The sequence below is a fragment of the Laedolimicola intestinihominis genome, assembly GCF_040096155.1.
GTDB lineage: Bacteria > Bacillota > Clostridia > Lachnospirales > Lachnospiraceae > Laedolimicola > Laedolimicola intestinihominis.
The window spans coordinates 1-57,671 of sequence record NZ_JBBMFE010000010.1 but is presented as its reverse complement, the minus strand read 5'-3'; the positions used below and the strand labels follow the sequence as shown (position 1 = coordinate 57,671).

Sequence of the window (57,671 nt, the reverse complement as noted above, 5' to 3'; positions counted from 1 at the left end):
CATCATGGGCGCCGGCATCGGCCTTGTCTTCGTAGCCCAGGCCACCACCGGCGGCACTGATCTCATCGCCGCCCTGATTCAGCACTTCCTTCGGCACTATAGCACAGCATCCATCATGTGGATCCTGGACACCCTCATCGTCCTGTTCGGCGCGTACCTGTTCGGCGTCCAGATGGCCCTCTACGCCATCATTGCCATCTATCTGACTTCCCGCATCGCCGACGGCCTGATAGACGGTCTGAAATTCTCCAAAGCCGCCTTCATCATCACCGAAAGGCCGGATGAGCTGGCCCGGATCCTCATGGCCGACCTGGATCGCGGCGTCACCGGCATCTCAGCCACCGGCATGTACTCCGGCGACGCCAAGAACATGCTTTTTTGCGTAGTCGCAAAAAAGGAGATTGTCTACCTGAAAGAGCTGACAAAAGAATGCGACCCGAACGCCTTTGTTATCGTGACAGATGTTCGGGAAGTACTGGGCGAAGGTTTCATCGAGCGGTAGAACGCTAACCTGTATGCTATAACAAGGCAGGGGGTGTGTATTTATCTGTGCGCATCGTTTATCTGACACTGTATGTCCTCCGCGGACGCATGGTCCGCAGCGGAACATACAGCGTCCGCTAAAAAGCTGCACACATGATAATATACACACTCCCTGCCTTTCTACATCATACGTATATCCCGCTTCCCTCCTGCATATTCTGTAACAATCGACCCCGCAGGAGGCATTCCCTTGAGTTCCAAAACCAAAATCGTCGTACTCCGTATGAAAGAGCTGATCTACACCGGGATCTTTGTGGCCCTTGGAATCCTGCTGATTCTGCTACTGGTGTATATGTTCGCGCCGAAGGATCAAAAAAGCAGCACCTCTGCTGATGCTGCTTATATCCCGGGCGTCTACACCTCCTCCATCACCCTGGGAGGCAACGCCGTAGACGTAGCCGTCACCGTAAGCGAGACCCGCATCGAAGCCATCGCCTTCAACAACCTAGACGAAACCATCGAAACCATGTACCCTCTGATGCAGCCCGCCCTCGACAACCTGGCGGACCAGATTTGTGAAACCCAGTCCATGGACGGTCTGGACTACTCCGAAGAAACCCAGTACACCTCCCAGGTAATCCTCGGAGCCGTGGAGCGGGCGCTAGAGAAGGCGAAGTTCCCGTCCGAAGAATAATAATGAATTATGTAAATCATTTATTCTAAAAAAAGAGTGTGCATCTTTGCAAACTCTGCTTGCTTTTATGGAATAGGGAATTCTATCGGAATTTCCTATTCCATAAAAGGCTGCTGCAGACAGATCCTCTTAAATCTGTCCGCAGCAGCCTTTCCAATATTTCATTCCAATTTAAAACTCAAACACAGCCACTCCATACCCCGGCAGCGGATAGGCGATCGAATAGGGCTGACCGTCGCACTCGCCGACCTCGGCCTTGTAGACGGTCGGCTTCTCTACGCCGCTGCCTCCAAACTCTGCCGCGTCGCTGTCCAGAACCAGCTTGTACTGCTTCTTTTTCGGCACACCCACCCGGTAATCGGGGCGCTCCACCGGCGTGAAGTTGCAGACAAAGAGCAGATTCTTCTTCCGCGCCTTGTCGAAGCGCATGAAGGAGAAGATACTGCGGTAGCCGTCGTTGGCATTGATCCACTGGAAGCCATCGGGATGGGTATCCAGCTCGTAGAGAGCCGGATGCTTCTGGTAGAGATGCAGCAGCGCCTTCACAAAGGCCTGAAGCTCCCGGTGCTGGTCCTGCTCCAGCAGATACCAGTCAAGCTCCCTGGCCTCGCTCCACTCCTGAAGCTGGGCGAATTCCTGCCCCATGAACAGCAGCTTCTTGCCCGGGTGGCCCAGCATGAACGCGTAAGCCGCCTTCAGGTTTGCGAATTTTTCCTCGTACTCGCCCGGCATCTTATTGATCATAGAGCGCTTCAGATGCACCACCTCGTCATGGGACAGCACCAGAATATAATTCTCGCTGTAGGCATAGGTCATGGCAAAGGTCATCATATTATGCGCACCCTTCCGGAAATAAGGGTCCAGCTTCATATATTCCAGGAAATCGTTCATCCAACCCATATTCCATTTGAAGGAGAAGCCCAGGCCATCTTCCTCGGGGCTGCCCGTCACCATGGGCCATGCCGTAGACTCCTCGGCGATAGTCACCGCGCCCGGGTTGCGGCCCAGCAGCACGGAATTCAGATGCTTGAAGAACTCGATGGCCTCCAGGTTCTTATTGCCGCCGAACTTATTCGGAATCCACTGGCCGGACTCTCTGCCGTAATCCAGGTACAGCATGGAAGCCACCGCGTCCACGCGCAGTCCATCCACATGGAACTCCTCGACCCAGTACAGGGCATTGGCAATCAGGAAGTTCTTCACTTCGTTCATCTCGTAGTTAAATACCTTGGTGCCCCAGTCGGGATGCTCGCCCTTTCTGGGATCCGGATACTCATACAACGGCTGGCCGTCGAAGTCCGCCAGACCATGGGCGTCCTTGGGAAAATGGGCCGGAACCCAATCCAGGATGACGCCAATCTTCTTCTGATGCAGGTAATTGATCAGATACATGAAATCCTTCGGGCTGCCATGGCGGGAGGTGGGCGCATAATAACCGGTCACCTGATAGCCCCAGGAGCCGTCAAAGGGGTGCTCCGCAATACCCATCAGCTCCACATGGGTATAACCCATCTCATGGACATAATCCGCCAGCGCGTGTGCCAGCTCCCGATAGTTATAATACCCGTCCTCATCGGGACCATGGGGATGCTTCTTCCAGGAGCCCGGATGCACTTCATAGATGGCCATGGGTTCTTCCTTCGGATCCTTCTTTTTCCGCTTCTCCATCCAGTCCTTGTCCGACCAACGGAAATCCGAGATATCGGATACTTTGGACGCGGTTCCCGGACGCATCTCCGCCTCGGTTGCGTACGGATCCGCCTTGTAAAGCAGACTGTGATCCTGCGCCTCAATCAGATATTTATAGAGGCAGCCAAGCTGTACGCCCGGCACGAACACCTCCCAGATTCCTAATGGATCCAGCCGGCTCATGGGATGGCTTGTCTCATTCCAGCCGTTGAATTCGCCGATGACGTGTACTGCCACCGCATGGGGCGCCCAGACTGCGAAATGCACGCCCTTCTGTCCCTCATGCTCCGTCAGATGCGCGCCCAGCTTCCGGAAAATATCATAGTGATTGCCCTGTCCGAACAGATACTGGTCAAAATCGCTGATGAAGCAGGATACCTCCGGCTTCTGTGCCGTTGCTGTCCCGGTTTCTGTTGCCTTTACTGCAGCTATTTTCTTCGGTTTATTTCCCTGTGCGGCTCTCTTCGCCGCCTTTTCTGCCTCTCTTACCTTGGCGTCCGCCCGTGTTCTCTTACCCTTCATAATCTCACCCCTATTTAACTATAAATAACGGAATCACTTTCTCACGCCTTCAGCAGTAAATGCTTCAGGCTGATTTAACAAATTACAAATATTGCACTGCCATACGCGGGCATTTCCCAGATAATCCTGCCGTCCCGGAGCTCTGCGCCCGTACCGGTCAGTGCTTCCTGTGCGCCTGATGCGGACACCGGGCAGTTGATTTCCATGTGGACCGGGTTCGCATCGTTGTTCACTGCTGTGATTACAGCCTCATTTCCCAGGATTCTGGCAAATGCGTACTGCCTGTTCGTCAGAAGCAGCTCCCGATACACGCCGTCGGTCAGTGCCGGATTCGCCTGACGGATGGCACCCAGTTTACATAACAATCCTTTTAGCTCCGGAATCGGCGGATTGGCCTCCATCTCAGAGAGTACCAGGTGGGGCCGCAGACCATCGTCGCAGGCTCCCTCTTTTCGGCCTTCCACGCCCCACTCGCCGCCGTAGTAGACGGATGGGATACCGGGCAGTGTGTACAGTAACGTGTATACTGACTGTAAAAAGCCCTTTTCCTTTAACTTATTGACGATACGATCTACGTCGTGGTTCTCTACAAAGGAATAGAGTCTGCATCCCTTGTAAATGCCGCCGTTCGCGTCGAACTGCCGTCTTATGGTATGGGCGATTTCGAAATAATTATGATCATTGTGGCCGGAATACAGACCCTTCCACAGCTCATAATTGGTCACCGAATGAAGCGTCTCATCGTTGACCCACCGGGCGTAATCTCCGTGAATCACCTCGCCCATGAGCCAGAAATCCTCCTTTTTCTGACCGGTCACCCAACGCAGCTCCTTCATGAAATCAAACTGCAGGCAGTCTGCACAGTCCAGGCGGATACCGTCGATATCGAATTCGTCAATCCAGAACCGCACCACATCCAGAAGGTAATCCTTCACGCCCCGATCCCAGAGATTCAGGTTCGCCAGTTCGAAGCAGTTGTGCCATGCCTTGTAGTAAAAGCCGTCGTTGTAATGGGTATTGCCCTCAAAGCTCACGTCCTGATACCAGCAACGGTACGGGGAATTCTCCCGGTTTTTCTGAATATCCCGGAATGCGAAAAATTCGCGGCCGGTGTGATTAAAGACGCCGTCTACCACCACCCGGATGCCATTTTCATGGCAAAGCTTTACGAAATGCTTAAAATCCTCATTGTCGCCCAGGCGGCTGTCCACCTGCTTATAATCCCTTGTATCGTAACCGTGGCTGGTGGATTCGAACAGAGGTCCGATATAGGTCGCCGTGAATCCGCACTCCTTCATGTGCCGCACCCAGTCGTCCAGCTCCCGCAGCCGGTGGGTCACGCCGTCCTCCGTGTGGGTCTTGGGCGCGCCCAGAAGTCCCAGCGGATAAATATGATAAAAAATGGCTTCTTCATACCATTTGGCCATCTTTTTCTGCCTCCCTTTGTAAGTCTTTTTTTATCCGTTATGAATAAATACCATGCATGAACTGGTGCACCAGCGCCTCAATCTCCGCCTCGGTGATCTGTACGTCTTCACGCTTACTGGTCTCCTGCTTCATGACGATGTAATACAGAACCAGGCCGATGAAGCCGAGGGAAAACTGCCGCTGCCGCCCGTGCATATTGCCCAAGTCCGCTGAGGCGTCGATGAAAATCTCTTCAATCTGCCGCTGCAGGCGGAACACCAGGGGGCGCACGGCCTTATAAGCGTCATTTCCCTTTGCCGAATGGTAGAGCGCCACGAAAAGCGCCGAAAACTTCGGTTCCCGCGCCACAAAGGCCGCCGCCGTCCGGGCCGCCGCGCACAGGGTATTCTTCAGGTCGCCGCGGTAAGCGCACGCCTCACGAAGCTCCGCCGCGAAGGCCTCGCTCCGGCTCGTCAGCAGCTGTTCCAGAAGACCGTATTTACTTTTAAAATAATAGTACAGCGTCGGCTTCGTCACGCCGGATCGCTCCGCGATCTCCTGGACGCCCACTGCGTCGTAGCCCCTGGTATAAAATAAATCCAGCGCTGTCTCAAGAATGGTTTCCCTGTTGTCCATATGTGTGTCCCTCCGGTAAGAATCCCCTTTCCAGGCTCTTCCGAGATACCAGAATTTCCGTCGGTTCTGTTTCTATTTCCATTATATACCGAGCGGTATAAAGCGTCAAGGTTTCCGCCAATCTTTTCCTTTCTTTTTTATATTTCAGAATTTTCCATCAACATTGACTTTCTTTTCTGTATTTTCTATAATGAAAGACAGAGGGAGAGACGTGAATCATCTGTAAGAAAGGATAGTTAGGTATTTATTTATGGTATTATCTGTAACTTTGAATCCCTGCATCGACAAAACCATTTATCTGGATAATCTGGAAATCGGCGCTTACAACCGGGTGAAGAATACCCGCGTAGACCTGTCCGGAAAAGGACTGAATGTGAGCACCGTGCTGAATAACCTGAAAGAAGAAACCATGTGCATGGGACTGAACTTCCGTGAAAGCGGCAATACTCTGGAACATGCCATGACAGCCCGGGGCCTGCAATACTATTTTGTCCGTTCAGAGGGCGCTATCCGAACGAATATCAAGCTTTTTGACCAGTCCAACCACATCATGACTGAGGTCAATGAGGCCGGACCTAACGTCTCCTTCGCTGCCATCGAAAAGCTGGTGGACGAAATTGATGTGCGACTGGATCACACACATATTCTGGTGTTAAGCGGCAGCGTGCCGCCCGGCGTCCCCGCCAATATCTATCAGCGCCTCATCCACCTGGCCCACAAAAAAGATGTCAAGACTGTGCTGGACACCACCGGTGAACCGTTCCGGCTGGGACTGGAAGAAAAGCCCTTCCTGATTAAGCCCAACAGTAAGGAATTTGAGCAGGCCTTCAAGAACGAACTGAAATCCGGCAAGGGTCCCCTCGAGGTTGCCCGCCAAATCGTAGATGGGGGCATCCCCTATGTCTGCATTTCCATGGGCGCCGACGGCGCGCTATTGCTGGATCAGGAGCACACCTACCGGGCGAAAGCCATTCCTGTGGAGGCCAAGGGCCTGACCGGCGCCGGCGATTCCATGGTGGCCGGTATGTGCTATGCTCTCCGGAAGCGCCTGGACACCGCCGATATGCTCCGCTACGCCATGGCCTGCGCGGCCGGCTCTGTACGGCAGGAGGGTACCCTGCTTGCCCGGGAGGCCGATGTGAAGGAGCTTCTGCCCCAGGTGGAGCTGGAGATCATCGCCTGACTGTTTTTTGAAAATAGTTCTGACAACAAAAGTGTTCCATTGACATAACTCTTTCTCCTGAACGCTGAATATCTGAAAATACGATACCGCCAGCCCTCTACAGACTGGCGGTACTTTTATATCTGCCCTTTCTTCTCTTTTGCTTTCTCCATCGCTTCCGTCTCCCGCACTATCCCCGGAAATGTCTTCAAAAACAGAACCGTCGTCATCGTCGCGGCTATCACATCCGCAGCCGGCTCTGACAGGAACGCCGCTTCCGCGCTCACCAGCATCGGAAGCAGTATCAGGCAGGAGAAATAAATCAGTTTTCGGAAAGCGGAGCAGAACAGTGCCCGCTTCACGTGCCCCAGCGCCGTAGTCTCGTCCACCAGCGGATACTGCACAGCCAGCGGCACAATCATGGCGGTAAATACTTTGATGTACCGTACAGATCGCAGCTTGATTTCCGCGTCTTTCGTAAACATGCTCACATAGAGCGGCGACAGCGTGTACGTAAATACCATCATCAGACTGCAGAAAATCACGCAAAGTCCGGTGATGCACCAAATGGCTTTTCGAATCCGTCCCGCATCACCCCTGCCATAATTAAAGCTGACCACCGGCTGACTGCCCAGGGTAATGCCGCTCATGGGCATAGTAATCAACAATAGATAACTCTGCACGATGGTGGCGCAGGTGACCAGAATATCCCCCTCGCCCGGACCTCCATAGCGCTGCAGCACTGTGTTCAGCACAATCAGCAGGATACTGTCGCTGGCGATAATCAAAAACGGAGAAAATCCGAAGCTTATGATTTTCCGCATCGTTTGTTTGGCAAAGCCGCCCCAGCCAAGTCTTATGGGCATTCTTTTTCCCCGCAGGCTCACCAGCACAAAGACGGCGGAAGCAAGCTGAGACAAAACTGTCGCAGCAGCCGCTCCGGCTACGCCCATATGGAAGCCGAAAATAAAAATGGGATCCAGAATAATATTCAACACTGCGCCCAGCATGACCGTCACCATGCCAAGTCCTGAAAAGCCCTGGGCTATCAGAAAGCTGTTCATGCCCGTGGATAACAACGCAAATACGGTTCCCAACGTATAGATGGTCACATAGGTGTTCGCATAAGCAAATGTGGCCTGACTCGCGCCAAACCACATCAGAAGCTTCTCCTTCGAAGCCAGAAATCCAAGGGTCAGAATCACCGACGTCACCAGAAGCATAAAAAAGCTGTTATTCAATATCTTCTGTGCTTCCCGCTCGTCCCCGGCTCCCATCCGCATGGCCATAATCGGCGATCCGCCAAGGCCAATCAGAGAAGCAAAGGAAGACAGCAGGGTGACAATGGGCGCACACACGCCCACTCCGGCCAATGCCAGACTTCCCACGCCTGCGCCGATGTACATTCGATCCACGATGGAATACAGGACGCTTACAAACTGTGCCAGCATGGTGGGAATCGCAAGCCGCAGCACCAGTGGGAATATCGGATCCTTTCCCAAATCATTTGTATGTCTCATTTTAAATCTCAAAATCCTTTTCCAACAAAATGGTATGACCAAACTCATCCAGTCTGCTCTTCTTCACCTTGCCAAAAAGTCCTTTCTTACCACCCCGGTCAATGGCTTCGTCTACCATCTCCTTTACCTCGGCCACGTTGACCAGATGATCGCTGGTCTGATTGTTGCCAATCCGGTTGTAGAGGGCCAGCACGGCCATCTCGTCCAGAACGCATTCCTGCTCCAGCGCGTAGGACTCGCCAAAGGCTACCAGCTCTTTGTTGGTAAATACCGGAATGTCAATGGTGCGGGTGAACTTGGCGCCCAGGCTCTCGCAGCGGATGAACAGCTTACGGATCTCATCTTTTTCATCCTCCAGAATAACCAGAAGACCGCCGGTCCTGCGGGTCATGGCATGGGACAGCTGTACAGCTGTCTCGGTCTTCAGCGCGCCTGCCTTTTCGATCAGCAATGCTCCGCCGCCCAGCTTCTGGATGACGCCGGATACATTCTTGCCGTTCAGATTGTCAGCCGGAACCTTGGCCATCTTCGCGCCCTTAATGCGGCGCTGCTTCTGCAGGGCCTTTACGATATCGGCTGCCAACGTGGTCTTGCCGTTACCACTCTCACCGGTAATAACGATATTGCCAAGCAGAGAATCGTCCCTGCGTTCTTTCCGCATCCGATCCTCTTCCAGGAGGGCTGCCAGCTGCTGGTTCATGCCCCGCACAGAGGTGAAGTATGCGAACAGCTTCTTCTGCTCCTCAGAAAGCTGGCCGGAAGGCAGGGTCGCTACGGTCTCTTCCAGATCCTTTTCCAGGTCATCCAGCATGGGGGAGACGGACTCAGCTTCTACCGGTTCCGGCTCTGTCTCCTCTGTTTCAGTCATGGGGGCTTCTGCTATTGTTCTCGTCTGCTCATTTTTTGTATCCGCCTCTGACGGCGCTTCCAGAATCTCCAGGATCTCCTGCGGCTCTTTCACTGTCTCGACAGATCCCTCGGATTTCTCCTCAGTTTCAGCTTCTGACGGTGCCTCCAGAATCTCCAGAATCTCCTGCGGCTCTTTTTCCGTTTCCACCGGTTTCTCCGGCTCAGCTTTCTCCACAACGGTTACTTCCGGCTTTGGCTCCGCTGCTGCCTTTGCTTCCGGCACAGTCTGCCGCGGCGCGGCGCTCCGCTCAATGGGATCCACATGCACCTTATAGGGATACCGCCCCTCGATCTCCTCAATCAGACGTAGTACCTCTTCCGGCACAGTCTGCTTTACTTCGATATTCAAATCCGGAAGCTGTCCGGTGGCACGCAGGCGCTCCCGCTCTTTTTTCCGTGCTTCATCACGTTTCGCTGCCTCGGCGATGGCCGCCTCGGTCTCCCGTTTCTTCTCCTCCCAGGTGTTCAGCACATCCTTGATGCTCATCTGACCAGTAATCTGCTTTTCTACAACGCTTTCATCCGGATCGAAGGTAATCTGTCCGGTATCCGTCTGTCCCAGAAATCCCGAAGGCCTGACAGGCTCTGAAGGCTCTTTCTTCTCCCGCAGAAGCTTATCCGGATCCAGATCCTCAAACTGCTGTGCCTCCCTCACCTCCGGAGCTTCTTCCGGAACCGCGTCTGCCCGCGGTGCTTCCGCTTTCGGCTCCTCCGGCGTCAGCTCCTCCGCCTGCTCCTCCTGATGCTTCTCTTCCTCGATATAATCCTGCACGCCTGCTGCCAGCGCCGCCTGCAGGTTCACGGTATTGAACCTGTCCTCCATATTGACCGTCTTGATCTCGATGGATCGGGCGCGCTCCTCGCCCACCATCTGGCGGTACTTTTCCTCCTGGGAAGCAGTCAGCGGCTGAATCTTCCTCTTCAGCTCCATGGCCTTGCGCACATACTCGCCCTCGCTGAACCACAGAATCAGGTCGTCGCACTCCTCCACACACTTGGAAAGCTGACCGTCCTGATAATAAAGCTCCGCCAGCTCGTAAGCCCACTGCTCCTGATATTCCCGGCTCTTATACTCCTCCAGAATCGCGATCTGATCCTCCAGCGCCGCGCCTCTGCCCTTGTAAATCTTATACTTCAGCACATATCTGCCCAGATCATGGGGCGCAATCTTCACGAACTCCTTGTAAAGCTCCACCGCCTCATTGTAATCTTCCATCCTGACCGCAATCTCCGCCATCTTGTATACAATCATACGACCAATGGGCGCGCAGTCATAGGCAATATTCAAAATCTCATAGCAGTCCTCAAAACGTCCGCAGCCCTCGTAGGCTTCCGCCACTTCCATCAAAAGGCCCACATTGCGGACCTTTCTCCAGTCGATGGAGTCCGCAATCTTCGCCGCCGTCTCATAATTTTTCCTGTCCAGCTGCTTTTCCAGCTGTTCTGTCTTTATCTGAAATTCATATTTATCCAACGATATTCACCTCAGTTATTTCCGCACATTCTCAAACTTTAGTGTATCACAGGGCTGTATGCTTGTCAAAGCAAAACACCCGGAGAAATTCGCCATTTCTCCGGGTGTAACATACTTTTATTCTGTAATTTCTGTAATAGCCAGCGCCAGCGCGCCGTCGCCGATGTGGCAGGATACGCTTAAGGACAGCGGGTCTATAAAACCGACCTGATATCCCTGAAATGCCGCCTCGACCTCGTCGCGGAATTTCAGGGCCTCGACCTCGTTGTTGGTGTGCGCGATATCCATGTGAACCTTATGGGCCGCCACGCCGCCGAAACGGGTCTCAATGTCCTCCCGGATATGATCAATCATCAGCTGCTTGGCCTGGTGCATGGTGCGGGCCTTGGCGCAGCTGTCCAGCTTCTCGCCCTGGATGGTCAGCACCGGCTTCAGACGGAGCATGGTCCCGATAGCCGCTACTGCCGGGGTCAGACGGCCGCCTTTTTTCAGGTATTTTAAGGTGGCTACGGTGATGTAGATGCTGGAATTCTTTCCGGTTTCTTCCAGGAAATCTTTGATCTCCTGACCGCTTTTTCCATCCTTCACCATGGCAAGGGCTGTGTCCACGGAACGTCTCTGGGTAACAGAAATCCGGTGGTTATTGACTACAAATACTCTGTCTTCATAATCCGCCGCCAGCGCTGCCGCTGTCTGGCAGGAGCCTGACAGGCCGCTGGACATGGGAATCTGTACGATCTCGTCATATTCCTTTAGAAGCTCGTCCCAAAGCTTCAGGATCGCGTGGGGAGACGGCTGGGAGGTGGCGATATCCGCATCTCCTTTCAGCTTCTCGTAAAACTCTTCCTGTGTCAGATTGATTCCTTCAAAATATTCATTTCCATCAATTGTAAAAGGCATCGGCAGCACATGGATTCCCATCTTCTGTGCTTCTTCCTGCGTAATGCCACTGTTGCTGTCTGTCACAACCGCTATCTTTTTCACCTGGGCTGCCCCTTTCTGTGCTTTCTCTTATTAAGAATACTGCATATACTGATTTTCTTACTGCAAATATCACAAGTATAGCAGTTTGCGCAGAAAAAGGCAAGAAATTACGTTTATTTCCCTTTCCCTTTCATTTCTTCATCTTCGGCTGAAAGATCAGACTGGCCAGGTAGCCGAATACCAGGGCCGCGCTGATACCCACAGCGCTGGCTTTGAAGCCGCCCTTAAAGATTCCTAAGAATCCGTCTGCGTCTACCGCCTCTTTGACGCCCTTCCAGAGGACATTGCCGAAGCCCGGCAGAGGGACAGAAGCACCCGCGCCCGCGAACTTCTGGAAGGGTTCGTAGATACCGACAGCGCCCAGTACTGCGCCGGTGCAGACCAACAATACCATGATCCGTCCCGGCATCATTTTCGTCTTCTCCATCAGGATCTGGATCAGGGCGCAGATGAGACCGCCAATGAGGAATGCTTTTACGTAGTCCATAATGTTTCTCTCCTTTTTAGCAATGTTCTATCACAATCGCATGCGCGATGCCCGGTACACTCTGACCCTCATTAAAGCTTACCGTCGATAACAGTGCGCCCGTAGGCACGAAAAGCATCCGTTTCCATTCCCCGCGCTCAATCTTAGGCAGCAGATACGCCGCCAGCGTCACAGCAGAGCAGGCACAGCCGCTGCCGCCGGAATGTGTATCCTGTTTCTCCGGGTCGAAGATCAGTATTCCGCAATCCTGATGCCGGGCGGAAATATCGTACCCCCGCTCAGCCGTCAAATCAATCAGAATCTTCCGCCCCACATTTCCCAGATCACCGGTTACGATGGCATCGTAGTCCTCCGGCTTCCGCCCGAAGTCCGCAAGATGCGCACAGATGGTATCGCAGGCCGCCGGAGCCATGCAGGCTCCCATGTTCATGGAATCTTTCACGCCGTAGTCGATGACCTTGCCCGGCGTGGCTCCGGTAATTTTCGCGTGTCCGCCACTCCCGGACAGTACAAAGGCTCCGCTGCCGGTGACGGTCCAGGTAGCCGATAAGGGACGCTGACCGCCGTACCCAAGCGGAAACCGAAACTGCTTCTCCGCACTGCCGAAGTGGCTGGAGGTCAGCGCCAGAACGGCCTCAGAATAACCGCCCTGTACGGTCATGGCTCCCAGCATCAGCGCCTCCCCTATGGTCGAGCAGGCCCCGTACAGACCGAACAAAGGCAGCTTCAGATCCATCACGCCGAAAGAGGTGGCAATGAGCTGTCCCAACAGATCCCCGGAAAAAAGATACCGCACCGGCGGCACGCCCGGTCCCGGCAGCTCCGCCGCTTTCCGCATTGCCAGCTGCGCCGCCCGCTTCTGCAGCGCGCTCTCGGCCTCCTCCCAGGTAGCCTGTCCCGCCATCGGATCCGGCTCCGCCTCATCAAAAAGAGCCCCCAGCGGCCCCTCGCTCTCCTTCTTTCCCACCACACTGGCCGCGCTCACGATCTGCGGCGGCCGCTGGAAGCAGATGCTCTGTTTTCCTACAATCGTATTCATGTATGTCCGCACCTCCGTGTTCCTTTTTTGCTTTCTTATTTGGAAATTATTTTCTCCGAACACGGTTATTTTATGCGGGAGGGCAGAAAAATAGTCCTGAGAGTTTTAAGTCTCAGGACTATCGTTCAAAACTCAATTATGCCTATATGATTGTTTATTCGTATCTCTGTACCTAGTGGACGTGACAATTCTGCAAGATATTCTAAGACATCGTCATTGCCCGCAATACTGGGAACACCGATCCTGCTACGCGGCTTTTTCATATGTAGATCAATAGGATACAGGCGAATCTGCCGGAACCCTCCGTCCTCAACTGTAAACCCGGCCATTACAGAACGCCAGATATTTTCCTGCACGATGTAACCTGTAGTGCCGTCATGATTACGCATGCTGATGTATGCGCCGACTGTTGTGGTATTGGGCATATTCACATTTTCGTAGGCGTCCGCAGGCTGTACACGAACTGTATCGGTCTCAAAGATAAAATTACCCAAGCTGTAAAAAATTGGTTTATTCCTATATATCTCGATACCACGCAATTCATGCGGACCATGTCCTATAATCGCATCCGCACCGGCATCAATGCACTGGTGTGAAAAGCTCTTTAAAAAATCAGCCGGTTCTGTCGGATCTGTACCTGCGAATTCATGGGAATGCACGCTGACAAGCACATAATCTGCCTGACGGCGCGCCTCCTGAATAGCACTGCAAATGCGCGCCATATCCTTATCATTCGGCTCCGTGGTGATATAATTGCGTTCATCCAGTTGAAAATACATACCGTCAAAATACAGCTTACCCTCCGGCATAGGACGGGCATAGCCGTTCTGAACATTTCTCTCATAGTTCGCGTTCAGGTGTGTCTCCTTACTGAGTTGGGCAAGCATATTATAATATGACTTTTCAACATGGACAGTTTTCTGAAAACGCAGGCCGTTGAGGCCGGGACGTCCACTTAACTCGATACTCTGATTACCTGCCATATCTGAATCATGAAAAGTAGAACATACACCAAGCATAGCAACCCGTGCATCTGCAGTTTCCACATAGACAGCAGAACTGGCATCTGCCATATTTTTCCCGGTTCCGGCATAGAGCATATCCCGTTCCCGAAGATGACGGATGGTTGCAAGCAATCCACCATGACTGTAATCCAGCGAATGATTATTTGCGGTATTGTACAAATTAAAACCGAATTTTTTCAAATCGTCCAGTATTTCCGGCTCAGCCATTGCCCATGTTCCACCGGAAAAAGCTGAGGGAACGCCTTCCTGATTATGGGTCGTTATCTCCAGATTGTTGAAACGGACTTCGTAACGAGAAAGGATCTCCCGGATCTGGTCAAATCCCTCGTAACCGTTCTCCGGCAGTCTCCGTGTCATGAATGAATCGCCAGTCGCAATGATTGTCGTCTTTGACATAATACTTTCCTTCCTTCCAGTTTCACACTAACATTACTCCACCCTTACGCGAAGTAACTCATCATAATATCCATAACCAACTTTCTTCCGGGAAGCAGGCTGTCAATTAGAACATATTCTTCTCTGGAATGTGCGCCTTCGCCATTATAGCAGGCAAGGCACAGAGATGGGATACCACGGGACAGAGGAATATTACAGTCTGTTGAGCCGCTACCGAACTGCGCCTCACAGCCAAAATAATCCTGATAAGCCTGATTTGCCTTATCCATCATTTTCTGCTGCTCCACCGCATCCACATCACCAGTACAGGGACGCTCGCCCAGCACCTCGACCTCTATTCTGACACCTTTCTGCCGATAGAAAGACACGCATGCATCGAAATGTGCCTGCATCTGCTCCATGGCGTCCATTCGATCGGAACGGAACTCATAAAGCATCTCTGCCTTCTGCGCAATGGTGTTTACTGAGGTTCCTCCCTGGATCACTCCTACATTATAACTCGTTCCAGTTGGCGGCTTAATTGTATACAGCGCGTCTATCATAGAGGCCATATAAGCTATGGCGTTCCGATTTCCGAAAGCATTGTAAGAATGGCCTCCTTCCGTTTCTATCGTAACCCGGAAGCGTCTTGATCCAACGGCGATATTTATCATTTTCCCATTCCACCCATCAATCGTATAGAAATGATGAATCCGATCGCCGTAGTCCTCCATGATCTTACGGCTTCCCTTCAGATTGCCCAGCCCCTCCTCGCCAGAATTAATAACAATCAGGAGCCCGCTTCTTCGGGGCTGGAGCTGTTCGCTGATAGCATACCGAGCCGCCATCAGCAACGCAATGATGCTCGTCGTATTGTCTCCGATACCCGGACAGCAGATGCGCTCTTCCGTAACACTCAGGGGCAGCTCTTCCAGATCCGGAAATACGACATCACTGTGCGCCATAAATACATCTACCTCGTCGTTACATTCCCCAAGCTTACAAACCACATTCAGGGCATCGTCTATATAGACGTCCTTTGCGCCTGCCTTAAGAAACCAGTCCCGGCAGAATTCCGCACGCTTCTCCTCGTGATTAGAGGGCGCGGGAATCTTTGCCAGTGTCGTCAAAAGCTCCATGGCCTCCTGAGCTGTATTGCATACATAATCCATCATTTTCTTGCTTAATGCCATATTTTATATCTCCCTTTTTCAGACATTATACACATATACTACAATGTGGAAAGACATTGTAGTCATCTTTTGTTATGTGTTGTCGAACTGCCGACGCGAACCCCCACGATCTTCTGATGCATTCGGATAAAAATCACTGCGCCCAGATCGCAGGCAAAAGTATCACCAAAAACATATACGCAGGCATGCGTACCTCCATTTTTCTCTATGCTTAAGCCACTTTCGGAACACCTGACAATATAGCGTTCCAGCACAGTACCATATGCACCCTCATATTCACGCAGATCCGTATTCGCGGGAAGAGGCTGGGCATCGACCCGTCTGCACAACAAAGACTGTAACATCAGGTGATCTGCAGAACCCCCGTTGACCGCCGGCAGACCTACGCAAACTCTCTGCGTTCCTGCCGTATAATAATAAACACCGCTGCGGCTATGGGGATAAAGCAGATGTTCGCCATCTTTATCTCTTAAAACAGGTTTGCCATCTATCATTTGCAGGCTGAACAAACCATTTGCATCTCCAAGATATGTCCCCTCATGAAGCCGTTCCCTCTCTGGACAATACCTGCCACTCTCCCAGAGTTCAACACTCTTCGGCAGGGCACACAGATCATCCAGAATCAACTCCGGGATCAAATTTGTACTCAGTATATCGCCACCATCCGTATTTAGCGTCAGCGTAACAGCAAAGCCACGCTCTGGAACAGTCCAGATCGACGCAAAATAGGGCGGAGATTGTCCGTCATGTCCGGCCAGCGCAATTGTTTTATACTGCTTCAGGCGCATGGTGATACCGTATTCATTCCGATAATTCAGATACAGACTTGTCTGAGGCGTCATCATTTCCCGCATGGAAGCCGGGCTGATCAGAGGTGCTCCGTCGTTGAGCAGGAGTCTGGCCAACTTCGCCATGTCATCCACAGTCGAGAACAGGCCGCCGACCGCATGTCTCGTTGCATTCACCGGAATATAGTGCAGCACTTCCGGGCCAGCTCTGTGCGGCACAGCGAGAGAAAAGGTCGCCGCCTCACACAGCGTAAAGGTCGTATGATCCATACCAAGCGGCTGAAGAATATACTCCTTTTCCAACTGCGTAAAGGGTTTCCCCATAATGCTCTGCACCGCGTACGCTACCAACCGAATGCCCCAGTTGGAATAGTAATAAAGTTGATCCTCCGGTCTGGTAACTGGCTCAAGTGTGCTCAGTCCTTCTTTCAGCACTTCCTCCAGTTTATCCTCGTCGTGCGGACCGTCCGGTGTATATTCCGAAGGAAGTCCTGCAGAATGACTCAACAATCTGCGGATCGTAATCCGATCACGTGTTGAGTTATCCCGGAATTGAAGCCAGGGTACATATTGGATGATCGGTGCATCCAGATCAAGTCTGCCTTCTTCCACCAGACGCATTACCAGGATACCAAGCGTAATCTTCGTGCAGGACGCAATACGGAACAGTGTCTGCGTCGTGACTTTATCCCAAGGCTTTTCAACGCTTGTCACACCGTAAGCGTTGTGCCATAAGATCTTTTCGCGATCAGAAACTGCTACAGCCAGACCAGCGATCCCATATGTATCCATGAATTCCCTGATCTTACGCTCCCATCGTTCCTGATATTGCATAGATACCTCCTTCACCTGCCTGTCCGGCACAGTTTTATTAATACTTCTGAAAAATACCGCGAATCTCATCCAGATCAGAAGTTACCGTCAAAGCAAGCTGAAGCAGTAATCTTGCCTTGATCGGAGTAAAGTCGCCTGCACAGATCGTACCATATTCCTGATCTGGTGTGGCGCTATGGGCTGCAACATAACCAGAATAAACGCGGCTGGCCCTCACAAGGAAAGGCTTTTTCTCCAATGCCTTATAATACTCCCGCATGCGCGGCGGGATAGCTCCCGAACCCATTCCGGCAACCACGATGCCATCACAGCCACTTTCCACTACATTCTTCAGCAACAGCTCAGAGCAGTTCTCATGCGTCATAATAATCTCAACGCGAGGTAGCTCCGTGAGAGCCTGAACATCAAATTGAGACTGGCTTCCGTGCGGGCGAACCGGTGCATAATAGAAGCGGACGTCCGCTCCGATGACATGTCCCAGAGTGCCATATTCCAGACATTTGAATGTGTCCAACCGATACGTGGATGTTTTTGCAACATCCCTTGCAGAAAGCAGGCGATTGCACATGCATACCATAACGCCCTTTTCCCAGGCCTCCCTGCTGGCCGCGGTACAAATCGCATTGATCAGATTACCCGGACCATCCGCACTGTGTGCGGAAGCTGGAAGCATAGATCCTGTTATAACCACCGGTTTAGAACTTTTAACCGTAAGATAAAGGAAAAAAGCTGTTTCCTCAAGCGTATCCGTTCCATGCGTGATCACAAGGCCGTCAACTGTCGGATCAGCCAGCACTTCGTTTACACGCCGGGCCAGCTGCAACAGATGCGCTTCATCCATTGCTGACGACGCCAATGAAAAAATGTTCTCTGCCGTAATCTCTGCATGAGCTTCAATTCCTTTGATGGAGCGTATCAGTTCGTTGGCCAACAGCAAATCATTCGCGCTGTAACCAGTGGTCTGCATTGCGCTCTTTTCATGCGCCGCTATTGTTCCGCCTGTTGCAATAATATGGATATGTGGTAATTTCATAAAATGCTCCTTTTCAAAATATCTCAGCATAACAGGTGCTACAACATTTTTCGCGCAGCACCTGTCACGGCGGCGATTCCGAAAAGAATCAGCCTGCCTTATTTATAGGATTCCACCGAGGGATCGAATTCTTTTGTTCCGTCATAGATCCCCTTCGAAAACTCACCATCCACTTTCGAGACAACCATAGCGACCATCATATCATCAATATTATTGTTGACAGTACGGATCGGTCCAAGAATAAAGTCTGCTGCGGAAATGATGACCATACCAGCTGCCGGAAGGCCACAGGCCTGCAAAATGATCGCCAGCATAACGAGTCCACCGCCAGGAACCGTGATAACCGCAAAGGAAAATGCCGTAGAGAACAGAACCATATGGATAAGATCACCTGTGGTCTGTACGATACCAAACGCCTGCGCTACAGTAATGCAGGAGAGTGTAAAGAACATCAGTGCGCCGTCACAGTTCATGCTCATACCCATGGGACAAACAAACTTTGCAATTCTGGGAGATACACCAAGTTTCTTCTGCGTATCTTCAACCTTTGTCGGCAGAGCAACCGCCGAGGAAGCAGATACGGCAGCAACTGTCGCTGTCTGACCAAGTTTGCCGAAGAGTTTCATCGGATTTACGCCGCAGAAGAGCGCAGTCAGGGTGCCAAAAATAACTGTCATACAAATCATACCCACAAAATCTGCGGTAACAAGCAGGCCGAGCGCCTTGAAAAGCTGATTTCCCAGTACGCCGACTGCCTGCGCCACAAAAGAAAAGATTGCAAGCGGAAGAAGCTGAATGACAATGCTGATGTACTGCATGATGATCTTGTTCAACGCACGGATTCCATCCAGAACCGGGTTTTTCTCATTCTTGCTTCCGTAAATAGAAAGTGCAACACCAAGTAAGATCGCGGCAATCACACATTGCAGATTGTTGCCAGAGGACATGGAATTAAAAATATTGTTGGAGAAATAACCCATAATCGTATCAATGATGCCACCGTTGTCTGGAGCAACATAACTCGTATCAACAGCAAAAATCGACATATCCAGACCAACGCCCGGCTTAAAGACGAATCCGAGTATCACGCCGAAGATTCCACCGACCGCACTGGTAACGGCAAAGAGGGCAATCGTCAAGCCTCCAAGTTTGCCCAGTTCAGCAGGCTTCAAACCACCGACAGCCTCCATAACAGAGCACATGACCAAAGCAATAAGCGGCATCTGGATCAGGCGCATAAAGAGGTTTCCGAAGACAGCCAGGTTATCTGATTTTTCCTTAAGAATCAGACCGACTACAAGTCCCAGTACCGCCCCGAGGACGACGCCGATTGTCAGATTGTACTTTTTCTTTTCCATAACACACTTCTCCTTTCTTTTGCTGAAGCAATTTGCCATTTATTCCGGCTATGTTTATAATCTACCACAACATATTTTCCAGGAGAATTATTCTTATTTTATCATTCTTTCCATGATAGGCCGTAAATTCACGCTCTTTTTTCTCGTAAAAATCTAATTTTTACTCTTGTTTTTACAATTGCGCGAATAGAAGCTAAATATTTGTTTATTATCTTCTATAAACGTTATAAATAAAAATTATCACCAAAACAAAAAAGTGGAAAGAGAACGTCTGGTGGGCGTCCCCTTTCCACTTTTTAAAAATAGCTTGACAAAATCGACAGAAATTCCATAGCCAGATCCGATAGTACAGCATTTTTCCTAGTGATCCATCCCATAATATTATAACAGTCGCAATCAAGAAGTTCCAGCGATCGCACACCGTCGTAGTACGGGATGGTGGTATATGCTTTCCGATTAGTAGCAACGATGCTAAAACTATCCGTGCTTCGCACAATGTCCAGAATAATGGACCATGACTTCGCATAAATCCGATGCGGACATACCTCATTTCCCAGCCCCAGGATGTCCGGCAACGGAGAAAATGGCCCGGATTCCATTTCATCAAAGCCAACAAAGGTTTTCCCTCTCAGTTCTTCACAGATTATGTAATCATTTTCCGAATAAAACTGCGGATGCGCCTTTCCGATTAGCGCACAAACCTTAATTTGATCCAGGCGAACGAATCGAAGCTCTTTTTCTTCCAATTGGCGCACCATTTCCTCATAAAATGGAGAAAAAATGCCCAGCACACCCAATTCCACCTCATTATTTGCAACCATCTCAATGATACTGGAACGATCGCCATCCATCAGCGACAAATGGATCGGCGTAGCCAAATGGCGGTTATATAGCTGAATTGCTGCTTCTGTCAGATATCGATAGGGCAGAATGGCAACTGAAAAATAATTGGACTGTAGCTGCCCGATATCCTGCTTCAGATTTGTCAGTCTTTCAAACTGGGATACGATCGGCGCTGCATAGTCAACAAAGGCCTTTCCGGCCTTTGTCAGTTGCATGCCTCTGGAAGAGCGGGTGAATATCTGATACCCGACCTCTTCCTCGAGATTCTGTATGGAAACAGACAGATTCGGCTGAGAAATATATAGATTCAAAGCAGCTTGCCGCATACTTCCACAACGGGCAATCTCAACTACATGACGAAGCTGTTCAATCCTCATGGCTTTCCACCTTCTTATCGGACTTTTGTAAAGAATAACGCCTCCAGTTCAGGAAGGAAAATGTAATTGACACCGCGATAAACAGTAAGGGATAAAATCCCCAGGTAATAGTGAACTGATTTATCAGATCCATAAGCAGAAACAGCATCGTCAGGATTACACTGCCGACGAGCGCATCCATCAGGCACAAACGCCTCGCCTGTTTATCCGCACCGCTTGCAGAAACATCCGGGAACGACCTTAATGTCAGGTATGTGCGCCGAGTGTCATTTAATACAGCCATCTCCTTTTTTCTGCGTTCACGCTCACTTGAAATTGTCTGATTCAGCGAATCAAAAGCTTTCATCTGTATGCCCTCCTGTACCGTTCTCCTATACACCAGTTTCTTTTGTTATTTTAAACAGGAAAATGCATACTGTCAAATCGGAGCGATAAAGAGCATTCATTATTACTTTTTCTCACTTTCTTCAGTCAAAAACCGAACCGCATTTTTATGAATAATTCCATCCCTGGAGAAATCCATTTTATCAAGGGAAATGACGTATTTGGGATAATTATCTTCGATTTCACGAAAAGCGCCAAACTCCCGGTCAATTACCTTCTGATCATACAGATAGTACGCTACCTGGTAATACTCTTTTTCATTTCCACGGACTGCCACAAAATCCACCTCTGACTTTCTGGTCTTTCCCACATATACATCATATCCCCGAACTATAAGCTCGTTATATATGATATTTTCGAGAAGCGCCCCCATTTCCAGTTTAAAGCCTGAATTTCGAACCCGGCCAAGTCCGGTGTCTGTCAGGTAATACTTCTCCATTTTCGTCAAAATATACTTGCCCCGTACATCATAGCGCGACACTTTTCGCATAATCATGGATGCCGTGATATTTTCCAGATAATTGTAAATGGTTTCCCGGGAAATCTTGCGTTCCACACTCATAAAATAGTCGGATATGGATTTCACGGATACAGTCTGGGACGGATTACAGGCCAGATATTCTATCAGCCGGTTAAATACGTCCACATCTCGGATTCCCGCGCGCTGTACAATGTCTCTCAGCACGATCGTGTCATAGACATCCCTGAGAAATGTTTTTACCTGCTCCTGATCGGTCAGCTGAAACCGCTGAGGCATACCGCCCCATTCCATATATTCCAACAGCATTTCCTCTGTGGCAGACTCTGGCTGCACCTTACGAATCTCGCACATTTCCCGAAAAGAAAAGGGCATAACCAGAAAGCTCACATATCTGCCGGACAGATAGGTTGCCAATTCTCCTGAAAGAAGCTTTCCATTGGAGCCCGTGATAAAAATGCTTACGTCAAACTTCATGCGCAGCGAATTAATCACCCGTTCAAATTCAGACACCGTCTGTATTTCATCAAAGAAAAGATAATATTTCTGTTTCTCTGTCAGCTGCTCTTTCACATATTCATGCAGATCTTTTCCAGACTGTATAAATGAAAAATCATAATCTTCAAAATTCAGATACAGGATCTGATCCTCCCGTATTCCTTCTGCCAGCAGTTCCTCTTTTATCTGCTGTAGCAATACGGATTTTCCACATCTGCGGATTCCTGTAATCACCTTAATCAAATCCAAATGATAAAATGGCCGGATCTTTTTCAGATACATTTCACGTTTTACCATATTCTTTCCCTCCCATTTTACCTATTATAGTAGTATATTTTTTTATTTTTGTCAATTTTATAAATTTTAAATTGACAAAATTGATGTTTTTAAAGTAAAAGACTGTTATACATATAGTTTTTACATCTGTATAACAGTCTTTTCTTCACTTATTTCTGTCTATGCTTCCCATTCCGCGCCGCCGTTTTGATGAGGGTGGTGTCCACGTCGTCCTCGTAGAGGCGCATTTCCACCTCGATAGGGGTGGGCTCTTTGGTGAGGCGGCGGCCGCCCAGGTGGTTAAAGAAGGCCAGGATGCCCACGGCCAGGCCTAAAGAGTAGGTGAATTCCAGGATGGTGTAGCCGTCCGAAGGCTGGCCGGTCAGGAGGGTGTAGAACTGACGGAACAGATCGACGGTGGAGACGTCGTTGTTGAAGGCCATGATGGAAAATGCGGATCCAAAGAAGCATAGGATGCAGACCAGGCTCACTTTCAGGAAGGTCCGGAACCGGTTCTCCTCCGGTTTGGTGGAATATTCGGCTACGAAATCCATTTCTCCCATATTCTGGATCTCCAGACTCGGGTAGACAGCCTGGATTTTCTCGACCACGTCCAGGATCGAGATGACCGTGCGGCCTGCGCAGGAGCGTCTGCCCGGCTTTACATCCTGGAAGGCGTAGAGTTTCTCGGTCTTCAGGCGGTTTACGATTGCCGGATCCGCGCACTGCATTTCCACAGCCTCGCCCAGGGTCAGGACGCGGTTGTAGGTGCGGACGTTTTTTTCGGGTTTCAGGTACAGGATTTCGCTCATGGGGACGCCTCCGTATATCGTATTCTTCCTTTTATTCTGAACAAATTCGTAAATCTTATACGGGTAAACCGCAATACTATTTCCAACTGAAAGTGTACGACGTTTCCTTTTTTCTACCATGTATATCATTCTCTAACGCAAATAGAAAAGCGCTGCCCCGTCATAAAAATAATGACTGAACAACGCTCTTTTTTATTCTCCCAGATACAGCGCCCCCGTCGGACACACCAGCACGCAGGCCGGGATTTTGCCGACGCGCTGGCGCTCGATGCAGCCGTCGCATTTCTGGATTTTGCCGTGACGGTTCAGGGAAATGGCCCCCATACGGCAGGCGTTCAGGCACTGGCCGCAGCCGTCGCAGGCGGCGGTGTCGTAGAGCACCAGGCCGCTCTCCGCATCTTTATAGAGGCAGCCCGCCGTACAGGCAGCTGCGCAGGCCGGTACCCGGCAATGGAGACAGGAATCCGAATGAAACCGGAAGCTCACCTGTCCGTCCCGGCACCCTTCTTCCGTATACACCTGCCGGAGCGCCCGCTCCCCCTGCTCCACGTCCGTATCTTTCTCATCCATGCAGGCCATGGCGCAGGCACAGCAGGCCGTGCATTTGCTCTGATCGAACCGGATGGTTTTCGCGCTCATTTACCGCACCTTCTTTCGTATGCCCGCCCGGCTGCTGCGAAAAGCCGGAAAGCCGGAATATGGATCCACGTTCTCCGGATCCAGCAGTGTATTCACATCCGCTTCCGGGTACCCGTGGTAGATATAGACCGTGCCCGGATCCACCATATAGGTCAGGTTCGCCTTCAGGCTGATGCAGCCAAAGGCTGTATACACTTCGATCTCATCCCCCTGCTGCACAGAAAGAGCCTCCGCGTCCGCCGGATTCAGATCCGCCGTTGCATCTGGCCGGAGCGACCGGGCCCAGGGAACGCCGTGCAGCCTGGAGTGCAGCGCCCCCGGAATCCGCGGGCCGGAGCACAGGGTAAAGGGATATTTCTCCTGCTCTGCCGCACAAATCGGCTCCCGATATACCGGAAGGCAGTCCAGACTGCAGTCCGGGTACTGTTCCCTGATCTTCGCTATCTCCAGGGAATAGAGTTCGAATTTTCCGCTGGCCGTCGGAAAGCCCTCTGCCAGCATCTTCCCTGGCTTACAGTTTCCCGCCCCCGGCACCTTCACCGGAAGCTCCGCCGCCCGAAGCTCCTCGTAGGACACCGGCAAATCAGAAATCAGATACCGGATACACGCTTCCGGCCCCGCAGTCAGAAGCTCGTCCGCAAGTCCCATTTCCCGGGCCAGATCGCAGATAATCCGGATATCCGGTTTTGATTGATACAGCGGTTCGATAACCGGCTGGGTCACCGTCAGATACCCGCCGCTCCAGGCCTTCAGCTCGCTCCGCTCAAAGGAGGTACAGGCCGGCAGTACGATGTCGCAAAGCTTCGCCGTATCCGTCAGGAACAGATCCACATCCACCAGAAAATCCAGCGTCTTTAAGGCTTCCGCCAGCCGATCACTGCCCGGCGCGATCCGATGATTCAACCCGAACCCCACCACCGCCCGAAGGGGATAGGGCTTTTTCTCCCGGATCTGCCTTGCCAGATCCGTAAACTGTGCCTCGTCAATCAGCGCATGCCAAAGCGGGTATTTTTCCCCGCCCACCGGCGAGAAGCCTGGCCTCGTCTTCACCTTCCCGACGAACTCCTTCTCCCGGGTGGCGAAGCCCGCTGCCTGATAATTATAGCTAAACTGTATCGGAATCTGCCCGCCCGTCCGGTCAAAGGATCCGGTGATGGCCGACAGCGCCATAATGGCCCGGTAATTCTGAAATCCGTTCCGATGATGGGCGATGGGCGCGGCGCTCTCATTGATGGCAAGGGGCAGATGGCCTCCGATCAACTCCGCGGCTGACCTCACCTGCTCCGCCGATACGCCCGTCAGCCTTTCCACCCGCTCCGGCGTAAACTCCTTCACATAGGCCGCGTACTCCGCGAAGCCGTAGACATATTTCGACACATATTCCCGGTCATACCAGCCATTTTCAATCAGTTCATGGGCCAGCCCCAGCGCCAGCGCTCCGTCTGTGCCGGGATGAGGACGCAGATGCAGATCCGAAAGCCTGATGGATGCAGGCGTAATCCGGGAATCTACGATAATCACCTTCATGCCTCTCTTCTTCGCCGCCTCCACTCCGGCTGCCGCCAGATTCCGGGAATAATAGGGATTATAGGCCCAGCCCAGGAAGACCCCTGCATGATCCACATCCGGCGCCGACATCACATTGCCGGTCACGGTCAGCCACTGGAGAAAGGTGGAGAACATACAACTGCCGGACTCTGTCATGTAGTTAGGTGTGCCAAACTGATTGGCCAGACGGTGGAGCCAGGGGCGGTACCATTTCGTATAGCCCGAGAAAAAGGTCACTGCTTCAGGTCCGCTCTCCTCTCGAATAGCCAGCAGGCGCTCTGCGATCCGCTCGTAAGCCTCCCCCCAGCTGATGGGCCGAAACTCCCCTCTGCCCCGTTCCCCCATGCGCAAAAGAGGCGTGCGGATCCGATCCTTCCGGTACACATACTGTCTGGCCGCCAGCCCCTTGGCGCAGAGAAGCCCGTGGTTCTGGGGATGCTCCGCCGTTCCTTCTATTTTCACAAGCTGCCCGTCCTTCACATAAGCATCGATGCCGCAGTGAAAGGACGGGCAACAGATATCACAAATCGTTCGTTTCCGTTCCATCTAGTTGTCCTTCACAAGTTCTTCTACCGCTTTCCGGATGCGCGCAAGGCCTGCCGTGAGCGTCTCCCTGGTACAGCCGAAATTCAGCCGCACGAACTGGCCGCTCCGCTCCCGGTAGGCGTCTCCCATGGACAGCCGTACGCCTGCCTTTTTGAAAAAGTCCGGAAGCTCCGCAGCATCCAGTCCCAGCCCACTGCAGTCCAGCCACACCAGGAACATGGCCTCCGGGAAAATGGGTTTGATCGGAGGCAGGTATTTTCTCAGGTAATCCAGAATATAATCCCGGTTACCCTGCAGATAAGCCACCAGCTGATCCGCATAATCATCTCCACAGGTATAAGCTGCCTCCATGGCCACCAGACTTAAGCAGCTCACGCCCGGCGAGTTTTTAGAAAGTGCCGCACGGAACCGATTCCGCAATGTCTCATTTTCTATGAAGATCACAGAGGCTGCTGTGCCTGCCACGCTGAAAGTCTTGCTGGGCGAGGTGCAGGTAATCGTCCGCCCGCAGAACTCCTCCGACAGGGACGCCAGCGGAATATGCTTTCTGCCGTCGTACACAATATCCCCGTGGATCTCGTCAGACAGCATCCATACTCCGTATTTTTCACAGATTTCCCCGGCTTTTCGAAGCTCTTCCTCTGTAAAGCAGCGCCCCTCCGGGTTCTGGGGATTGCAGAACATCCACATCCGGCAACCCCGGATCTTCACCTCAAAATCCGCCCAGTCAAACTCGTACCGGCCATTCGTAAGCACCATGGGACTGTCCACAGTCACCCTGTCATTTTTCTCAATGACCTCGAAAAACGGGTCGTAAATCGGCGTATTGATGAGAATCTTGTCCCCCGGCTCTGTAAAGGCCTGCACCGCCGTCGCCATGGCGCAGTCGATGCCCGGCGTCACGGTAATCCACTCCGGCTTCGCTTGAAAACCGTGGCGGCGCTGCTGCCAGGAAGCCGCGGCCTGAAGACACGACGCCGAAGGGCGCACATAACCGTAAATGCCGTGATCCACGCAGACCCGAAGAGCCTCATTTACCTCGTCGGGCGCCCGGAAATCCGTGTCCGCCACCCAAAACGGAAGCAGCATGTCACTGCCGCTTCCGATATATTCTTCGCCCCATTTCGCGCTGTTCTGTCCGACGCGGGAAATGGGCTCGTCAAAATCATAGATTTTTCTGCTCATATTTGCATCTCTTTCCTACAGCTCCATATATACAACAATCTGTATGAATTTGATTATACTATATATCCTGCGGGGCTTCCATATATTATATCACAAAACCCAGCACCAGATAAATCACCACCGCGATAGCCGCGAAGGTCAGCGCGTAAGGCAGCTGGGTTTTCACATGGGACACCACGTCGCAGTCGCAGGAGGAGCAGGTCATTACCGTGGTATCAGAAATCGGGGAAGTGTGGTCTCCGAACACCGCGCCGCCTGCGATGGCTCCCGTAATCAGCGGAATGGACACATTCAGGGACAGGGCCATGGGCAGCAGCACCGGCATCATAATCGCGATGCTTCCCGCGCTGGTTCCGGTGGAGAAGGATAAGAGGCAGGTCACGATAAACGCAAGCGCCGTAAATACCGTCGGGGAAATGAGCTGTACCAGCACGCCGGACAGGAACTCTGCGGTTCCAAGTTCTCCTAAAAGGTTACTGAGGGCATAGGCAAATACCATGATAGCTACGATACCGGTCATGCTTCCGCATCCCTGAAAAAAGATGTCCAGCGTCTCGCCGAACTTCATGACTTTTTGGATAGCCAGATCCAACATCAGGTACAGGCTTCCGAAGAAGATGCCCAGGATCAGTCCTGTCTCACTGTCGCCAGCCGTGAAGAAATACACCAGCGCAAAACCAATCATAATAGCCAGCGGAACTACCAGATAGCGGGCCTTGCCGGTACCCGGATGCTCCACTTCGCCTGCAAGAACGCTCTCGTCCGCGTCATTTTCGTTCTTATAGGCTTCTTCCACCTTCTTCATGGGGCCGTATTCAATATGTAACAGGGTAAATACCGCCACGCCCACGACAGCCATGATGCAGTAGAAATTGAAGCCAATACTGCGCACCATTACAGAGGTGGGATCCGCGATACCCTGTGCCTCGATGAAGCTGGCGATATACGGACCGTAAGCCGCAATCGGAATCAGAATGGACATGGGCGTCGCCGTGGAATGCACGATCCACGCCGTCTTCTCCGGAGAGATTTTGAAGGCTTTGGTAAATGGTCTTGCGATGGCTCCCGTAATCATAACGCTCATGGTGCCGTCCAGGAACATCAGCACGCCAATGAGCCAGGTGAACAGTTCTGCACCCACCCGTGACTTGACTACGCTGCGCTTGGCAATCATAAAGTGGGTAAAGCCCTTTAAGCCGCCCGCCTTCTCAATCAGATAGAAGAGTCCGCCCAGCATCAGCAGAATAAAGATAATGGAGGTGCTGGAGTGGCTGGAAAATACGTCCACCATCATATCCTTAGTGCCCACCAGTACGCTGACCAGGTTAGGATTCAGAATAAAATTTCCCAGAATCAGCGCGATAAAGAGCGCGATAAATACATTTTTCGTCACCAGCGCCAGAACGATGGCTGCCAGAGACGGTAAGATACTGTAAATGCCGTAATTCATTAGAAGATTCCTGCCTTTCATCATTGGTTGTCACTTTGTAGATGCAAAATTGCTGAACATCTACTCTACTTTTTGCTATCATACCTTTATTAACCTACTTTGTCAATAGGTATTCTATATTATTCCCAGTATCTTCAGGACCCAGTATCCCAATCCCAGCACCCAGCTGGTAAAAATGCCATACAGAATCACCGGCCCGGCAATGGTGAAAATCTTGCAGCCGATGCCGAAGACCTGCCCCTCCTTCTGGTACTCGATGGCCGGGGCCGCCACACTGTTGGCGAAACCGGTGATGGGAACCAGGGCGCCTGCGCCGCCCCATTTGGCAATAGAAGGGAAGATGTTAAAGCCGGTCAGGACGGCGCTCAGGAGCACCAGAATCAGGGAACACCAGCTGCCGGCGGTCTCCTTGTCCAGACCTGCGCCCAGGGCATAATTGATAATCCACTGCCCCATACAGCAGATAATCCCGCCCGTCACAAAGGCCTTCATCATCTGGCTGCCAAGCCCGTGGGTGGGCGTCACATCCTTCACATACTGGTTATACTGCTGCTTCTCCGCCTCGTCCGGCTGCTGCCGCCGGAATTCCAGGAATTCTTTCATTGTATTTTCCTCCTAAAATCGGAAATAATAGTACAGAAATGATCCAGCCGCCCGTCCCGCCGCCATGGACGCAATGATCAGCCCCAGCCCGCGCCGCAGATCTATCCGTCTGGTAAAAATCGGAACAATATTCACAATCTCTGTCAGCGCCATGGCCCAAGCTCCCACAAAAATTCCGGAAAACAGGCCGAAAATACCGGCACCGGCCTGTCCCAGCGGCAGTACCGTCTGATACACGCTGATTATATTGCCAAGAATAGCCCCCACGGAAATTGCATCCTCATACCAGAAAATATACCGGGCCGTGCGGGTCTGATCCGCAAACTCCGACACCAGTCCCAGCGCTATCATCAGCGCAAACAGGCCTCCTGCCACGCCAACCCCCGCGCTTAAGCCTGTCACCGCCATCAGCGCCTGCTTTCCGATACTCACGCCAGCTCCTCCTGCACCGTCCGGTAGACCAGCGTCCCGTCCGTCACCGGCTCCTCCTTCTCCCGCGCCAGCATATACCATGCCATCCCCGCCGTCACCAGCACCAGCAGCAACACCCACAGCCATACCCGATACTTCGTATGATTCATGGGAGCACACCTCCTTTTTCGAATTCCATTTCTGAAAAATAGTGTGCTTCATTCATAAAAAATTATACATCTTCGCTCCACCAAAAAGCGGGGCTGGAATCGTCGCCAATCACAAATGACAATTCCAGCCCCGTCTTTCGTCCGTTATATATTCACTTTTCAAATACTCGCATTCCGGAACCGCGCCAAAAACTCCTTCGTCTTCTCACTCTCCGGCGCCCCGAAAATCCGCTCCGGCGTCCCTTCTTCCTCGATAACGCCCTCGGACATATAGATCACATGGGTCGATACATCCCGCGCAAAGGCCATCTCATGGGTCACCACCAGCATGGTCAGCCCCTGCTTCGCCAGATCCTCCATGACGCTTAAGACCTCGCCCACCATCTGGGGGTCCAGCGCCGAGGTCGGCTCGTCAAAGAGCAGCACTTCCGGCTCCATAGCCAGGGCCCGGGCGATGGCCACACGCTGCTTCTGACCGCCCGACAGCTGCCGGGGCTTGGCATTCAGAAAAGGCTCCATACCTACCTGTCGGAGATACCGGATCGCACTCTCCCGGGCCTCCTCCGGCTTCTTCTTCGCCACTTTCACTTGGCCGACGATACAGTTCTCCAGCACCGTCATATTATTAAACAGGTTGAAATTCTGGAACACCATACCCACCTTGGCACGATAAGCCGGCACATTGACCTTCGTATCCGTGATATCCTGTCCGTGAAACAGAATCGCGCCTCCGCCCGGCTCTTCCAGAAGATTGATGCAGCGGAGCATGGTAGACTTACCGGAACCGGAAGCGCCGATAATGGACACCACATCCCCTTTACATACCTCAAAATCAATATCATTCAAAACTGCATGATTTCCAAAGCTCTTCTGCAGATGGGAAACCTTCAGAATCAGTTCTTTCTCACTCATTATCCGCGTCTCCCTTCCCCGTCATTTTCCCGGATGGTACGAAGCTGGTTGCCAATATCCATGGTATCCACCAGCTCATAATTGGCGTCGCCGTCCATCTTCTTCTCCACCAGAAGTAAGAGCCTCGAGGTCACCAGCGTCATGGTCAGATAAATGGCCATTACGATGGTCGCTGACTCAAAATAGGTATACAGCGCACCCGCCACGCTCTTATGTACAAAGAACAGATCCACGATACTGATGACAGACAACACCGACGTATCCTTGATGTTGATGATCAGGTTGTTGCCGATCTGCGGCATAATATTCCGGATGGCTTGGGGCAGGATGACATTTTTCATGGCCTGCACATGGGTCATGCCGATGGCCTTGGCGCCCTCCATCTGACCGGGATCCACGGAAATGATTCCGCCCCGGACCGATTCCGCCATATAGGCTCCTGTGTTAATGGATACCACCAGGAACGCGGCGGACCACATTCCCAGCTGAATCTGAAACATCTGTGACAGACCGTAATAGATAAAGACTGCCTGTACAATCATAGGCGTACCGCGGAACAGCTCCACGTAGGCCTTCAGAATCATTTTCACCACCCGCAGAAGTCCCCGCTTCGCGGCACTGTCGCGCTTCTTATCCACCGGAATAGTCTGCACCACGCCCACCACAAAGCCAATCAGACAGCCAATGGCTGTGGATACCAGCGCGATTGCCAGCGTCGTTCCGGCTCCCTTCAGATACGAAACGCCGTAGCGCTGGAGCAGATATAGGATTCTCTCCAGGAAATTCATATTTGATATGGACATCTTATGTTCACAGCTCCCTTTTATTTTTCCATATTTTTACTTTACTCAGACAGCGGCTGTACGGAAATAGCTTCGTCCATCATACTGTTGAAATCGTCAACAGTCATCGCAGCCAGTACGCTGTTGATACCGTCCAGAAGCTCGGTATTACCCTTCTGTACAGAGATTCCAATATTGATCTCCTCGTCGGATACCGCGAAATCATCATCTGTATCCGTGAAGTCCAGAAGCTTCAGATCCGGGTAGGCTACACAGGCTGCCTTCGCGGTCGGCATGTCGGTTACGACCAGATCGGTACGTCCGCTCTCCAGAGCTACCAGCATAGCCGGTGCAGATTCCTGTGCAGGCTGGATGTTCGCGTCCTTGAGCTGCGGCAGGCACACATCATACCAGATAGTTCCCAGCTGGGAAGTACAGGTAGCGCCCTCGAAATCAGAAATACCCTTAGCATCTGCCAGCGGTCCGTCGGCCTTTACCAGGCTGACTACAGATGCATAGTAGTACGGGGTAGAGAAATCTACCATTTCCAGACGGTCAGATGTAATGGACTGGCCTGCGATCACGCAGTCTACCGTTCCGGACTGAACAGCCGGTACCAGGGAATCCCAGTCAAGCTTTACGATCTGCAGCTCATAGCCAAGCTCGTCCGCAATCTTCTTTGCCATCATGACATCGTAACCATATGCGTAATCGGAACTGTCGTTAATGGGAACGGCTCCGTTGGAATCATCCGGCTGGGTCCAGTTGTAGGGCGCGTAGCCGCACTCCATGGCTACCTTCAGGACCTTCTTCTCTCCTGTGGTATCTGCGGAAGCTGTCTCCTCAGCAGCTTCTGCCTTGGTGTCTGCTGCCGCGGGTTCCTCTGCCTTGGAACCGCAGGCGGTCAGGGATACAGCCAGTACAGCGGCTGCGGTCAATGCGAATAATCTGTTTTTCATAATATGCTCCTCCTTGAATAAAAAAAAGAGTTCCAGAAAGATAGATCCTTACCTTTCTGAAACTCCGTTGTTTCTGGGGACATTATAGCCCGTCAAATGGCAGATTTCAAGTTTTTTTTACGGTTTTTTGCGATTTTTCCATATTTTTCTCTATCCGACCCGCTTTTTCAGGGCCGTAAGAATCTTTTTTTCCAGTCTGGACACTTGCACCTGGGTCATCCCCAGCTCCCCTGCCACCTGAGCCTGAGTCTTATCGCAAAAGAACCGGAGCACAATCAGCCGCCGCTCCTTCGGCTCCAGCGTGTCCAAAAGCTGGCGGACCAGCATCCGCGTGAGTACCGCTTCCTGCTCGTCCTTTTTCTCCTCCACCCGATCCATGAGGCTCACGCCCTCGCCATCGCCCTGGTAAATAATTTTGTGCAGGGATTCCACCTCACTGCAGCTGTCATAGGCCTGGGCCAGCTCCTCCGGCTCCACTCTGAGCCTGGCTGCCAGCTCCTCAAGCCCCGGCTCCCCGCCCTGCTCCATCAGAAGCTCTTCCCGAAGTCTTGCGGCCCTCACAGCCAGCTCCTTTAAGGAGCGGCTCACCTTAATGATACTGTCATCCCGGAGAAACCGCCTGATTTCCCCGGCTATCATCGGTACCGCATAGGTAGAGAACCGGACCTCATAGCTCAGATCAAAGCGCTCGATAGCCTTCATCAGACCGATAGCCCCGATCTGGGTCAAATCCTCGGCCTCCGCTCCTCTCCCCAGAAAACGACGGACCACATGGTGGACAAGTCCCATATTTTCCTGTATCAGTGTCTCTCTTGCCTCTTTATCTCCGTCCTGTGATCTGCGAATCAACTCAGCGGTGCGATCCATGGGTCAGTCCTTTCCTCTGCCGATTCGCTTCCGCAGGGTCACGCAGGTGCCTTTTCCCGGCTCCGACTCCACCAGTACTTCATCCATGAAGGCCTCCATAAAGAGGAAGCCCATACCGGATCGCTCAAGCTCCGGCCTGGATGTATACAAAGGTTCCATGGCCTGTCCGATATCCGCGATGCCCACACCCTCGTCCCGCACCCGCAGGGTCAGTAAGTCTCCTTCCAACTCCCCTTCGATAGTAATCGTATGTACCTCCCCCTGATAACCGTGGATGATAGCGTTGGTCACGGCCTCGGAGACCGCCGTCTTCACATCGGCCACCTCTTCTACACTGGGGTTCAGCCGGGCCAGAAAGGCCGCCACAGTCACCCGGGCAAAGGCCTCGTTGGCAGAAATACTGTCAAATTCTACCTTCATTCGATTTGTCATCACTTTGCACCTCCTCGCATTTCTTCCACCGGAATCAGTTTTCTGACCCCGGACAGCACCAGAATCCGCTCTACCCGCTGTCCTACCCGCACAGCCCGCACGGTTCCGCCCAGGGCCTGCATCATTTTATAACGGCCCATCAGCATGCCGATACCGGAGCTGTCGCAGAATTCCGTCTCCGAGAAGTCAAAGACGATTTCCCGTACATCCTTTGCCTGCACCAACTCGTCAGCCCTGCGGCAGATGGCGTCGGCACTGTGGTGATCAAGCTCCATGGGCACCCGGATATACAGGGTCTGTTTCTCCAGCTTCATTCTCTCTTTTCCCATATTTTTACTCCTTTCTATGGAAAATGGGCCGCCCCTGCAGGCCTTTTCCCGTAAAACAACAAAAAGGACACAGGAACTGACATTTCTGTCAATTCCTATGTCCCTAACTTCAGGGTTTATCATCTGTTCAGTTCCTTCACAGATGATATTCGCAGATTCATGAAAATTCGCTTCGCGAATGGAATCTGCTCACACCTGCATCATGTTCTCACGGCTTCAGCAGCGAGTGCTTCAGCCTATAATTTACATTTTGCGTGTCGCTACTGCTGCGCCGCCTGATCCTGCGCGGCCGTATCCGCTGCCGGATTCTGCGTCGTGGCCTGTGTCTGCGTCGTACTCTGCGTCTGCACCTGACCGCCCAGCCGCGCGATAGCGCTGGTACAATACTTCGCTCTGGATGTTCCGGGGTAATTATCCAGGAACTTCTGGAACATGGCAATGGCCTCGTCATTCTGCTGCAAAGCCTCGTAAGAACGCGCCAGATAGTAAACGGCATAACCGTTGTCGTATTTCTCATCCATGGCCACCACCTGAACCAGGTTGGTCACCGCTTCCTCATAGTTCTTTGCGTCGTAAGCCGCAGCGCCCGCGTCATACAGATTCTTCACATCGTCCGCATGGAGCGTTCCATACATCTGATTATAGATGGCTTTGGCATTATCCGACAGTTCATCTGCTTTGACGCTATCCAGGGCCGTGGTGGCGGTATCCGTATCGCCGGCCTGGAAGCTGGTATACGCGTCAATCAGCATCTCATAGCTGCCGCCGGAGGCTTCCGCCGCGCTCTCCGAGCTGTCGGCTCCCGTGCCGTTCAGTTCGTCTAACTGACTCTGCAGATTATTGATCTCCGTCTGCTTCGCCGTAATCTGATCGCTGTATTCCCGGATCTGCGCCGCAGTCTGGTTACGCACGGATTTCACCTTGGCCGGAACCGCCAGGAACCACATCAGCGCCACGCCCACCACCAGTCCGATGAAAATATTCAGCACCACATTAACGCCTGTATTCTCTTTATATCCTGTCGGCATGATAATGGTCTCATTGCCGCTGGTATAGGAGATAATGTCCGGATCTTTACTCTTATTTCCCTTACTCTCTTTCTGTCCCTCGGCTTTTTGTCCGCGGCTTGCGGACTTTCCGACCAGAGTCTCCAGCTCCGCCTGATAATACAGGGAGATATTATCGGTCCTGTCGATGGCCAGCGCCCGTCGAAGCTCCCGTCCTGCCCGCTCGTACTCCTCCGTCTTAATATAAAGGAACGCCAGCAGCTGATGCGCTTTCACCAGATTCGGATTCAGGGAAAGCACCTTCTTCAACTGGATAACCGCCAGATCCTCACTGCCCTGCTGGCAGTACAGCAGAGACTGATTGTATTTCTTGATAGTCTGGTTAATAGTCTCTAACCGAGCCTGGTTTTCCTGAATTGCCTGAATATACTCGTCAGCGATATTCTTCTCCGGTTCCAGGTTCTTGCTGATAATCCACTCGGTCAGGGCGGATACCACCTCGCCCACCTCATAGTAAATCAGTCCCAGCAGATTTCTTGCCGGTATATTATGCTTATTCAGCTCCAGACTGTAACGTAAATCCTCTGCCGCCGCCGACAGGCTCCGCGCCTTCGCCTTTTCCAGTCCCCTATTGTAATAGGTGTTGGACAGCCGGATAATTTTCTCGTATACATGGATCTCTGTTCCGCAGGAGCTGCAGTATCCCGGATCCGTAAGTGTCGCTCCACATTTCACACAGCGCATAGCTTTCTCCTCCGATATCCGCGAGCCTAGCTCTGGCGGCGTCCGCCTTTCATCTCTTTCAGCATCTCGTCAAGCAGGTCCGACATGTCCTTCGGCTTGTTCCTGTATACATTATCCTCCACCTGCTCCACTTCCAGGCTCGGATGAAATTTCTTCAGTTCTTCCTCAAAATCAATCATTTGCCGTCCTCCTTGTCCCGTAATATCTTCTTTATGCTTCCTACCAGATACAGGGATCCGACACAGAATAAGATGCCGTCGCCCTTTTCTCTTAATGCCTCTTCAAACGCTTCCTTTACATCCGGAATCGCCTTAATCTCTTTCTGTCCGAACTTCTCAAAGAGTCCTTTAGGCTCCTTCACATTCACGCTGCGATAACCGCCGACCTCAGTCACGATAACACGTTCCAAACGCAGCTCTCTGCAAATGGTCTCGATCATATGACGATAGTCTTTGTCCCCCACCGCTGCGAATAAAAGCGTCACCGGGAAGTCCTTTTCCAGACGTTTTGCAGTCTTTACAAACTCCTCCACGCCTGCTTCATTGTGCCCGCCGTCGATGATAACGCCCGGCAGCACCGTCTCCATTCTGCCCTGCCAGCGCATCTCGGAGATACCCTTGCGGATAATCCCGTCTGTGAACGTGTCACCGCCCTCCATCACACGAATGGCTGTCACAGCTTCCGCAGCATTCTTCATCTGATATTCCGCCACGCTGGTAATCGACAGACTGATACCATCATAATACCCACAATCTATAGAAAAATCAATGCTTTTCTTGGTCGCACCCAAAATCTTATACATATCCGGACGAATACCATAGACCGGCGCATGCATTTCCTTTGCCCTGGCCAGAATCACCTCTTCCGCTTCCTTACAGGACGCGTCATAGACTACCGGAACACCCTCTTTGATAATGCCTGCTTTCTCACCTGCAATGGCCGCCACCGTATGACCCAGATACTCGGTGTGATCGAGGCTGATAGATGTCAGCACTGTGACCAGCGGATGGGCAATGGAATTGGTAGCGTCCAGACGTCCGCCCAGGCCCGTCTCCAACACCAGATACTCTACGCCTGCCTCCCTGAAAATGACCATGCCAATCAAAAACAGCAATTCGAAATAGGTCGGATGTGGATAGCCCTCCTCTTTCATTTCATTGACGCAGTCCATGACCTTCTGAAAGGCCATAAGAAATGCCTCGTCCGACACCTGCTTCTCATCGATGACAAAGCGCTCATTGATGTCTACCAGATGGGGGGAAGTAAAAAGACCCGTGCTTTTGCCCGCCGCATGGAGGATGGAGGCCAGGAAAGAGCATACGGAGCCCTTTCCGTTGGTGCCCGCCACATGCAGGATCTTCATACTGTCTTCCGGACTCCCAAGCCTTTTTAAAAAGGCCCGGGTGTGATCCAGTGAATTTTTCTTTGTGAATTTGGGTGTTTCCTCAATATAATCTACAGCTTCCTGATACGTCATCATTGTGCAGCTCCTGTCCCTTCTGCTTCGCTGTCTGCCGGCGCAGTGCCGGTGGTTTCTTCGCTTCCTGTATCTGTGGTTCCGTCAGTTTCTTCCATGTCGGTGGTATCGCCGCTCTCATTGGTTTCCCCCGTCTCTTCCTCCGCCACCGGAGCCACATACATCATCGTATTGCCTTCGCTCAAGACGCGCTTTGCCTTACCCGGAGCCAGCTGCTTTACCGACACCAGCGCGTCCTCGGTCAGCTTGACCTTCTTCACCTGCAATACATGATTGCTGATAAACTTGGTATTCTGCCACTCGTCGTTGATGTAGATCTTGCTTGCCGTCGTAAAATTACTGCCGAATACATACACCTTATTTTCATCCGGCAGAGAAATCACACGCGTAATCTCCGGCTGATGGATGCCCATCTGCATATCAATGGTCTCGAAAGGCGTGGTGCCGTCGTCACCGTAAGCATATTTCTTGCCATACAGCAGGTCATACTGCAGAAGCTCCATATCCTGTAAGTACCATTTCGTCTTACGGCGGTTCTGGTGGTACTGCATCATGGTTCCGGTATGGATGTTTACCTTATCGAGAACCTCCGCTGCTATCTGGTAAGAGCAGAGGGTCTGATCCACCTTCTCCAGTCCCATATTGTCCACGATCACATAGCTGGTGTCGAAGAGGTAACGGTTCGTCACGTCCTCCACCGTCAGTCCCAGAGTCGGCAGATGGTCGCCGTACATAACAAGCACGTATTTCTCACCGAAATTATCCAGTGCGTCAATCAGATCCGCTACGAACTGATCCATCTCATGGAGCTGGTTTACATAATACTCCCACTGATTGTTCTTCTCTTCGGTGGCCGCGCCGGTCACCTTGATGGCCGGATCCTCCAGCACCTTCTCTGTGGGATACTCGCCGTGTCCCTGTACGGAAATGGTGTAAATAAAGTCCTGACGGGCCGTGGATTTCAGATTGTCCAGAATCTGATCCACCAGAATCTCGTCCTTCAGCCAGCCGTTGGCTGTGGTATTGGACACATCCATATACTCTTTGGACGTATAAGTATCAAAGCCCAGGTTTTTAAATACGTCCGCGCGGCTGTAGAAGGTTGCCTTATTATTGTGAATCGCATGGGTCGCGTAACCCAGATTCCGCAGGTCATACGCGACGCTTTCGCAGGTCGTCTTCTTCAAAATTGTCTTGTACGGATACTCACCCGGTCCGAAATACCGCAGGTTCATACCGGTGATGGACTCAAACTCCGTATTGGCCGTTCCGGCTCCCACAGACGGTACCTTGTACGCGCCGGAGGAATACTCCTGCATCAGCCGATGGAAATTCGGAATGGGATCCTCAGAAAACTCCAGCCATTCTACAGTCGTCGGATCGAAGAAGGTCTCCAGCTGCAGCATCAGGATATTGGGCTTCTCTGTATCGTTATCCTCGCTCAGCGCTGTCTGCTTGTCATCCTCCACGATCTTGTCAATGGTATCCTTGGAATAATCATAGGGCTCGCTCATACCGGTGGCCAGAAGGCTGCAGAAAAAGCAGTAGGGCAGGCCGTAATCCTGGTAAGCAAACGCAATATTTCCAAAATAAGTGGACAGCACTCGCTGCTCCAGGCAGAGCTTCGTGCTTCCCGCAAAGAGCACCGGCACGATAATCACGCCTGCGATGCTTAAGGGCCACTTAATCTTTTTCTGGTACTTCGGCGCATATCTCCACAAAAGCACCAACGCGGCGATAGCCAGCAGCACGCCGCCCACCTGGGTAATCAGCTTCATCGGCGACATATACAGACCTACCACGTCCAGCGCGTCGGTAATCAGATGCAGATCCTGTCCGGTAAACGGCGTAACGCGGCTGCTTAGTATCGTTCCGTTCATATAGCCCAGGTATATCCAGAAGGCCGTAATCAGAAGACGCACAAAGATACGCCGCCGGAACAGGTATACAATCATAAAGGTCATAAAAATCATGAACGTATTATAGGCATATACCTTCGGGCTTCCAATCAGGAAGTTCCATGCCTCCGGTATCGAATGTCTGGACATGGCCTCCATGATAAAATAGATTCCTGCCGACATCAGCGCATGGAAAACAAGAGAAAACCGGTTCATAAAAGCCACCGGCTTCTCCATGGTCTTGCTGCACCCCTCACTCCACTTTTTCAGAACGGCCGCGCAGCGCCCGGTGAATCGCTTCACCGCTGCGCCGCAGGCCTTAACCTTTTGTAAAAACTTTTTCATAAATTCCTCTCTATCTTATTTCACAAGCGCTGAAAGATGTTCTTTCACCTGATTCATCATCTGGGTGTACTTCTCCAGCTTCTCTTTCTCCTCGTCAATCTTGCTCTGGGGAGCCTTGCTGATGAACTTCTCATTGCTCAGCATACCGTTCACACGGGCCAGCTCCTTCGTCAGACGCTCCTCCTCTTTCTTCAGACGCTCAATCTCTTTTTCCAGATCTACCAGTTCCGCAAAGGGCATATAAACGGCTGCGTCCGGAATCAGCGCGGAAACCGCATCCTCACCGATACCGCTCTTATCCTCCTGAACCGTTACCTGGCTTGCATAGCTTAAGGTACCGAAGAAGGCCTTGCTGCCCTCGAATACCTCCCGCACCTGCGGTTTCTCGGATACTACGATCACGTGAGCCTTCTTGCTGGGCGGTACGTTCATGGAAGAACGCACGTTACGGATAGAACGGACAGCCTCTTTGATAAGCTCCACTTCCGCCTCTTCCTTCTGGAAGCTCCACTCAGCCTTGAACTCCGGCCATGCGGAAATCATGATGGATTCCTCGCCGGTCAGATTCCGGTAAATCTCCTCGGTGATGAACGGCATATAGGGATGCAGAAGCTTCAGGGCATTGGTCAGAACAGTCTTCAGGGTCCACAGGGCTGCCGCCTTGGTCTGATCCTCTTCATTATAGAGACGGGGCTTCACCATCTCGATATACCAGTCGCAGAACTCCTCCCAGATGAAGTCATAAAGCTTCTGAACGGCGATACCCAGCTCAAATTTATCCATGTTGGCCGTCACGTCCTGTGCCAGGGTGTTGACCTTGGACAGAATCCACTTGTCCGCGCCGGTGAGCTGTGTGAGATCCATTTCTTTTACGCAAGCTCCAGACCTGCGGTCCGTCGCTGACTGCTCCGTTGAAAATGAATACTCGCTCTGCTCGTGCTCATTTTCCTTCAGAGCAGTCACATTCATCATAATGAAACGGGAAGCGTTCCAGATCTTGTTGGCAAAGTTACGGCTGGCCTCCACACGCTCCATATAGAAACGCATATCGTTGCCTGGCGCGTTGCCGGTAACCAGGGTGAAACGCAGGGCGTCTGCGCCATACTGATCGATGATCTCCAGCGGGTCGATACCATTTCCCAGAGACTTACTCATCTTCCGTCCCAGGGAATCCCGCACCAGTCCGTGAATCAGTACATGATGGAACGGACACTTTCCGGTCTGCTCATAGCCTGAGAATACCATACGGATTACCCAGAAGAAGATGATATCGTATCCGGTTACCAGTACATCGGTGGGGTAGAAGTAATCCAGATCCTCGGTGTTCTCCGGCCAGCCCAGGGTAGAGAAGGGCCACAGCGCAGAGGAGAACCAGGTATCCAGGGTATCCGGATCCTGTGTGAAATGGGTTCCGCCGCACTTGGGGCAGACGGACGGCATCTCACGGTCTACCACGATCTCACCGCAGTCGTCGCAGTAGTAAGCCGGAATCCGGTGTCCCCACCAGAGCTGACGGGAAATACACCAGTCGCGGATATTCTCCAGCCAGTGCAGATACGTCTTGTCGAAGCGCTCCGGCACAAAGGTCAGATCTCCGTTTTTAACAGCCTCGATAGCCGGCTTTGCCATCTCCTCCATCTTCACGAACCACTGCTGCTTGATCATGGGCTCAACGGTGGTGCCACAGCGGTCGTGGGTTCCTACATTATGGACATGGTCTACCACCTTCACCAGCAGACCCTGCTCCTTCAGTTCCTCTACCATGACCTTGCGGGCCTCGTAGCGATCCATGCCTGCGTACTTGCCGCCGTTCTCATTGATGGTTGCGTCGTCGTTCAGAATATTGATCTCCGGCAGGTTATGACGCTTTCCTACCTCGAAATCGTTGGGGTCATGTGCCGGGGTAATCTTTACCACGCCGGTACCAAACTCCTTATCTACATAAGCGTCTGCGATAACCGGAATTTCACGGCCTACCAGAGGCAGGATCACGGTCTTACCTACAATATCCTGATACCGCTCGTCATCCGGGTTTACAGCCAGGGCGCTGTCGCCAAGCAGGGTTTCCGGTCTGGTGGTAGCGATCTCTACGAACTTGTCACTGCCCTTAATCGGATAATTGATATGCCAGAAATGGCCTGCCTGCTCCTCGTGCTCTACCTCTGCGTCAGAGATAGAGGTCTTGCAGACCGGACACCAGTTGATGATACGGGATCCCTTATAGATATAGCCCTTCTTATGCAGGCGCAGGAATACCTCCTGTACGGCCTTGGAGCAGCCCTCGTCCATGGTGAAGCGCTCTCTGTCCCAGTCGCAGGAGGAGCCAATCTTCTTCAGCTGATCTACGATGGTGCGGCCATACTCTTCCCGCCACTCCCAGGTTCTCTTTAAGAAGCCCTCGCGGCCCAGCTCATTCTTATCGATACCTTCTGACTTCAGCTGGTTGATGACCTTAACCTCTGTGGAAATGGAAGCATGGTCGGTTCCCGGAATCCACAACGCATTGTAGCCCTGCATTCTCTTGTAACGGATCAGGATATCCTGCAGGGTATTGTCCAGTGCGTGTCCCATGTGCAGCTTTCCTGTGATATTGGGAGGCGGCATAACAATCGTGAACGGTTTTTTACTCCGATCCACTTCTGCATGGAAATACTTTTTCTCCAGCCACTCTCCGTAAATACGATCCTCCATCGCCTTTGGATCATAGGTCTTTGCCAACTCTTTCATTCTGTTCCTCCTTTGATTTCCTGCGAAAAAAATAAACGCCCTCTCATGCTCGAAAGGGCGCTTGTGCGCGGTACCACCTTACTTTATGAAGCGACACTGCCGCTTCATATCTCTCACCCTTTAACGCTGGTTGGGCGTGAATGGTTAATAAGACCTCCGTTCACCATTCCGGCTCCAAAGCTACCTTCCGCAGGCGACCCTTCCACGACAGCCTCTCAGCCCATGAGCTGTCCTCTCTTTTGACGTGCGTCCCGCGTACTCCTCTTTTTCTCCGCCTTTATGTTATTCTATCCAGTCTAACTGTAGGTAAATATAGCAGTCTTTCCGCGGATTGTCAAGGTTTCCGCACTATTCTTTGCGGATTGTGTACTCGTCGCAGACGGTCCAGTTGTCTACGGTATAGGCGCGCAGATGCAGCTCCGTATCTGTCACATCAAAGCGGATGGCCGTAGGCTCCTGCGCCTGACTCTGGAATACCAGATTTTCGTTGGGTGTCGCTGCCTGATACAGGCTTCCGCTGGACGTTCCGCAGACCACAAACATGGTTCCTTCCGGGTTGACCGCCACCCCGCCTGTGGAATAATCATAATTGTCGTATCTCTCACAGCGCCGGTTTGTGAAAGCAGAACGGGAATAGATGGAATCGTGACCGGTAATCACCAGGTCAATATCATTATCCTCGCAGATATAACCCAGGGAATACCGAAGCTGAGAATCCATGCGTTCCTGATATTTCGCCACACTGCTGTAGGCCGGATAATGCTGGATGATAACACGCCACCGGGTATCCGGGTGCTCGGCGATAACCTTGGGAACATATTCCTCGTGAATGTCCACCGGCTGGTTGGTCGTACTGTTCAGCACGATAAATAATACATTTCCCCGGATGAAATAATAATCTCCATCCTTATCATATTCACTCATACCGTACTCCTCGGAGCGGTTCGGCACATTGAAATGTTCGTAAAAATACGGTCCGCCGCCGTAGCCCAATTCCTCGGAAATCTGTTTGTTGGCCACGTCATGATTGCCAGTCACCGGTACCAGCGGAATCCTGTAGAGTCCCAGATGATCCAGAAAACCGCTGTATTCCTCAGGATTGCCAAACTGGGCTACCTGATCGCCCGTATGCACCAGGAACTGCGCTTCCGGCACATATCTGGTAAGCCGGGTCACCACCTTGTCCCAGTCCTCGATGCTGACCTCTTCCTCCTGATACTGATCCTGACCAATCTGCGCGTCGGAAGTCACCAGGAAAGTAAACCCTTCCTTTGTATCGCCTTCCGGCACGGTGTACCGATATTCCGGAGACCAGCCGCCCGCGTCATTTCCCACTTTATATGCATAAGTCATGCCCGGCTGAAGTCCGGTCACAGTCGCTTTGTTTACATAATATCCAGGCATAGTCCGGGACGAACTGCAATTAGCCGTCACCATCTGAAAATCACCATTCTGCACCGTGTACCAGCTGACCTGCCCGGCACTGCTGCTGGGCGACATCCAGTTCAGACGGATCTCATCGTCGGTTCCTCCCACCTCCAGGCTCAGATATTTAATTGGTGTGCCAGATAACAATGGTTCACTCTCATAATCTGTCACAAAAGTACTTTTCTCCTGCTCCTGACGGGCAACCTCATCGGCTGCGGACGGATCTGCCGTCGTCTCCGCCTCTGTTGGCGTCTTCGTCACCTCTGTTACCGGTTCCTCCGGCGCATCGTCAGCTTCGCCAGGCGTCTCTATCTTAATTTCCGCATCTGCAGACTCGTCCGCTTTCTTCTGCTTCCATGTCCAGGCTGCCGCGATCACCAATACCAGCAAAATGCCCGCCGTAATCACTGTCCGGATTCCTCCGCTATTCTTTTTCATAAAATCTCTCCTCTTTCGCTGCTGCTTCCTGTCATTTCCCCCTCCACAGCGGATGGGATACTAAATCATACTCTAGCATTATATTCCAGTGAGTTCAAGAAGATACCGGGTTTTTTAAGAATCTTTTGAATTTCTTAAGAAAAAGGCAGGGCCCTATCGGGGCTCTGCCTTTCCCGCAAAATGCGGATAGCTGTTCTTATCGTCGTAATAGTACCAGGTTCTTCCGCAAATCTCCGCCGGATGCTGTGTATCTCCCTCCGGAATCGGCGCTTCCGCATTGCAGATCTCCTGATCGTGCATAAACAGTACGTGGTGTACCGGTTCGTCGAACTGGATAAACCACTCCTCCCAGGGATAGTCCTTCTCCCGAAGCTCCTTCGGCGGAACTGCGTGAATCACATACTCCCGGATTCCTTCTACCGTACAGGGAATCTTCTGCCAGGAATAGGACGCGTACAGCCGGTCCGTCTCCTCCTTCAGGCCACCGAAGATCTCCTCACAGTTGTATCCGAGGGCTTCCAGCTCCTTCTTGATACTCTCCTGCTCCAGTTTTTCCAAAAGCATACCTCATACCTCCTGCTGCATTTTCCATGCGTTTTTTTCTAAAACCACCGGTTCTATTATAGCAAAACAGACTGTGACGGTAAAGTCATAGTCTGTTTTTTTCCTTATTTCTTACCTTACCGCTTTTAAAAAGCCCTCGCACAGATAGGTTCCCATCTCCTCCGGACAGAAATCCCCGCTCTGTTTTTTTTCTCCCAGATACATCACCAGGGAGGTCAGACTGCCAAGCAGCATATACACCGCCGCCTGCTTCGGGAGCCCCTTCCGGATATAGCATTCCCGCATGCCGCAGTCACACAGATTTCCCAGAATCATCATAGGACCCATATCGCTACATTGTCTGCTTTCCGCAAGCATGCTCTGCAGCTTCTTCATAATATCGTCCTTAGCCGCTCCCGGATGGGCCGACAGGAACAGAAACCTGGCAAATGCCCGCTGCTCCTGCACACACTCTGCCACCCAATGAAAGCAATAGCAGATCTTTTCTTCAAAGCCCAGAATATTTTCCAGTCTTTCCCAGTTCTCCACACCCTGGGTCTGGGCGTCATAGATAATGGCTCCCGCAATGATTTCTTCTTTACAGCTGAAATAATCGTAGGCCGTTCCCTTACCGATACCTGCACGCTTCGTAATATCCGACACGGTCAGAGTATTGACGTCCGCATTTTCATTCAGAAGCTCCAGCACTGCATCGTAGAGGGCCTTTACCTTGGGCTTCAGCTCAGGCATTGACTTCGGTTTCTGCAGTTCCATGCTTTCTAAGCCTCCATTTCCGCGGTTTTTTCGGCCCCTTTTCTTTTTTATTTCCGTAAGCCATCAGATAGAATACCGGCATTAACAAAAGAATCAGAATCGTAGAGGCAGTCAGGCCGCCGATGATAATGATACCCATGCTCTGCATCATTTCCGTTCCGGTTCCCAGTCCCAGAGACATGGGAATCATGGAAATAACGGTAGTCAGCGTAGTAATCAGAATCGGCCGGAGTCTCGTCTTTCCGCTTTCAATCAGCGCATCCTCCAGTCCCAGTCCTTCCTCATTCATCAGGGCATGGACGCCGTCCACATACAGAATACCGTTATTTACTACGATACCCACCAGCATCATAATACCCATCATGGAAATCATGGTCAGCGACTGTCCGGACAGAAAGAGAAGTCCAAAGGAACCAATCAGACTGAAGGGAATGCTCAGCATGACCATCAGGGAATACTTCGGAGATTCAAACTGCATGGCCATAACCAGGAATACCAGGAATACTGCCGCTGCAATCGCCTTGCCGATGGCCGTAAAGGTTTCTGTCATCATCTCGTCCATGGTGTCCTTGGTCTGTTCCACAGAATCCGGGAGCTTTGTATCAGCCACCAGCTTATCCAGCGCCGCGTCCACTGCGTCCGTATCCTCTGAGACACAGGAGGCGGTAATGGTGGTAGTATATTTTCCGTCCTGTTTCATGACGGTCTGCTGGGAATCAGTATATTGCAGGGTCGCCATCTCTGACAGCGGCACGCCGCCGACGGAGGCGTCCAGAAGCGCGCTCGCCTTTGTGTAGGTGCCTTCCGGATACTCCAGCATGACACTGTATTCCTCGCCATTTGACGTAATGGTCATGGCCTCAGTTCCGCTGATCATACTGTAGAGCCCCCCTGCTGCCTGTACGGGCGTCATACCGTGGGCCATAGCGTCCAACGGATCAATTACCACCCGGATCTGGGTAGCGCCTTCACCGGCATCTGAGGACACATTCAACACGCCCGGAATATTCCAGGCCTTTTCCTGAAGGGCAGAAACCGCTTCCTTCAGATCGTCCAGATTGGTTGAAGCCAGGGTTACGCTTCCGCCGCTTGACGTGAGCATCATGGTAGACATCTGGCTGCTGACGGTGATATCCAGCTGTACGCCGGTCATATCCCTGGTCTCCTCCAGCCACTCATCTGCCACCTCCTGGCTGGACATCCTCCGATCTTCCTTCAGATTAACGGAGATTTTGCCGGAGCCCTTAGAGGATGTCAGGGTATAGCTGTCCACATCCTCATGGGCCGCCACCATAGCCTCAATCTCCTGCATTTTTTTATCTACTTCTTCTGCTTTGGTACCGCTACGGAAGGCAGCCGCTACGGAAATGGTTCCCTCGTCCATGGACGGCATCAGCTCCACCTTCATCAGCGCCACCAGACCGAAGGACATAACTAACAGCACCACCGCCACCAGAACGCTCAGCTTCTTCTTATGTAAGAGCTTCCGCTCCAGCCTGTCATATTTCCCCTTAACCTTATCCAGAAATCCGTTCAGCTTCAGTTCCTTTTTCTCCTGCGGCTTGAAGATACAGAAAAACAGGGGAACCAGAGTCAGCGCGGAAATCAGGGACGCCAGCATGGCGATGATAATCGTATAGCCCAGCTGTCCGAAGATCTGTCCGGTCAGTCCGGTCTGGATACACAGGGGCAGGTATACCACGACTGTGGTAATCGTAGAAGCCACGATAGAGCCCGCCACGCCTCTGGTACCGATTTCCGCAGCCTCCCGAAAGCCCGGCTTTTTATCCTTCGCCCGGAAACAGCTCTCCAGTACCACGCTAGAGCTGTCTACCATCATACCGATAGCAATCACCAGCGCGCCCAGCGTAATGATATTCAGCGAAAAGCCTGCCACGGCCATGACAATCACCGTCACCAGCAGGGAGATGGGCATGGCGCTTCCTACAATCAGGCTGGCCTTCCAGTCGCCGAAGAAAATAAACAGCACCAGCATAGACAGGATGACACCCATGAGCAGCGTGCTTCCTACTGATTTTACAGCCAGAAGAATCATATCTGACGCGTCGTAGGAGGCTGTCGCCACCAGTCCCGGATGCTCCTTTTGCAGCCGCTCCATGGTCTTTCTGACGTCCCGCACCACTCCCAAGGTACTTGCGCTCTGGTTCTTGGTAACGCTGACTGTCAGGGTTTCCTCGCCGTTATAACGGCTGATGCTGTCCGGCTCCTTCTGGGACCACTCCACGTCCGCCACATCCGACAGGTGAATCAGGCTGCCTGTGGCGGTAAACAACGGAATCTCCCGCAGATCCTCTACCGTGGTCACATCCGCCGTGCTGATCGCGCTGATGGACTGCGTACCCTGCTCCAGGGAGCCGATGGGAACTGTAAAATCTGTGGTCGCGATATACTGGGCGATGCTGCTCATAGTCAGTCCATACTGATTCATGGCCTCCTCGTCCAGCTTCACCTGGATATAATTCTCCCGTCCGCCGCTGACCTCTACGCTGGCCACCGAGCTTACCGCCTTCAGCTCCGGCACAATTTCATCATTGGCCAGGGAGAGAACGTCGCTGCCGTCGGTGGTGCTTAAGGAATACATCATACTGGGCATGGAATTGATATCCATCTTCATAACGATGGGGCTCTGGCAGTCATCCGGCAGAGAACGCTCCACCGAATCCAACGCCGCTCGCAGATCCAGATACGCGTCGTTGGTATCCACACTGTAATCATACTGCAGGAGAACCATGGAACTGTTCTCCTGGGAATAGGTGGTAACGGAATCCACACCGCTTAAGGCTCCCACCTTGCCTTCTATCTCAGAGCTTACCAGCTCCTCTACGGATTCCGGATCCGCTCCCGGATAAATGGTCATAACCATCATCACCGGCATATCCATATCCGGCATCAGCTCCAGTCTCAGGCCCAGAAGGGACGAGATACCGAATACTGCCAGCGCAAGGACAACCAGAAGGGTCGTGACCGGTCTTTTTAAGGAAAATTTTGTCAGACTCATTTATTCCGCATCCTCCGCCTCTGTTTTCACCACAACCTCTGCGCCGTCTCTAAGCTTGGAGGACCAGGTAGTTACGACCTGGCTTTCCCCGTTTAATCCGTCCGCCACAACCGCCTCGTTATCATTCATCAGGCCCACGGTAATCGGGGTTTTCACAAGCTTTCCGTCCTCTACACAATACACATAGGCGCTGCCTGCGGAGAAATAAATCGCGTCATAGGGGATTACCAGGCTGCTCTCTTCCCTCTGGGTGGTAGCATGCACCTTGACGGACACGCCGCTGGGCAGCTTATCTCCGGATCCGATGACAGAAGCCTTTACCTGGAAAAGACGGGTCTGCGGTCCTGCCATGGTTCCCACCTCCGTGATGGTTCCGGCAAAGGTTTCGCCATTTCGCTCTACCTCAATGGCGTCGCCCACCTGCAGCTCATTCTTGGCCTTCTCTGCCACATTGAAGGTAACAGTCATCGAATCCTTATTGGAAATGACATAGGCCGGGCTGCCCGCAGAAGCCATAGAATCCTTCTCCACGGAAATGGATTCGATCTGGCCGGAAATGGGCGCCTTGACGGTGTACATATCCAGCTGATACCGGGCAGACTCCAGACCCACATTGGCCTGGGCAAGCTGTGCGGAATAGGTGGCGTCGGTCTGGGGATAGACCTCATTTTTGGTGATTTCATATGTTTTCTCTGTCGTTTTCAGATTGTCTTTCAGAGTCTCTTTCTGGCTCTTGGTGCTCTCCAGGGCGCTTTCCAGCTGGGATTTACCGGACTGCACCTGGGAGAGGCCGGACTGGGCCTCAGAAAGAGCGCCCTGGGCCTGGGTCAGCTCCAGCTTTGCATTAGCCACAACCGTCTCCTGGGTCTGAATCTCTGCCTGCTTCGCGGAAATAGCCGTTGCATCCGGGGAAATCGGATTGCCGCTCTCATCATTTCCCGGATTTTGAAGCTTTTCCAACTCCGCTTTCAGGTTATCCAGCTTTACCTGTTCCTGTGCCAATGCCTGATTTTTCGCATCCGCATTTGCCTTGGCTCCGGTCACCGCCTGACTGAGCTGTGTTTCCTTATCACCCAACTCACTGATCTGACTCTCCATATCCTTGATGCCGTCCCGCACCTTATCCAGGTTATCCTCCAGAGTATCGATACCCTGCTCTGTCTGATAATTCTGAAGATGTCTGGAACCACCTGTCGCCACGTTGACGCCCGCCTGTGCCTGGCTGTAGGTCGCCTTGGCATTGTCCATCTGAAGCTGCGCTGCCTCGTCGTCGATCTTGAACAGCACGTCTCCTTCCTTTACCATATCGCCCACGGCGTAATTCACCTGGGTCACGGTTCCGGATACCAGCGGCACCACATAGATCTGCTGCTCCGGAGATACACTTCCTATATAATCCGTGTCCAGAGTTACCTCGCCGCTCCCTGGCGTCTGTACTTCCACATTTACCTTTTCTGTTTCGGTCTTCTTGCTGCTGCCGCAGCCTACCATAGATACACTCATAGTCAGCACAAGACCCAGCGCCAGTACGCTCTTATTTTTCATGGTTTTCCTCCTCTTAATCGAATTTCCGACCGACCAGTCGGTCGGAATCTGGATTCATTATATGTCAGGCCGGGTTGTCACGTCAAGAAAAACGAAGGTCCGATTTTCTTAAAAATTTGTAAAGTAAATCCCCGGGAAATAGAATCCTGCTACGCAGGATTCTCCGCCTACGGCGGGTCGCCTAAGCGACATACTACCTCTCCGCCGCAGTGCGATAATGTTTTTTATGTAATAGGGGATTCCATCGGAATTTCCTATTACATAAGAAAAGACACTGTAACATCCGCTACAGTGTCTCATATTTCTTATATATCCGCCGACCCTTACGCCTGGCTTGCTTCCAGAAATGCGTTCAGTCTTGCTACCAGTGTATCCGGGTCAATGCCGTGAACCATAGCAGCCTCGCCCAGAGACTCCATCTGGTGTGCCGGACATCCTACGCAGTGCATACCCTCGCGCATCAGGATCCCTGCCATGTTCTCGTCTGTCTTCAGTACATCAGCAATCAGCATATCCTTATTTACCTGTGCCATTTGAATTTCCTCCTTATAATACTCAGTATCGTTACCGCCATGCGACGGTATTATTCATGTATAGCGGTACTATTATAATCGAATTCCGAGTATTTTGCAAGGATTTTTTTGTGTAATTTTCGATACAATGCCAAGTTTATAGATTTTTCACTTGTATATTCTACACATTTATTATAAAATACACCTGTACGAGGCTATCGCCTTTTGGCGATACTAACAACATATATCACCTGTGAACGGAGTTTCCGTCCTGCAGGATAATAAAAGGAGGATTTACATCATGGCTTATGTAATTGGTGACGACTGTCAGGATTGTGGCGCATGTGCAGCTGTCTGTCCGGCTGAGGCTATCAGCGAGGGAGACGGAAAGTACGTAATCGATGCAGACGCATGTCTGGATTGCGGTACTTGCGAGGCAGAGTGCCCGCACGGTGCTATCAGCGCAGAGTAATCTGACAAAGAGCAGAAACGAAGGGGACAGACCTACACGGCCTGTCCCTTTTTCTGTCCGAAAAAATTCCATTTTCGCTTTTCTTCTTTTGCAACAGCCGCCTTTTCCTTGCGGCTTTTCTGGGAATTACGGATGGTTTCATCCAGACGGCGGAAGCGCTCGTCCTCACGCTCCTCCTTCATGCGGAGCAGATAATCCATCTCCTTAATCACCTGGCCGCTGACCTGGGTGCTGATTTCACAGCCCATCTTTTCGGTGTGATCCTCCAGCGCTTCCGCAATCAGACGGCTCATAATGCACTGAAACTGCTGCATCCTCTCTTCTCTGGCCGTATCGCCGTCTGCGGATACCGGAATCCCGCTGGCCCGGGCCAGCAGACCCTCCAGCTTCACGTCCCCTTTTTCCAGCTCCGGAAGCAGCTGCTTAATCGCCTTCAGCTGCACCCCGCCATCCTTCAGTCCTTTAATATGCCGGAATAACCGGATATCTTCCTCTGTATAGTAACGGTGGCCCATCTCATTGCGCCCGATGGGAAGCCCCAGTTCCTCTTCCCAATATCGCAGCACATGCGCTTCCACGTCCACCAGCCTGGAAGCGTCGGAAATCATATAGCGTGTCTCGCTCATGGCTCTTCCTCCCCTGTCACTTTGCCGGTTTTCGTTCTATGGAAATGTAATATTTTTCCATATTCAACAGTATAACAGGTTCAGAAGAAATTTCAACCATATTTTGGAAATTTTTTTAGCCCTTTACGACAGAATCTGATGCTTCTCCATAGGCCTTCGCCGCAGCATCCGCGTCCTCACGCAGCTCCTCCTTTAACGCCTCCTCCTGCATTTTCTGAATCTCTGGGAACATGGAGAGCATAGGCTCCACATCCTTGCCGTGCAGATTTCGCGCCACATAATTCTTCGTACAGCGCATAACCACCGGCGACAGGGTGATAACGCCTATCAGGTTCGGAAGCATCATCAGGCCGTTAAAGGTATCGGAAATATCCCACGCCAGCTGTGCCTTCATCACAGAGCCCGCCAGAACAACAACTGCAAAGACCATCCGGTAAATCTTCGTCGCGCCGGTACCGAACAGATACTCGCAGGCGGTCGCGCCGTAATGGCTCCAGCCAAGCACTGTGGAGTAGGCAAACAGCAGAATCGCAACGGCCACAAAAGCGGAACCCAGAAAACCGAAATGATTGCCGAAGGCGTAGCTCACCAGAGCGCTGGACTCGATGGCCGCGGCCTCGCCGGTCAGCTGGCCTGTGGTCAGATCCAGCGCACCGGAGCTAAGAATCGTCAGCGCCGTCAGCGTACATACAATAATTGTATCCGCGAACACCTCAAAGATGCCCCACATACCCTGGCGCACCGGTTCCTTTACATTGGAGCTGGAATGTACCATAACCGAAGAACCAAGACCTGCCTCGTTGGAAAATACGCCTCGCTTCATACCCATTTTCATGGCCAGGGCGATACCGGAACCGACGATGCCGCCGCCCACGGATTTCATAGCAAACGCGCCCTTAAAGATTGATACAAACACCGCCGGAATCGTGGAAATGTTCATACCGATAATCACCAGCGTACCCAGCAGATACAGCAGCACCATGAAGGGAACCACTTTCTCGGTAATTGCCGCGATTCGCTTCAGGCCACCGATTACTACTAGGGATACTGCCACGAAAAGGAAGATGCCGGTGGCCAGCTTTGGGATACCGAAGGCTGTATACACATTGCTGACCATGGAGTTGACCTGGCTCATGTTGCCGATACCGAAAGAAGCCAGCAGGCAAAAGCAGGAGAACAGAACCGCCAGTCCTGCGCCCAGTTTCTTACAGCCCTTCCTTTCTCCCAGGCCGTCCTTCAGATAATACATGGCGCCGCCGGCCCATTCATCCTTGCTGTTTTTCCGCCGGTACAGGATACCCAGGACATTCTCGGAGTAGTTGGTCATCATGCCAAAGAACGCGATGAGCCACATCCAAAATACTGCGCCCGGTCCGCCGACCGCGATGGCTCCCGCCACACCGACGATATTGCCGGTACCGACCGTAGCCGCCAGTGCTGTACACAGGGACTGGAACTGGGAGATGCTGCGATCCTCCGTGTGCCTTGTGATATTCCGGTCGCTGAAAATGGATCCGATCGTATTCTTCAGCCAGTGCCCCAGATGGGACAGCTGGAAAAATCCAGTCATACTGGTCATCAGCACTCCCGTAAAGCCCAGCAGAATCAGTGCGGGCCAGCCCCATACCACATTATTGACTGCACTATTTACATTGGTAATCATTTCAATCATAGACTCTTCCTCCTCACGCGCGCTAATTTTCCGAAGTTCCACATACAGGAAAGACTCCTGCTCGGAAGGCCTTTTTATATAACAGGAATTTTTCGTTACATAAAAAACGGAGACAGCCTGTATCCGGCTGTCTCCGTTGACATTCCACTGTTTTACTTCCTACGCGATTTTCTATATCTTATCATAGAGGACGCAGGGGGTTCAAGTTACTTTTTCTGTATCTTCTGTGAATTCATCGTCCAATTTGAAAATATTTTTGTTATAAATTATATTTCAAAAATATTTTTGTTTTTCTGTAAATATGCGTTCGCTCTGTACGGAATCGCAGTCTATTTTTCCTATATTTTAAGCCGGTACAGAATCTCCGGACTTACGCTCCTACATGGGCGGGCCCGGCTTGAAGTTCTTAAACGTAGTGTACTCGGGCATCCACAGCAGGTTAATGGTGCCGATGGGACCGTTTCTCTGCTTGGCCACGATGACCTCAGCCAGGTTCTTCATTTCCGTGTCCTTATTATAGTAGGAATCACGGTACAGGAACATAACCATATCGGCGTCCTGCTCGATGGCTCCCGACTCACGCAGGTCGGAAAGCATGGGCCGATGATCGGGACGCTGTTCCACGGCTCGGCTAAGCTGAGACAGAGCCACCACCGGCACGTTCAGCTCACGGGCCAGGCTCTTTAGTCCTCGGGAAATATCCGAAATCTCCTGCTGTCTGGAATCAGAGGAGCGTCCTCCGCCGGACATGAGCTGCAGGTAGTCGATCATGATAATTCCCAGCTTATTCTCCAGCTTGTACTTGCGGCACTTGCTACGAAGCTCTGCCAGGGTGATACCAGGCGTGTCGTCGATAATCAGATTGGAACGGGCTACGCCCTCGGCGCCTTCTACCAGGCGTTCCCAGTCTGTATCGGACAGATTACCGTTTCGGAGCTTCTGGGCGTCTACACCGGACTCCATGGAAAGAAGTCGGTTTACCAGCTGCTCCTTGGACATCTCCAGGCTGAAGATAGCGACAGTCTCGCCGCTTCGGAAGGCCATATACTGGGCGATATTCAGAACAAACGCCGTCTTTCCCATAGACGGACGGGCCGCGATCAGAATCAGGTCCGAGGGTTGGAAACCGGATGTCTGGTAGTCCAGATCCTTAAATCCGGTGGCGATACCGGTCACATTTCCCTTGGTGCGGGACGCGATCTCGATCTTCTCAATGGCATTCAGCACTACCTGCTTAATGGGCACGAAATCGCCCGCGTTCCGTCGCTGTACCAGGTCAAAGACCTTTTTCTCGGTCTGATCGAGCACATTTTCCAGAGGCTCGGTACCGGCGTAGCACAGGTTGTTGATCTCATCGTTCAGACGGATCAGTTTGCGCAGGGTGGATTTCTCTGCCACGATATTGGCGTAATATTTTACATTAGCCGAAGTGGGAACCCGCTCCAGAATTTCCCGGACGAATTCCATGCTGCTGACCTCCTCCGGCACATCCCGGGCCCGCAGCTCGTTCTGCAGGGTCACCAGATCCACCGGCTCGTCCCGGCTGAACAGATCCACCATAGCGTCAAAGACTACGCCATACTGCCGCTGGTAGAAATCCTCGCCGGCCAGTATCTCTGACGCCACCAGCACGGCCTCCCGATCCATAAGCATGGAACCGATGACCGACTGCTCCGCCTCGATACTGTGGGGCATCACTCGTTTGATGATTGCTTCTTCCATCTTATGCTTCTCTTACATTCACTTTCAGTTCAGAGATTACCTTCGGGTGCAGCTTAATCGGAACCATGGTAGTCCCCAGCACCTTGATCGGGCTCGGAAGAACCATTTTCTTCTTATCCAGTTCGATGCCAAGCTGCGCCTTTGCCGCTTCCGCGATCTCCTTGGAGGATACGGAACCGAAGATCTTGCCGCCCTCTCCAGTCTTGATGGTTACATTGACCTCCATCTCCTTCAGACGCTCACCGAAAGCCTTAGCCTCCTCGTAAATCTCTTTCGCCACCTTCTCGTCATTGGCTTTCTTAAGCTTCAGGTCATTTAAATTCTTCGGAGTCGCCTCCAGTCCCAGCTTCTTTGCCAGGATAAAGTTTCTTGCGTAGCCGTCGTTTACATCTACTAACTGTCCCTTCTTACCCAGGGACTTTACATCTTCAATCAAAATTACTTTCATTTTAAAATTCTCCTTCCTCATGCAGCTTGTCAATGGTGTGCTTCACAATCTCCAGCGCTTCCTCCACGCCACAGTCCAGCTGGGCACCTGCCATATTCAAGTGGCCGCCGCCGCCCATCCGCTCTGCCAGAAGCTGCACATTCACCTCGTCGATAGAACGGGCGCTCACATAAGTCTTATGCTGATAGTCCGTCAGTACAACGGACGCTTTGACGCCATTGATGTCCAGCAGCTCATTGGCTGCCTGGGCGCCCACGATGGTGGGACTTTCCAGATTCTCATTGGGACAGATGGCGATAGCAAAGCCGTGGTACAGCTCCGCATGGCGCACCGCCTCGGCTCTGGCCTTGTATTCGGTCATGTCGTTCCGGAACATCTTGCGGACACGGGTCACATCCGCTCCGCACCGACGCAGAAACGCCGCAGCCTCGAAGGTCCGCACGCCTGTCTTGCTGGTGAAATTATTTGTGTCGATGATGATACCGCCGTAGAGACAGTCCGCCTCCACCGCCTTGATTTTCAATCCTTCGTCAAAATACTGCAGGATCTCCGCTACCATTTCACAAGCGGAAGACGCGTAGGGCTCGATATAGGAAAGCACCGCATTTTCAATCTGCTCGTTGGTCTGACGATGATGATCCAGCACTACGATGGTGGGCGTCCGGGTCAGAAGCTCCGGACACTCGGTATAGCTGGGCCGGTTCGTATCGACTACTACGAGAACCGTATTCCGGTCAATCATTTCGATGGCCTGCTCGCTGCTTAAGAACATATCCGGCTCGTAGACCGGGTTATCCTCGAAGCAGGATTTCATGGGACGGACGGAGGTGGTCACCTCATTCAGCACTACATAAGCCCGTTTTCCCAGCACCTTGGCCGCCCGGTAGATACCGATGGCCGCGCCGAAGGAATCTGCGTCGGTCTGGCGGTGTCCCATAACCATGACCTTATCGCGGCTCTCAATGAACTCACGCAGCGCGTGGGCTTTCACACGGGCCTTCACACGGGTGGTCTTCTCCACCTGCTGGGTCTTGCCGCCGAAATAGGAGATCTTCTCGCCCTCCCGGATAACAACCTGATCGCCGCCGCGGGCCAGCGCCAAATCAATAGCAATCCGTGCAAACTCGTAATTCTCCGCAAAGGTCTTGCCGGCACAGCCGAAGCCCATACTTAAGGTGACAGCCATTTCATTTCCGATATTGACCGTCTTCACATCCTGAAGAAGCTCAAACTTATTTTCCCGCATGACAGGCAGATCCTTCTCCTGAATGGCTACAAAGTACTTATCCTTCTCAATATTCTTTACGATACCGCCGAAGGATGAGATATACTTGTTGATCTTTCGATCTACCAGCGCCACCAGAAGAGACCGGCGGACTTCCTCTACAGTGTCCAGCGCCTCATCGTAATTGTCCAGGTAAATCAATCCGGCCACCAGCCGCTGCTCCTTGATCATACGGATGTACTTGTTCATCTCGGTCTCATCAAAGAGATACACCGCGATCAGGTAGCTGTCATCCTCCTCCACATCCACGAAGGTATTGTCCTCCATGATGTGATCGAGATACACTCTGCGCACGTCCGCACGGTAATCCCGTTCCTCCGCAGAAAACCGCACGGTCCGGGTATCCTCGAAATCATCCTCCGGAAGCAAATCTGCGGTAAACTCCGGAAAGAAGTAGGTGATGGATTTCCGCAGATTCTTTTTTCCCTTCTCACTGGCCGCGAAAAACGCGCTGTTGGCCCACAGCACTTTTCCGTCCTCATCCAACAATGCGTAGGGAATCGCCAGCTCCTTCAAGAGCTTTCTCTGTATCTGCCCGTACTGGGTCGCGAAGGACACCAGCTCCCCGTAGATCTGCGCCCGGTTCTGCACATACAGCACCGTCACAATCACGATATACACCAGCACAAATACGCTCATGGCCACACCGGCTTTCACCGATATGGGATACATACAGAGATTCATCACCAGAAGCAGAATGCTCATCAGAATCGGCCACTGCACGTACCGTTTCAGGCGGCCTTTTAAATGAACCTTTCTTTTCATCTCATTTTCCTCTATACTTTTTTATTTTGTCTGCTTTCTAATGTTCCTATTATAGCACATCCGGGCGGTACTTTACAAGGATAGAGCGCAAATCAGAAACGGGGGGGGGCG

The 57,671-nt window shown here is 52.0% G+C and carries 50 protein-coding genes and 1 other annotated feature (1 of these 51 running past the window's edge); of the genes, 4 read left to right on the top strand and 46 right to left on the bottom strand.

Translation table 11 applies throughout. The features are described from left to right. Together WMO29_RS11070 and WMO29_RS11065 are read left to right on the top strand one after the other, a co-directional pair. Positions 1-502: the 3' portion of a YitT family protein gene (locus WMO29_RS11070; RefSeq protein ID WP_349164819.1), read on the top strand. Its footprint begins 362 nt before the window's first position; 502 of the gene's 864 nt are visible here — the last part of the coding sequence; its start codon lies off the left edge, out of view; the stop codon is at positions 500-502. Between the two features lie 231 nt (positions 503-733). Beyond that, positions 734-1,177, top strand: a complete 444-nt coding sequence (locus WMO29_RS11065; RefSeq protein WP_349164818.1) for an FMN-binding protein — start codon at positions 734-736, stop codon at positions 1,175-1,177. A 171-nt stretch (positions 1,178-1,348) separates the two neighbouring features. On the opposite strand, the gene glgB is transcribed toward WMO29_RS11065, so the two are convergent. The 3 genes from glgB to WMO29_RS11050 form a co-directional block, all read right to left on the bottom strand. After that, positions 1,349-3,388, bottom strand: a complete 2,040-nt coding sequence (glgB, locus tag WMO29_RS11060; protein ID WP_349164817.1) for a 1,4-alpha-glucan branching protein GlgB — start codon at positions 3,386-3,388, stop codon at positions 1,349-1,351. Between the two features lie 74 nt (positions 3,389-3,462). Continuing rightward, entirely contained in the window at positions 3,463-4,815 is a 1,353-nt protein-coding gene (locus tag WMO29_RS11055; protein ID WP_349164816.1) for an alpha-amylase family glycosyl hydrolase, read from the bottom strand. Positions 4,816-4,852: 37 nt separating this feature from the next. Further along, the gene (locus WMO29_RS11050) at positions 4,853-5,431 is read right to left on the bottom strand and encodes a TetR family transcriptional regulator (RefSeq protein ID WP_178038339.1); all 579 of its coding nucleotides are present in this window, start codon (positions 5,429-5,431) and stop codon (positions 4,853-4,855) included. A gap of 250 nt (positions 5,432-5,681) precedes the next feature. Between WMO29_RS11050 and pfkB the strand changes: the two genes are divergently transcribed. After that, positions 5,682-6,614, top strand: coding sequence for a 1-phosphofructokinase (gene pfkB / locus WMO29_RS11045; RefSeq protein ID WP_349164815.1), 933 nt, complete (start codon positions 5,682-5,684; stop codon positions 6,612-6,614). Between the two features lie 116 nt (positions 6,615-6,730). Here the strand turns inward: pfkB and WMO29_RS11040 are convergent, their stop codons facing one another. From WMO29_RS11040 to WMO29_RS10855, 38 genes are all read right to left on the bottom strand, one after another. Continuing rightward, the gene (locus tag WMO29_RS11040; protein ID WP_349164814.1) at positions 6,731-8,113 is read right to left on the bottom strand and encodes an MATE family efflux transporter; all 1,383 of its coding nucleotides are present in this window, start codon (positions 8,111-8,113) and stop codon (positions 6,731-6,733) included. A 1-nt stretch (position 8,114) separates the two neighbouring features. Further along, the gene (locus WMO29_RS11035) at positions 8,115-10,496 is read right to left on the bottom strand and encodes a hypothetical protein (RefSeq protein WP_349164813.1); all 2,382 of its coding nucleotides are present in this window, start codon (positions 10,494-10,496) and stop codon (positions 8,115-8,117) included. A 117-nt stretch (positions 10,497-10,613) separates the two neighbouring features. After that, the gene (locus WMO29_RS11030) at positions 10,614-11,480 is read right to left on the bottom strand and encodes a DegV family protein (protein ID WP_349164812.1); all 867 of its coding nucleotides are present in this window, start codon (positions 11,478-11,480) and stop codon (positions 10,614-10,616) included. 130 nt (positions 11,481-11,610) lie between these two features. Further along, a complete protein-coding gene (spoVAE, locus tag WMO29_RS11025; RefSeq protein ID WP_349164811.1) occupies positions 11,611-11,967 on the bottom strand; it encodes a stage V sporulation protein AE in 357 nt (118 codons plus the stop codon). Positions 11,968-11,983: 16 nt separating this feature from the next. Then, positions 11,984-13,006 carry a stage V sporulation protein AD gene (locus tag WMO29_RS11020; RefSeq protein WP_349164810.1) on the bottom strand — a complete coding sequence of 341 codons (1,023 nt, stop codon included), beginning with the start codon at positions 13,004-13,006 and terminating at the stop codon, positions 11,984-11,986. A gap of 125 nt (positions 13,007-13,131) precedes the next feature. Beyond that, positions 13,132-14,427, bottom strand: coding sequence for a CapA family protein (locus WMO29_RS11015; RefSeq protein ID WP_349164809.1), 1,296 nt, complete (start codon positions 14,425-14,427; stop codon positions 13,132-13,134). 44 nt (positions 14,428-14,471) lie between these two features. Further along, positions 14,472-15,599, bottom strand: coding sequence for a M20/M25/M40 family metallo-hydrolase (locus WMO29_RS11010; RefSeq protein WP_349164808.1), 1,128 nt, complete (start codon positions 15,597-15,599; stop codon positions 14,472-14,474). Positions 15,600-15,661: 62 nt separating this feature from the next. Beyond that, entirely contained in the window at positions 15,662-17,221 is a 1,560-nt protein-coding gene (locus WMO29_RS11005) for a serine hydrolase domain-containing protein (RefSeq protein WP_349164807.1), read from the bottom strand. Positions 17,222-17,258: 37 nt separating this feature from the next. Beyond that, positions 17,259-18,284, bottom strand: a complete 1,026-nt coding sequence (locus tag WMO29_RS11000) for an asparaginase (protein WP_349164806.1) — start codon at positions 18,282-18,284, stop codon at positions 17,259-17,261. A 68-nt stretch (positions 18,285-18,352) separates the two neighbouring features. After that, positions 18,353-19,612: a dicarboxylate/amino acid:cation symporter gene (locus WMO29_RS10995; RefSeq protein WP_349164805.1), complete on the bottom strand. Its 1,260-nt coding sequence runs from the start codon at positions 19,610-19,612 to the stop codon at positions 18,353-18,355. Positions 19,613-19,908: 296 nt separating this feature from the next. Beyond that, a complete protein-coding gene (locus tag WMO29_RS10990) occupies positions 19,909-20,832 on the bottom strand; it encodes a LysR family transcriptional regulator (protein ID WP_349164804.1) in 924 nt (307 codons plus the stop codon). Beyond that, entirely contained in the window at positions 20,822-21,178 is a 357-nt protein-coding gene (locus WMO29_RS10985) for a hypothetical protein (protein WP_349164803.1), read from the bottom strand. The genes WMO29_RS10990 and WMO29_RS10985 overlap by 11 nt, the downstream gene beginning before the upstream one ends. A gap of 102 nt (positions 21,179-21,280) precedes the next feature. Beyond that, a complete protein-coding gene (locus WMO29_RS10980) occupies positions 21,281-22,489 on the bottom strand; it encodes an ATP-binding protein (RefSeq protein WP_349164802.1) in 1,209 nt (402 codons plus the stop codon). 149 nt (positions 22,490-22,638) lie between these two features. Then, the gene (locus WMO29_RS10975; RefSeq protein ID WP_349164801.1) at positions 22,639-23,280 is read right to left on the bottom strand and encodes a stage V sporulation protein AA; all 642 of its coding nucleotides are present in this window, start codon (positions 23,278-23,280) and stop codon (positions 22,639-22,641) included. A 192-nt stretch (positions 23,281-23,472) separates the two neighbouring features. Next, a complete protein-coding gene (locus WMO29_RS10970; RefSeq protein WP_349164800.1) occupies positions 23,473-23,919 on the bottom strand; it encodes a 4Fe-4S dicluster domain-containing protein in 447 nt (148 codons plus the stop codon). Continuing rightward, on the bottom strand, positions 23,920-26,013 hold the full coding sequence (locus WMO29_RS10965; protein WP_349164799.1) for a molybdopterin-containing oxidoreductase family protein: 2,094 nt from the start codon (positions 26,011-26,013) through the stop codon (positions 23,920-23,922). Continuing rightward, positions 26,014-27,198: a MalY/PatB family protein gene (locus WMO29_RS10960; protein WP_349164798.1), complete on the bottom strand. Its 1,185-nt coding sequence runs from the start codon at positions 27,196-27,198 to the stop codon at positions 26,014-26,016. 85 nt (positions 27,199-27,283) lie between these two features. Beyond that, positions 27,284-28,648: a Na+/H+ antiporter NhaC family protein gene (locus tag WMO29_RS10955; RefSeq protein ID WP_349164797.1), complete on the bottom strand. Its 1,365-nt coding sequence runs from the start codon at positions 28,646-28,648 to the stop codon at positions 27,284-27,286. Positions 28,649-28,762: 114 nt separating this feature from the next. Further along, positions 28,763-29,251, bottom strand: a complete 489-nt coding sequence (locus tag WMO29_RS10950; protein WP_349164796.1) for a SpoVA/SpoVAEb family sporulation membrane protein — start codon at positions 29,249-29,251, stop codon at positions 28,763-28,765. A 12-nt stretch (positions 29,252-29,263) separates the two neighbouring features. After that, on the bottom strand, positions 29,264-29,683 hold the full coding sequence (locus WMO29_RS10945) for a stage V sporulation protein AB (protein WP_349164795.1): 420 nt from the start codon (positions 29,681-29,683) through the stop codon (positions 29,264-29,266). Then, positions 29,680-29,832 carry a hypothetical protein gene (locus tag WMO29_RS10940; RefSeq protein WP_349164794.1) on the bottom strand — a complete coding sequence of 51 codons (153 nt, stop codon included), beginning with the start codon at positions 29,830-29,832 and terminating at the stop codon, positions 29,680-29,682. Before WMO29_RS10940 ends, WMO29_RS10945 begins: the two co-directional genes overlap by 4 nt. A 159-nt stretch (positions 29,833-29,991) precedes the next feature. After that, a complete protein-coding gene (locus tag WMO29_RS10935) occupies positions 29,992-30,744 on the bottom strand; it encodes an amino acid ABC transporter ATP-binding protein (protein WP_349164793.1) in 753 nt (250 codons plus the stop codon). Then, the gene (locus WMO29_RS10930) at positions 30,744-31,547 is read right to left on the bottom strand and encodes an amino acid ABC transporter permease (protein ID WP_158363481.1); all 804 of its coding nucleotides are present in this window, start codon (positions 31,545-31,547) and stop codon (positions 30,744-30,746) included. Before WMO29_RS10930 ends, WMO29_RS10935 begins: the two co-directional genes overlap by 1 nt. A 41-nt stretch (positions 31,548-31,588) precedes the next feature. Next, positions 31,589-32,485, bottom strand: a complete 897-nt coding sequence (locus tag WMO29_RS10925; RefSeq protein WP_353963393.1) for a transporter substrate-binding domain-containing protein — start codon at positions 32,483-32,485, stop codon at positions 31,589-31,591. Between the two features lie 150 nt (positions 32,486-32,635). Next, positions 32,636-33,352: a SigB/SigF/SigG family RNA polymerase sigma factor gene (locus WMO29_RS10920; RefSeq protein ID WP_349164792.1), complete on the bottom strand. Its 717-nt coding sequence runs from the start codon at positions 33,350-33,352 to the stop codon at positions 32,636-32,638. A 3-nt stretch (positions 33,353-33,355) separates the two neighbouring features. Continuing rightward, positions 33,356-33,784, bottom strand: a complete 429-nt coding sequence (gene spoIIAB / locus WMO29_RS10915; protein ID WP_178038362.1) for an anti-sigma F factor — start codon at positions 33,782-33,784, stop codon at positions 33,356-33,358. Beyond that, on the bottom strand, positions 33,784-34,113 hold the full coding sequence (locus WMO29_RS10910) for an anti-sigma factor antagonist (RefSeq protein ID WP_178038363.1): 330 nt from the start codon (positions 34,111-34,113) through the stop codon (positions 33,784-33,786). The genes spoIIAB and WMO29_RS10910 overlap by 1 nt, the downstream gene beginning before the upstream one ends. 260 nt (positions 34,114-34,373) lie before the next feature. Then, positions 34,374-35,864, bottom strand: a complete 1,491-nt coding sequence (locus WMO29_RS10905) for a tetratricopeptide repeat protein (RefSeq protein WP_349164791.1) — start codon at positions 35,862-35,864, stop codon at positions 34,374-34,376. Positions 35,865-35,890: 26 nt separating this feature from the next. Then, positions 35,891-36,043 (bottom strand): hypothetical protein, encoded by a 153-nt coding sequence (locus WMO29_RS10900; RefSeq protein ID WP_178038365.1) that lies wholly within the window; start codon positions 36,041-36,043, stop codon positions 35,891-35,893. Then, entirely contained in the window at positions 36,040-37,344 is a 1,305-nt protein-coding gene (locus WMO29_RS10895) for a bifunctional folylpolyglutamate synthase/dihydrofolate synthase (protein WP_349164790.1), read from the bottom strand. Before WMO29_RS10895 ends, WMO29_RS10900 begins: the two co-directional genes overlap by 4 nt. Continuing rightward, positions 37,341-39,584, bottom strand: a complete 2,244-nt coding sequence (locus WMO29_RS10890) for an LTA synthase family protein (protein WP_349164789.1) — start codon at positions 39,582-39,584, stop codon at positions 37,341-37,343. Before WMO29_RS10890 ends, WMO29_RS10895 begins: the two co-directional genes overlap by 4 nt. Before the next feature lie 15 nt (positions 39,585-39,599). Continuing rightward, positions 39,600-42,311, bottom strand: coding sequence for a valine--tRNA ligase (locus WMO29_RS10885; RefSeq protein WP_349164788.1), 2,712 nt, complete (start codon positions 42,309-42,311; stop codon positions 39,600-39,602). A gap of 50 nt (positions 42,312-42,361) precedes the next feature. Beyond that, positions 42,362-42,592: a binding site (T-box leader), on the bottom strand. Positions 42,593-42,659: 67 nt separating this feature from the next. After that, positions 42,660-44,177 (bottom strand): purple acid phosphatase family protein, encoded by a 1,518-nt coding sequence (locus WMO29_RS10880; protein ID WP_349164787.1) that lies wholly within the window; start codon positions 44,175-44,177, stop codon positions 42,660-42,662. A 153-nt stretch (positions 44,178-44,330) separates the two neighbouring features. Next, positions 44,331-44,741 (bottom strand): hypothetical protein, encoded by a 411-nt coding sequence (locus WMO29_RS10875; RefSeq protein ID WP_349164786.1) that lies wholly within the window; start codon positions 44,739-44,741, stop codon positions 44,331-44,333. 111 nt (positions 44,742-44,852) lie between these two features. Further along, positions 44,853-45,494, bottom strand: a complete 642-nt coding sequence (locus WMO29_RS10870; protein WP_349164785.1) for a TetR/AcrR family transcriptional regulator — start codon at positions 45,492-45,494, stop codon at positions 44,853-44,855. Next, complete coding sequence (locus WMO29_RS10865; protein WP_349164784.1) at positions 45,463-48,513, bottom strand: efflux RND transporter permease subunit; 3,051 nt, start codon at positions 48,511-48,513, stop codon at positions 45,463-45,465. Before WMO29_RS10865 ends, WMO29_RS10870 begins: the two co-directional genes overlap by 32 nt. Then, positions 48,514-50,058 carry an efflux RND transporter periplasmic adaptor subunit gene (locus WMO29_RS10860; protein ID WP_349164783.1) on the bottom strand — a complete coding sequence of 515 codons (1,545 nt, stop codon included), beginning with the start codon at positions 50,056-50,058 and terminating at the stop codon, positions 48,514-48,516. A 323-nt stretch (positions 50,059-50,381) separates the two neighbouring features. Continuing rightward, entirely contained in the window at positions 50,382-50,591 is a 210-nt protein-coding gene (locus WMO29_RS10855) for a DUF1858 domain-containing protein (RefSeq protein WP_178038371.1), read from the bottom strand. Between the two features lie 280 nt (positions 50,592-50,871). On the opposite strand from WMO29_RS10855, the gene fdxA reads away from it, so the two are divergent. Beyond that, the gene (fdxA, locus tag WMO29_RS10850) at positions 50,872-51,042 is read left to right on the top strand and encodes a 4Fe-4S ferredoxin (RefSeq protein ID WP_158365078.1); all 171 of its coding nucleotides are present in this window, start codon (positions 50,872-50,874) and stop codon (positions 51,040-51,042) included. Between the two features lie 32 nt (positions 51,043-51,074). On the opposite strand, the gene WMO29_RS10845 is transcribed toward fdxA, so the two are convergent. The 5 genes from WMO29_RS10845 to WMO29_RS10825 all read right to left on the bottom strand — a co-directional run bounded on the left by WMO29_RS10845 (position 51,075) and on the right by WMO29_RS10825 (position 57,560). Next, complete coding sequence (locus WMO29_RS10845) at positions 51,075-51,668, bottom strand: MerR family transcriptional regulator (protein ID WP_349164782.1); 594 nt, start codon at positions 51,666-51,668, stop codon at positions 51,075-51,077. 115 nt (positions 51,669-51,783) lie between these two features. Beyond that, positions 51,784-53,340, bottom strand: coding sequence for an alanine/glycine:cation symporter family protein (locus WMO29_RS10840; RefSeq protein ID WP_349164781.1), 1,557 nt, complete (start codon positions 53,338-53,340; stop codon positions 51,784-51,786). A 378-nt stretch (positions 53,341-53,718) separates the two neighbouring features. Beyond that, positions 53,719-55,062 carry a replicative DNA helicase gene (gene dnaB / locus WMO29_RS10835; protein WP_178038374.1) on the bottom strand — a complete coding sequence of 448 codons (1,344 nt, stop codon included), beginning with the start codon at positions 55,060-55,062 and terminating at the stop codon, positions 53,719-53,721. 1 nt (position 55,063) lies between these two features. Beyond that, positions 55,064-55,510 (bottom strand): 50S ribosomal protein L9, encoded by a 447-nt coding sequence (gene rplI, locus WMO29_RS10830; RefSeq protein ID WP_349164780.1) that lies wholly within the window; start codon positions 55,508-55,510, stop codon positions 55,064-55,066. A gap of 1 nt (position 55,511) precedes the next feature. Then, entirely contained in the window at positions 55,512-57,560 is a 2,049-nt protein-coding gene (locus WMO29_RS10825) for a DHH family phosphoesterase (protein WP_349164779.1), read from the bottom strand. Between the last annotated feature and the right edge of the window lie 111 nt (positions 57,561-57,671).

Bases quoted from the DNA above. Each gene is read 5' to 3' on its own strand.
- WMO29_RS10900 (WP_178038365.1), bottom strand. From the start codon at position 36,043: ATGATTGATTTTGAGGAAGAACTGAAGAAATTTCATCCGAGCCTGGAA.
- WMO29_RS11015 (WP_349164809.1), bottom strand. From the start codon at position 14,427: ATGTCAAAGACGACAATCATTGCGACTGGCGATTCATTCATGACACGG.
- WMO29_RS10920 (WP_349164792.1), bottom strand. From the start codon at position 33,352: ATGGATCGCACCGCTGAGTTGATTCGCAGATCACAGGACGGAGATAAA.
- WMO29_RS10950 (WP_349164796.1), bottom strand. From the start codon at position 29,251: ATGAAAGAATTCCTGGAATTCCGGCGGCAGCAGCCGGACGAGGCGGAG.
- WMO29_RS11005 (WP_349164807.1), bottom strand. From the start codon at position 17,221: ATGCAATATCAGGAACGATGGGAGCGTAAGATCAGGGAATTCATGGAT.
- WMO29_RS10845 (WP_349164782.1), bottom strand. From the start codon at position 51,668: ATGAGCGAGACACGCTATATGATTTCCGACGCTTCCAGGCTGGTGGAC.
- WMO29_RS10955 (WP_349164797.1), bottom strand. From the start codon at position 28,648: ATGAATTACGGCATTTACAGTATCTTACCGTCTCTGGCAGCCATCGTT.
- spoIIAB (WP_178038362.1), bottom strand. From the start codon at position 33,784: ATGACAAATCGAATGAAGGTAGAATTTGACAGTATTTCTGCCAACGAG.
- WMO29_RS11010 (WP_349164808.1), bottom strand. From the start codon at position 15,599: ATGGCATTAAGCAAGAAAATGATGGATTATGTATGCAATACAGCTCAG.
- WMO29_RS11020 (WP_349164810.1), bottom strand. From the start codon at position 13,006: ATGAATACGATTGTAGGAAAACAGAGCATCTGCTTCCAGCGGCCGCCG.
- WMO29_RS10875 (WP_349164786.1), bottom strand. From the start codon at position 44,741: ATGCTTTTGGAAAAACTGGAGCAGGAGAGTATCAAGAAGGAGCTGGAA.
- pfkB (WP_349164815.1), top strand. From the start codon at position 5,682: ATGGTATTATCTGTAACTTTGAATCCCTGCATCGACAAAACCATTTAT.
- WMO29_RS10905 (WP_349164791.1), bottom strand. From the start codon at position 35,864: ATGCGCTGTGTGAAATGTGGAGCGACACTTACGGATCCGGGATACTGC.
- WMO29_RS10990 (WP_349164804.1), bottom strand. From the start codon at position 20,832: ATGAGGATTGAACAGCTTCGTCATGTAGTTGAGATTGCCCGTTGTGGA.
- WMO29_RS10880 (WP_349164787.1), bottom strand. From the start codon at position 44,177: ATGAAAAAGAATAGCGGAGGAATCCGGACAGTGATTACGGCGGGCATT.
- WMO29_RS10860 (WP_349164783.1), bottom strand. From the start codon at position 50,058: ATGAAAAATAAGAGCGTACTGGCGCTGGGTCTTGTGCTGACTATGAGT.
- WMO29_RS10930 (WP_158363481.1), bottom strand. From the start codon at position 31,547: ATGTCCATATCAAATATGAATTTCCTGGAGAGAATCCTATATCTGCTC.
- WMO29_RS10825 (WP_349164779.1), bottom strand. From the start codon at position 57,560: ATGAAAAGAAAGGTTCATTTAAAAGGCCGCCTGAAACGGTACGTGCAG.
- WMO29_RS10895 (WP_349164790.1), bottom strand. From the start codon at position 37,344: ATGATGACGTATCAGGAAGCTGTAGATTATATTGAGGAAACACCCAAA.
- WMO29_RS10840 (WP_349164781.1), bottom strand. From the start codon at position 53,340: ATGATTGAAATGATTACCAATGTAAATAGTGCAGTCAATAATGTGGTA.
- WMO29_RS10970 (WP_349164800.1), bottom strand. From the start codon at position 23,919: ATGAGCGCGAAAACCATCCGGTTCGATCAGAGCAAATGCACGGCCTGC.
- WMO29_RS10975 (WP_349164801.1), bottom strand. From the start codon at position 23,280: ATGAGCGAAATCCTGTACCTGAAACCCGAAAAAAACGTCCGCACCTAC.
- WMO29_RS11040 (WP_349164814.1), bottom strand. From the start codon at position 8,113: ATGAGACATACAAATGATTTGGGAAAGGATCCGATATTCCCACTGGTG.
- WMO29_RS10965 (WP_349164799.1), bottom strand. From the start codon at position 26,013: ATGGAACGGAAACGAACGATTTGTGATATCTGTTGCCCGTCCTTTCAC.
- dnaB (WP_178038374.1), bottom strand. From the start codon at position 55,062: ATGGAAGAAGCAATCATCAAACGAGTGATGCCCCACAGTATCGAGGCG.
- WMO29_RS10980 (WP_349164802.1), bottom strand. From the start codon at position 22,489: ATGGTAAAACGTGAAATGTATCTGAAAAAGATCCGGCCATTTTATCAT.
- WMO29_RS11055 (WP_349164816.1), bottom strand. From the start codon at position 4,815: ATGGCCAAATGGTATGAAGAAGCCATTTTTTATCATATTTATCCGCTG.
- WMO29_RS11050 (WP_178038339.1), bottom strand. From the start codon at position 5,431: ATGGACAACAGGGAAACCATTCTTGAGACAGCGCTGGATTTATTTTAT.
- spoVAE (WP_349164811.1), bottom strand. From the start codon at position 11,967: ATGGACTACGTAAAAGCATTCCTCATTGGCGGTCTCATCTGCGCCCTG.
- WMO29_RS10855 (WP_178038371.1), bottom strand. From the start codon at position 50,591: ATGGCACAGGTAAATAAGGATATGCTGATTGCTGATGTACTGAAGACA.
- WMO29_RS10960 (WP_349164798.1), bottom strand. From the start codon at position 27,198: ATGAGCAGAAAAATCTATGATTTTGACGAGCCCATTTCCCGCGTCGGA.
- WMO29_RS10910 (WP_178038363.1), bottom strand. From the start codon at position 34,113: ATGGGAAAAGAGAGAATGAAGCTGGAGAAACAGACCCTGTATATCCGG.
- WMO29_RS10925 (WP_353963393.1), bottom strand. From the start codon at position 32,485: ATGAAAAACAGATTATTCGCATTGACCGCAGCCGCTGTACTGGCTGTA.
- WMO29_RS10995 (WP_349164805.1), bottom strand. From the start codon at position 19,612: ATGGAAAAGAAAAAGTACAATCTGACAATCGGCGTCGTCCTCGGGGCG.
- WMO29_RS11000 (WP_349164806.1), bottom strand. From the start codon at position 18,284: ATGCTGAGATATTTTGAAAAGGAGCATTTTATGAAATTACCACATATC.
- fdxA (WP_158365078.1), top strand. From the start codon at position 50,872: ATGGCTTATGTAATTGGTGACGACTGTCAGGATTGTGGCGCATGTGCA.
- glgB (WP_349164817.1), bottom strand. From the start codon at position 3,388: ATGAAGGGTAAGAGAACACGGGCGGACGCCAAGGTAAGAGAGGCAGAA.
- WMO29_RS10985 (WP_349164803.1), bottom strand. From the start codon at position 21,178: ATGAAAGCTTTTGATTCGCTGAATCAGACAATTTCAAGTGAGCGTGAA.
- WMO29_RS10890 (WP_349164789.1), bottom strand. From the start codon at position 39,584: ATGAAAAAGTTTTTACAAAAGGTTAAGGCCTGCGGCGCAGCGGTGAAG.
- WMO29_RS10865 (WP_349164784.1), bottom strand. From the start codon at position 48,513: ATGAGTCTGACAAAATTTTCCTTAAAAAGACCGGTCACGACCCTTCTG.
- WMO29_RS10870 (WP_349164785.1), bottom strand. From the start codon at position 45,494: ATGGAACTGCAGAAACCGAAGTCAATGCCTGAGCTGAAGCCCAAGGTA.
- WMO29_RS10935 (WP_349164793.1), bottom strand. From the start codon at position 30,744: ATGAGTGAGAAAGAACTGATTCTGAAGGTTTCCCATCTGCAGAAGAGC.
- rplI (WP_349164780.1), bottom strand. From the start codon at position 55,510: ATGAAAGTAATTTTGATTGAAGATGTAAAGTCCCTGGGTAAGAAGGGA.
- WMO29_RS10940 (WP_349164794.1), bottom strand. From the start codon at position 29,832: ATGAATCATACGAAGTATCGGGTATGGCTGTGGGTGTTGCTGCTGGTG.
- WMO29_RS10885 (WP_349164788.1), bottom strand. From the start codon at position 42,311: ATGAAAGAGTTGGCAAAGACCTATGATCCAAAGGCGATGGAGGATCGT.